General features: G+C 27.7%; 39 protein-coding genes. 7 read left to right on the top strand and 32 right to left on the bottom strand.

Annotation, left to right across the window (positions count from 1 at the left end):
* Positions 1 to 121: 121 nt before the first annotated feature.
* Positions 122 to 571 carry a D-aminoacyl-tRNA deacylase gene (gene dtd, locus HUU89_RS10730; protein ID WP_175301745.1) on the bottom strand — a complete coding sequence of 150 codons (450 nt, stop codon included), beginning with the start codon at positions 569 to 571 and terminating at the stop codon, positions 122 to 124.
* A 77-nt stretch (positions 572 to 648) separates the two neighbouring features.
* On the opposite strand from dtd, the gene HUU89_RS10725 reads away from it, so the two are divergent.
* Positions 649 to 1,917 carry a replication-associated recombination protein A gene (locus HUU89_RS10725; protein WP_175301744.1) on the top strand — a complete coding sequence of 423 codons (1,269 nt, stop codon included), beginning with the start codon at positions 649 to 651 and terminating at the stop codon, positions 1,915 to 1,917.
* Here the strand turns inward: HUU89_RS10725 and miaA are convergent.
* From miaA to fucO, 17 genes are all read right to left on the bottom strand, one after another.
* Positions 1,914 to 2,837, bottom strand: coding sequence for a tRNA (adenosine(37)-N6)-dimethylallyltransferase MiaA (miaA, locus tag HUU89_RS10720; RefSeq protein ID WP_175301743.1), 924 nt, complete (start codon positions 2,835 to 2,837; stop codon positions 1,914 to 1,916). The genes HUU89_RS10725 and miaA overlap by 4 nt on opposite strands.
* Positions 2,837 to 4,642, bottom strand: coding sequence for a DNA mismatch repair endonuclease MutL (gene mutL / locus HUU89_RS10715; RefSeq protein ID WP_147580501.1), 1,806 nt, complete (start codon positions 4,640 to 4,642; stop codon positions 2,837 to 2,839). Before mutL ends, miaA begins: the two co-directional genes overlap by 1 nt.
* A gap of 9 nt (positions 4,643 to 4,651) precedes the next feature.
* On the bottom strand, positions 4,652 to 7,159 hold the full coding sequence (gene mutS / locus HUU89_RS10710; RefSeq protein ID WP_175301742.1) for a DNA mismatch repair protein MutS: 2,508 nt from the start codon (positions 7,157 to 7,159) through the stop codon (positions 4,652 to 4,654).
* A gap of 54 nt (positions 7,160 to 7,213) precedes the next feature.
* Positions 7,214 to 7,693 carry an outer spore coat protein CotE gene (cotE, locus tag HUU89_RS10705; protein WP_032089559.1) on the bottom strand — a complete coding sequence of 160 codons (480 nt, stop codon included), beginning with the start codon at positions 7,691 to 7,693 and terminating at the stop codon, positions 7,214 to 7,216.
* Positions 7,694 to 7,749: 56 nt separating this feature from the next.
* Positions 7,750 to 9,252, bottom strand: coding sequence for an IMP dehydrogenase (locus HUU89_RS10700; protein ID WP_032089558.1), 1,503 nt, complete (start codon positions 9,250 to 9,252; stop codon positions 7,750 to 7,752).
* A gap of 90 nt (positions 9,253 to 9,342) precedes the next feature.
* A complete protein-coding gene (locus HUU89_RS10695) occupies positions 9,343 to 9,678 on the bottom strand; it encodes a YlbF family regulator (RefSeq protein WP_107030555.1) in 336 nt (111 codons plus the stop codon).
* Positions 9,662 to 11,104, bottom strand: coding sequence for a tRNA (N6-isopentenyl adenosine(37)-C2)-methylthiotransferase MiaB (miaB, locus tag HUU89_RS10690; RefSeq protein ID WP_119364319.1), 1,443 nt, complete (start codon positions 11,102 to 11,104; stop codon positions 9,662 to 9,664). The genes HUU89_RS10695 and miaB overlap by 17 nt, the downstream gene beginning before the upstream one ends.
* Positions 11,105 to 11,194: 90 nt before the next feature.
* A complete protein-coding gene (locus HUU89_RS10685; RefSeq protein WP_032089556.1) occupies positions 11,195 to 11,440 on the bottom strand; it encodes a hypothetical protein in 246 nt (81 codons plus the stop codon).
* A gap of 73 nt (positions 11,441 to 11,513) precedes the next feature.
* Positions 11,514 to 11,774: a stage V sporulation protein S gene (locus HUU89_RS10680; RefSeq protein WP_175301741.1), complete on the bottom strand. Its 261-nt coding sequence runs from the start codon at positions 11,772 to 11,774 to the stop codon at positions 11,514 to 11,516.
* Positions 11,775 to 11,833: 59 nt separating this feature from the next.
* A complete protein-coding gene (locus HUU89_RS10675) occupies positions 11,834 to 12,619 on the bottom strand; it encodes a TIGR00282 family metallophosphoesterase (RefSeq protein WP_119362843.1) in 786 nt (261 codons plus the stop codon).
* A 64-nt stretch (positions 12,620 to 12,683) separates the two neighbouring features.
* Entirely contained in the window at positions 12,684 to 14,240 is a 1,557-nt protein-coding gene (rny, locus tag HUU89_RS10670; RefSeq protein WP_175301740.1) for a ribonuclease Y, read from the bottom strand.
* 186 nt (positions 14,241 to 14,426) lie between these two features.
* Positions 14,427 to 15,458, bottom strand: a complete 1,032-nt coding sequence (gene recA / locus HUU89_RS10665) for a recombinase RecA (RefSeq protein ID WP_032089553.1) — start codon at positions 15,456 to 15,458, stop codon at positions 14,427 to 14,429.
* A gap of 48 nt (positions 15,459 to 15,506) precedes the next feature.
* Positions 15,507 to 15,965 (bottom strand): CinA family protein, encoded by a 459-nt coding sequence (locus tag HUU89_RS10660; protein WP_032089552.1) that lies wholly within the window; start codon positions 15,963 to 15,965, stop codon positions 15,507 to 15,509.
* Complete coding sequence (pgsA, locus tag HUU89_RS10655) at positions 15,965 to 16,558, bottom strand: CDP-diacylglycerol--glycerol-3-phosphate 3-phosphatidyltransferase (protein ID WP_175301739.1); 594 nt, start codon at positions 16,556 to 16,558, stop codon at positions 15,965 to 15,967. The genes HUU89_RS10660 and pgsA overlap by 1 nt, the downstream gene beginning before the upstream one ends.
* On the bottom strand, positions 16,558 to 17,586 hold the full coding sequence (locus HUU89_RS10650) for a helix-turn-helix domain-containing protein (RefSeq protein WP_175301738.1): 1,029 nt from the start codon (positions 17,584 to 17,586) through the stop codon (positions 16,558 to 16,560). Before HUU89_RS10650 ends, pgsA begins: the two co-directional genes overlap by 1 nt.
* A gap of 160 nt (positions 17,587 to 17,746) precedes the next feature.
* The gene (locus tag HUU89_RS10645) at positions 17,747 to 19,102 is read right to left on the bottom strand and encodes a sodium-dependent transporter (RefSeq protein ID WP_175301737.1); all 1,356 of its coding nucleotides are present in this window, start codon (positions 19,100 to 19,102) and stop codon (positions 17,747 to 17,749) included.
* 141 nt (positions 19,103 to 19,243) lie between these two features.
* Positions 19,244 to 20,389 carry a lactaldehyde reductase gene (fucO, locus tag HUU89_RS10640; protein WP_022000718.1) on the bottom strand — a complete coding sequence of 382 codons (1,146 nt, stop codon included), beginning with the start codon at positions 20,387 to 20,389 and terminating at the stop codon, positions 19,244 to 19,246.
* Positions 20,390 to 20,550: 161 nt separating this feature from the next.
* On the opposite strand from fucO, the gene HUU89_RS10635 reads away from it, so the two are divergent.
* The 6 genes from HUU89_RS10635 to HUU89_RS10610 all read left to right on the top strand — a co-directional run bounded on the left by HUU89_RS10635 (position 20,551) and on the right by HUU89_RS10610 (position 24,710).
* Positions 20,551 to 20,820, top strand: coding sequence for an RNase H1/viroplasmin domain-containing protein (locus HUU89_RS10635; protein ID WP_175301736.1), 270 nt, complete (start codon positions 20,551 to 20,553; stop codon positions 20,818 to 20,820).
* 111 nt (positions 20,821 to 20,931) lie between these two features.
* The gene (gene tnpA, locus HUU89_RS10630) at positions 20,932 to 21,264 is read left to right on the top strand and encodes an IS66 family insertion sequence element accessory protein TnpA (RefSeq protein ID WP_106988957.1); all 333 of its coding nucleotides are present in this window, start codon (positions 20,932 to 20,934) and stop codon (positions 21,262 to 21,264) included.
* Positions 21,261 to 21,617: an IS66 family insertion sequence element accessory protein TnpB gene (gene tnpB, locus HUU89_RS10625; RefSeq protein ID WP_106988958.1), complete on the top strand. Its 357-nt coding sequence runs from the start codon at positions 21,261 to 21,263 to the stop codon at positions 21,615 to 21,617. The genes tnpA and tnpB overlap by 4 nt, the downstream gene beginning before the upstream one ends.
* A gap of 101 nt (positions 21,618 to 21,718) precedes the next feature.
* Positions 21,719 to 23,299 (top strand): IS66 family transposase, encoded by a 1,581-nt coding sequence (gene tnpC, locus HUU89_RS10620; protein ID WP_175301735.1) that lies wholly within the window; start codon positions 21,719 to 21,721, stop codon positions 23,297 to 23,299.
* A gap of 1 nt (position 23,300) precedes the next feature.
* Positions 23,301 to 23,831, top strand: a complete 531-nt coding sequence (locus HUU89_RS10615; protein WP_175301734.1) for an AAA family ATPase — start codon at positions 23,301 to 23,303, stop codon at positions 23,829 to 23,831.
* Between the two features lie 318 nt (positions 23,832 to 24,149).
* A complete protein-coding gene (locus HUU89_RS10610) occupies positions 24,150 to 24,710 on the top strand; it encodes a helicase C-terminal domain-containing protein (protein ID WP_175301733.1) in 561 nt (186 codons plus the stop codon).
* A 462-nt stretch (positions 24,711 to 25,172) separates the two neighbouring features.
* Here HUU89_RS10610 and HUU89_RS10605 read toward each other — a convergent pair whose 3' ends face one another.
* The 14 genes from HUU89_RS10605 to HUU89_RS10540 all read right to left on the bottom strand — a co-directional run bounded on the left by HUU89_RS10605 (position 25,173) and on the right by HUU89_RS10540 (position 40,438).
* A complete protein-coding gene (locus tag HUU89_RS10605; RefSeq protein WP_175301732.1) occupies positions 25,173 to 25,316 on the bottom strand; it encodes a hypothetical protein in 144 nt (47 codons plus the stop codon).
* Between the two features lie 389 nt (positions 25,317 to 25,705).
* Positions 25,706 to 25,957, bottom strand: coding sequence for a hypothetical protein (locus tag HUU89_RS10600; protein WP_175301731.1), 252 nt, complete (start codon positions 25,955 to 25,957; stop codon positions 25,706 to 25,708).
* Between the two features lie 106 nt (positions 25,958 to 26,063).
* Positions 26,064 to 26,600 carry a hypothetical protein gene (locus HUU89_RS10595; protein ID WP_175301730.1) on the bottom strand — a complete coding sequence of 179 codons (537 nt, stop codon included), beginning with the start codon at positions 26,598 to 26,600 and terminating at the stop codon, positions 26,064 to 26,066.
* A 79-nt stretch (positions 26,601 to 26,679) separates the two neighbouring features.
* Entirely contained in the window at positions 26,680 to 26,961 is a 282-nt protein-coding gene (locus HUU89_RS10590) for a hypothetical protein (RefSeq protein ID WP_175301729.1), read from the bottom strand.
* A 301-nt stretch (positions 26,962 to 27,262) separates the two neighbouring features.
* Positions 27,263 to 28,393, bottom strand: a complete 1,131-nt coding sequence (locus HUU89_RS10585; RefSeq protein WP_175301728.1) for a hypothetical protein — start codon at positions 28,391 to 28,393, stop codon at positions 27,263 to 27,265.
* 33 nt (positions 28,394 to 28,426) lie between these two features.
* The gene (locus HUU89_RS10580; protein WP_175301727.1) at positions 28,427 to 28,663 is read right to left on the bottom strand and encodes a hypothetical protein; all 237 of its coding nucleotides are present in this window, start codon (positions 28,661 to 28,663) and stop codon (positions 28,427 to 28,429) included.
* Positions 28,664 to 28,873: 210 nt separating this feature from the next.
* A complete protein-coding gene (locus HUU89_RS10575) occupies positions 28,874 to 30,238 on the bottom strand; it encodes a hypothetical protein (RefSeq protein ID WP_175301726.1) in 1,365 nt (454 codons plus the stop codon).
* Positions 30,239 to 30,240: 2 nt separating this feature from the next.
* Entirely contained in the window at positions 30,241 to 31,311 is a 1,071-nt protein-coding gene (locus HUU89_RS10570) for a hypothetical protein (RefSeq protein ID WP_175301725.1), read from the bottom strand.
* A gap of 47 nt (positions 31,312 to 31,358) precedes the next feature.
* Entirely contained in the window at positions 31,359 to 33,773 is a 2,415-nt protein-coding gene (locus tag HUU89_RS10565; RefSeq protein ID WP_175301724.1) for a DEAD/DEAH box helicase, read from the bottom strand.
* A complete protein-coding gene (locus HUU89_RS10560; RefSeq protein WP_175301723.1) occupies positions 33,757 to 34,713 on the bottom strand; it encodes a Hachiman antiphage defense system protein HamA in 957 nt (318 codons plus the stop codon). Before HUU89_RS10560 ends, HUU89_RS10565 begins: the two co-directional genes overlap by 17 nt.
* Positions 34,714 to 34,968: 255 nt before the next feature.
* Positions 34,969 to 37,002 (bottom strand): UvrD-helicase domain-containing protein, encoded by a 2,034-nt coding sequence (locus HUU89_RS10555; protein ID WP_175301722.1) that lies wholly within the window; start codon positions 37,000 to 37,002, stop codon positions 34,969 to 34,971.
* The gene (locus tag HUU89_RS10550) at positions 36,992 to 39,022 is read right to left on the bottom strand and encodes an ATP-dependent nuclease (RefSeq protein WP_175301721.1); all 2,031 of its coding nucleotides are present in this window, start codon (positions 39,020 to 39,022) and stop codon (positions 36,992 to 36,994) included. The genes HUU89_RS10555 and HUU89_RS10550 overlap by 11 nt, the downstream gene beginning before the upstream one ends.
* A 150-nt stretch (positions 39,023 to 39,172) precedes the next feature.
* Positions 39,173 to 39,724: a VanZ family protein gene (locus HUU89_RS10545; RefSeq protein ID WP_217498474.1), complete on the bottom strand. Its 552-nt coding sequence runs from the start codon at positions 39,722 to 39,724 to the stop codon at positions 39,173 to 39,175.
* A gap of 165 nt (positions 39,725 to 39,889) precedes the next feature.
* Positions 39,890 to 40,438 (bottom strand): VanZ family protein, encoded by a 549-nt coding sequence (locus HUU89_RS10540; protein WP_175301720.1) that lies wholly within the window; start codon positions 40,436 to 40,438, stop codon positions 39,890 to 39,892.
* Between the last annotated feature and the right edge of the window lie 110 nt (positions 40,439 to 40,548).

Here is a 40,548-nt window from a genome sequence, read left to right as displayed (position 1 = left end):
TTTTTTTATTTTTTTCTCTCTTTCCCTCTTTTTCTGCCTTTATATCAACGTTTTTTTTATCTGTATTTTTTTGTCATGATTAAAAGAAACGATCTTTACAGAACGTTTCTTTACCTTATGACTATATGATTTCTTTACTGTCCAGGATGATCGTTGTTGGTCCATCATTGATCAGTGAGACTTTCATCATCGCTCCAAAGATTCCTGTTTCTATATGGACCCCTGCATTTTCTAATTCTTTATTAAAATATTCATATAATGGTTTTGATATTTCTGGTTTAGCAGCATCTAAAAAACTAGGTCTTCTTCCTTTTTTACAATTTGCATATAAAGTAAATTGTGAAATAGAAAGAATTTCTCCTTTGATATCCATCAATGATAAATTCAATTTTTCATTTTCATCTTCAAAAATTCTTAAATTGATAAGCTTATTAACCATCTTATCAACAATTTCTTCATTATCATCATTCGTAATACCTACTAATACCATAAATCCTTGTTTGATTTGTCCATTTATTTTTCCTTCAATTTCCACGCTTGCTTCACTTACTCTTTGTACAACTAATCTCATATTCATTTCTACCTTTCTTTTTATAAAAGTGTTATAATCATTATAATTCATTTTGTATTAAGGAGGAAGATTTTTTTATGAGTGGAACTTTAGCTTATAATATGAGACCTCAATCTCTTTTAGATATATTAGGACAAAAACATATTATAGGTGAAAATGGTTTATTTACTAAATTTGTAGAAAAGAATCACCCAATGTCTGTTATTTTATATGGCCCACCAGGTTGCGGTAAAACAACTCTTGCAATGGCTTTGGCTCATGATTTAAATATGCCTTGTCGTACTTTTAATGCATCTACAGGAAATAAAAAAGAAATGGATTTGATTATTGAAGAAGCTAAATTATCTAATGGTCTTTTTGTCATTATCGATGAAATTCATCGTATGAATAAAATGAAACAAGATAATTTACTTCCTTATGTAGAAAGTGGTCTATTGATTATTGTTGGATGTACAACAGCTAATCCTTACCATTCAATCAATCCTGCCATTCGTTCAAGATGTCAAATCATTGAAGTTAAGCCTTTAACTCAAGAAGATATTATTCAAGGTTTACATCACGCTTTAGATAGCGAAAAGGGCTATCATCATCAATATCAATGTGATGAAGAAGTCTTGCAACATATTGCTCGTCTTTCATCAGGAGATATTCGTTTTGCATATAATTGTTTAGAAGTATGTACAATTATTTCTCATGATAAACATATTACTATTGAAGATGCTAAAAATGCTTTAACACAAGCCAATGGTCAATTTGATAAAGATGAAGATCAATATTATGATACTTTAAGTGGTTTACAAAAATCTATTCGTGGAAGCGATCCTAATGGAGCTATGTATTATTTTGCAAAGTTGATAGAATATAATGATATTGAATCTTTAGAAAGACGTGTTCTTGTTTGTGCATATGAAGATGTTGGACTTGCTAATCCAAATGCTTGTATGCGTACTGTTGCTGCTTTTCAAGCTGCCAGAACAGTAGGATTTCCTGAGGCAAGAATTCCTATTGCAAGTGCTATTATTGATTTATGTCTTTCACCTAAATCTAAATCATCAGAAGCAGCTATTGATGCTGCCTTAGCTTCTTTAAGACAACAATCTTTGCCTGCACCTGAATATTTAAGATTAACACCTGTTGGTCTAGAAGAGGATGAAAAATATAATTATGATCGTCCTGAGTTATGGGAATATATTCAATATTTACCTGATCAAATCGCAAATAATCAATTCTATGTACCTTGGATGACAAGTCAATATGAAAAAGCTTTAGCTGAAAATTATCGACGTATTTTAAAACATGGTCGTACAAGTAATATTAAAAAATTAAATCATACAAAAAAATCCTAAACTTTTAGGATTTTTTCTATATCATCTGTTACTTGTTCAATGGTTTGTTCAAAGTTTTCTAAATTCACATCATACCAATGAACATCAAATTGGTTTTTAAACCAAGTATACTGTCTTTTAGCGTATTGTCTTGAATGTTTTTTTATTAACTCTAAAACATCATTTAAATCAATTTGATGATCATAATAATCAAACCATTCTTTATAACCAATCGCTTTCATACTTTGATGATTTCTTGTAAGTCCTTGACTATAAAGACGCTCCATTTCTTCTTTTAAACCATTTTCCATCATCACATCAACACGTTTGTTAATTCTTTCATATAAAACATCTCTAGGAAGCGTTAATCCCACAAAATAAGCATCATATAAACAAATATGCTCTTGTTCTTCTAACATTTCACTTTTTCTTTTACCTGTTGTTTCATAGATTTCAATAGCTCTTAAAACACGTCGACGGTTATTGAAATGCAATATTTTTGCACTTTCTTCATCGATTGATTTTAAATGATCATGTAATTGTTCATTTGTATAATCTTTATATTTTTCATTTATTGCATGATGATCATTTTCCATTTCATCAAATTGATAATCATATAATGCTGCTTTTATATATAAGCCTGTTCCTCCAACAATTATTGGAACATGTCCTCTTTGGGTAATTTCTGTTATCTTTTTTCTTACTGTTTGTTGAAAATCATGAACACTGTATGTTTCATCAGGATTTAAAATGTCTACACAATGATGAATAATACCTTCTTTTTCTTCTTCTGTGACTTTAGCAGTTCCTATATCCATCTGTTTATAAATTTGCATAGAGTCTCCACTAATAACTTCTCCATTGAACTTTTTAGCAAGAGCTACTCCCATTTTTGTTTTACCAACACTTGTTGGTCCAATTACAGCAATTACTTTTTCCATTATACGACCCTCTTAAACAATTTTTCTAATTCATATGCTGAATAATGAATAATCGTTGGTCTTCCATGTGGACAAACATAAGGATTATCACAACGCATTAAATTATCAACAATTGTTTGCATTGACTCAATTGATAGATGACTATTTCCTTTTAAAGATGCTTTGCAACTTAATGTTGCTATAGCATGTTCTTGTAAAGAAAGTAAATCAATTTTATTATCTTTTAATATTTGTTGAATCATATCTTCAATAAATAAATGTTCATTAATTTGATTCATCCACATTGGCAGTTGTTTAATAATAAAACCATTACCAAAAGGCTCTAAATCAATGCCAACTTCTTTTAATAAGTCTTTTCTTTCTTCAATCATCATACATTCACTTAAAGGATATTCAACTGTAATAGGTACTAATAAATCTCTCATTGTCATATCTGGATGACTATATTTTTCCAGAAAATATTCATAATTGATTCTTTCTTGTGCAGCATGTTGATCTATCAAATACATTCCACTATCATCTTCACCTACAATATAAGTTCCATGAATTTGTGCTTTTACAAATATTTTCTTTTTCATTTCTTTTAAAGACACTTCAACTTTTTCAAGTTGGATAGGTTCTTCAACAAGCTTTTCTACAGGTTCTGTTATATATTCATTTTTTTCTTCATGTACAAATAGTGGTTGTTTTTTTTCTTGAATAAATGAAGCTTGTGGTTTTTCTTGAACCTTTGTAGGAATTTCTTGTCTAAAATCAATATCTAGATCCATTTGATCTAGTTGTGGTTTAAAGATTGGTCTTTCTTCTTTAACTTGATAGGTTAAATTTACATTTTCTAAAGTTTTAGATACCGCATCAAAAATTAATTGTTTTAATTCGTATTCTTTAGAAAACTTAACTTCTAACTTGCTTGGATGAACATTGACATCCACTAAATAAGGATCAATTTCAATATTGATGACTGCAATAGGATAACGATTATCTGCTAAATATTTACGATATGCTTGATTAATAGCATCGATTGCTACTTGATTTTTAACAATACGATGATTGACCATCGTAACAATATGATTCTTACTTGCCCTATTCACTTCAATTTTGCCAATAAAACCTTCTATTTGAAATTCATCATTTCCAGCTTTTAAATTCAACATATTTTTAACCACAGATAACCCATAAATCTGATGAATAACTTCTAATAAATTTCCATTTCCATTTGTTTTATAAGTCATCTTATCATTATGTATTAAAGTAAAAGCAATATCTGGATGAGATAAAGAAAGTCTTTCTACATAATTTTGTATATGTGCAAATTCAGCATTGACAGATTTTACATATTTTAATCTTGCTGGTACATTTTGAAAAAGCTTTGAAACAGAAATATTTGTTCCTCTATTAAGATCACTTTGTTTTTGTTCAATAAATTTACCAAATTCATAAATTACTGTTGATCCTTGACTTCCATCACTGGTTTTTAAAACAAAACGAGAAATAGAAGCAATGGAAGGAATAGCTTCGCCTCTAAAGCCTAATGTTTGAATACAAAATAAATCTTGATCATTATAGATTTTACTTGTTGCATGTCTTGAAAAACAAAGACATGCATCTTCTTTATCCATTCCTGATCCATCATCAATAATTTGAATTAAATTCATTCCTCCTTCTTCTATAATAATATCTATTTTAGAAGAAGAGGCATCAATACTATTTTCAACTAATTCTTTGACAACATTTGCTGGTCTTTCAATGACTTCACCAGCTGCTATTTTATTTGCTAAAATATCATCAAGTTGTTTTATTTTCATAGGCCACCTCTACTTTACTAATTTCTTTAATTCGATTAAAGTTGACAAAGCATCTAATGGTGATAAAGCCATTGGATCAATTGTCTTTAAATATTTTTCAACTTCACTTTCTTTTTCAATAACTTGAACTTGTTTTTCTTCAATTAAACAATCTTCTACGTTATTTTCTTCAAGTGTTTCTAATACTAAATTAGCACGATTGATTACTTCATCTGGTAATTTAGCAAGTTTAGCCACATTGACCCCATAAGATTTATTAGAACGTCCTTTTTTAATTAAATATTCAAATACTAAATGATCATTATCTACTCTAGCACTAGCATGAACATTTTGGATGCCAAGACCTTTATCTTCTAAAAATGTAAGTTCATGGTAGTGGGTTGAAAATAATGTCATACAATGAATTTCACTGGCAATATATTCAATCATTGCCTGGGCAATAGCCATTCCATCAAAAGTTGCTGTTCCTCGACCAATTTCATCAAATAAAATCAACGATTTTTCACTAGCAAAACGTAAAGCATTATTCGCTTCTAACATTTCTACCATGAAAGTTGATTGACCACTAATTAAATCATCACTTGCTCCAATACGCGTAAAGATTTGATCAAAGATTGTAAGATTCGCATATTTAGCAGGAACAAACGAACCAATTTGCGCCATAATAACAATTAAAGCTACTTGTCTCATATAAGTCGATTTACCACCCATATTTGGCCCTGTAATTAAGACAACTGGTGAATTTTCATCAATTGAAACATCGTTAGGTACATATTTACCATGCCCCATGACTTTTTCAATGACACCATGTCTACCTTCTTTAATATCCATGATTTTTTGATCATTAAAGACAGGTCTTACATAACTATTTTCACTTGCTAACATTGCAAGAGATTGATAAACATCTACACGCGCGATAATTTTCGAAACATCTTGAATCAAATGGACTTCTTTTTTGATTTCATTTCTAACTTGAGTAAATAAAACATATTCTAATTTTTGAATTTTATCTTGTGCCGATAAAATCTTACTTTCCATATCTTTTAATTCAGGCGTAATAAATCTTTCTGCATTCGATAAACTTTGTTTTCTTGTATATTCGAATTCATCTTTAACAAGATCTAAGCTTCCTTTTGTAACTTCAATATAATAACCAAAGACACGATTATACCCAACTTTTAAGTTTTTAATACCTGTTTTTTCTCTTTCTTTTTGTTCAAAATCAACTAACCATTGTTTTCCATGATCTCTTAAATAACGTAATTCATCTAATTCTTCATTAAAATGATCTTTGATAATATTTCCTTCTTTAATCGTAAGAGGAGGATTATCAATAATAGCATCATCAATGAGTTTTGTAATATGTGATAGATCAATGATTTGATTGGCTAATTGATCTGTTAAAGGTTCATTGAATGAATAAAGTTGTTGTTTTAATTCTGGTAAGACTTTTAAAGAAGAAGCAATCCATTTTAAATCTCTTGCATTAATGTTTCCAAAAGCAATACGACTTGATAGTCTTTCTAAGTCATAGATTTCTTTTAATATTTCTTTAATACTTTCTCTTTGAATAAATTGTTGAGTAAAGATTTCAACAATATCTAATCTTTCTTCTATGGCTTCTTTTTTTAAAAGTGGTCGATCAATATAATTTTTTAAAAGTCTTGCTCCCATTGCTGATTTTGTCATATCTAATAACCAAAATAAGGAACCATATTTTTCATGATCTTTAGAATTTTCAGTTAATTCTAATGATTTTTTAGTATAAAGATCCATTGTCATAAAATCTTGATTATTGATTTCTTCAATCATTTGAAGATGTTCCAAGTCTCTTTTTTGTGTTTCAATTAAATAATTTAATAATAAAGTAGATACTTTGATTTCTTTTAAATCTTTTATATTATGAAAAATATCTCGATATTTTTCATTAAATGTTTCATTATCATAATGAGATACCATAATTGAATCATTAAAGTTATATGTACAATCACTTTTAACAACAATTTCTTTAACTTCCATCGAAGCTAATTGATTATTTAAAAGATGATCCTTTTTATCAATATTGATGACTTGAAATTCACCTGTTGTAATATCACAAAAAGCAAGCGTATAAACAAAATCAAAAATCATCATACACGCGATATAATTATTTTTATTCTTTGTCATCGATTCATCAAAAATAGTACCTGGTGTGACAATTTGAACAACACCACGTTCAACAATACCTTTTTTTCCAGGATCTGTTAATTGTTCAACAATCGCGACTTTATGTCCATTATCTACTAATTTTTGAATATATCCACTCGCACTATGAAAAGGAACCCCACACATTGGAACTCTTTCTTTAGCGCCGGCATTTTTCCCTGTTAAAGCAAGTTCTAGTTCTTTAGAAACAATCATCGCATCATCAAAGAACATTTCATAGAAATCCCCTAATCTAAACATCACAATAGAATCTTTATTTTGTTCCTTGATACCTAAATATTGCATCATCATTGGACTGTATTTTTGTTTCATTTTTACACCTCATTCTAATTCGTTGATTATTATAACATAGAAAGAAACATCTTTCTATGTTATGAAATCGGGATTAATTTTCATTTCAAGTTCTTCATCGTTTGTTTTACTTTCTACAAGAATTGTTGTATTACCAATGATTTTTAAAGACATTTGTTTTTCTATTTCGATGTGCATTGTTTTATTTTCTAAGGTTGCATGGATACATCGAGGTAAGTATTGACTTTCAACAATAATTTGATCATTTTGACTGAGTTGATGATCTTTCATATTTAAATCAATAGCATCTTGGTAATGCACTTGTTGTTTTAATAAATAACTTTCATTTAAATGACTATACCAAATATGCAAATCAAAACTTCCTTCTATAAATGGTTGATGCTCCCTAATGATTCCTTGATATTGATGATTACAAATCCAACATCCTAGTATTTTATCAATCTCATTAACAACATAATCATATTTAGAAATCGTTTTTTTCGTTCCTTTTGATAAAGTTGCCTTGGTCATGATTTCATACACTTTACCAGCCATTTTGTCACCCCATATAACAATATGTCTAAAAATAAAAAAAAGACTTCAACGAAGTCTTATTTTTGTTCTTTAGCGTCTTTTAACACAACATCATGTGCGCCACCTTCAACAATTGAAGTAGCTGATACTAAAGTGATTTTAGCTTTTTGTTGTAATTCAGGGATTGTTAAAGCACCACAGTTACACATTGTATGTTTAATTTTTGATAATGATAAACCAACGTTATCTTTTAAACTTCCAGCATATGGTACATAAGAATCTACGCCTTCTTCAAAAGAAAGTTTAGCATCTCCACCCATATCATAACGTTGCCAGTTACGAGCACGAGCAGAACCTTCACCCCAATATTCTTTCATATATTGTCCATTAATTTGAACTTTATTTGTAGGAGATTCATCAAATCTTGAGAAATATCTACCTAGCATAATAAAATCAGAACCCATCGCTAAGGCTAATGTCATATGATAATCATGAACGATACCACCATCTGAACAAATTGGTACATAAATTCCTGTTTCTTTAAAGTATTCATCTCTTGCTTTAGCTACTTCGATTGTTGCTGTAGCTTGTCCACGACCAATACCTTTTTGTTCACGAGTGATACAAATTGATCCTCCACCGATACCAATTTTAACGAAATCAGCACCACATTCAGCTAAGAATCTAAATCCTTCTGCATCAACAACGTTACCGGCACCTACTTTAACAGTATCACCATAATTTTCTCTAATCCAATCGATTGTTAATTTTTGCCATTCTGAGAATCCTTCAGATGAATCGATACACAAAACATCAGCACCAGCTTCTACTAATGCAGGAACACGTGTAGCATAGTCACGTGTGTTGATTCCAGCACCAACAATGTAACGTTTATTTTCATCTAATAATTCATTTGGATTATTTTTTCTATTTTCATAGTCTTTTCTAAATACGAAATAATGTAATCTTTGTTCAGCATCTACTACAGGTAATGAATTTAATTTGTTATCCCAAATCATATCATTACATTCTTTAAGAGATGTTCCTAAATCTGCACAAATTAGTTTATCATATGGTGTCATAAAAGTTTCAACTTTTGTATCCATTGATAAACGAGAAATACGATAATCTCTTCCAGTAACAACTCCTAATAATTTACCGTTAGCAGTTCCATCTGCTGTAACTGCCATTGTTGAATGTCCAGTTTTTTCTTTTAAATCTAAAACATCTTTTAAAGTTGATTCAGGTGATAAGTTTGAATCACTTGGAACGAATCCAGCTTTATAATTTTTAACACGTCTTACCATAGCTGCTTGGCTTTCGATTGATTGAGATCCATAAATAAATGAAACTCCACCTTCTTTAGCTAAGGCAATTGCCATATTGTCATCAGATACAGCTTGCATAATTGCTGAAACTAATGGAACATTTAGTGATAATGCAGGTTCTTCACCTTTTTTAAATTTAACTAATGGTGTTTTTAAACTTACGTTTTCAGCACGACACTCAGCTGATGAGTATCCTGGAACTAATAAATATTCATTAAAAGTACGCGATGGTTCTTCAAAGTAAAATGCCATTTTTTTATCTCCTTATTCTTTCTATATTTTTGAAAAATTATAATCCCCAAATTTAAATAAGTCAATAATAAAAAGAAAAAGTAGGTTTCCCTACTTTAAGGCATTATTCATTTGTTGATTGATTGTTTGTAAGATTTCATTCACTTCATTTTGTAAATATAAATAATTAACAACTAATGGATGATTTTCATAATATGCTTTTTTTTCTTGATATTCTTGAATTGTTTTTGTAACTCGATCATCCTGTTTTGCTTTTTGATTGACAATCTTTTTTTGTAATACTTTTAATTCTTTTTCTAATTGTTTAAGTTTTTCATCATTTAAAACAAGTTTTTCATACTTTTGATATTCTTGAACAACTTCTAAAGCTAAAATTTCTTGATTTAATTTTCTAGCCAGCTCTTCAATTCTAGTCAACTTGTTCACCTTTTAAAGCCCAAGTTTTTACTTCTGTGACTTTTACAGGCACAATTTTACCAATATCTTCTTTACGCCCTTTGAAGTTGATCAATTTTTGATGTGCAGTATATCCTGTCATCATTGTTTCATCACGTTTAGATGGACCATCTACTAAAACATCCACAACTTGATTTAAGAAGCGTTGATTTTGTTTTAAAGCTTTTTCTTTAACAACTTCATTTAATCTTTCTAAACGGTCTTGTTTTTGTTCAAATGGCACATTGTCTTGCATTTTAGCAGCAGGTGTTCCTTCACGAGGAGAATAGATAAATGTATAGGCTAAATCGTATTCACATTCTTCATATAAAGAAAGTGTATCTTGGAATTGTTCTTCTGTTTCATTTGGGAAACCAACAATAATATCTGTTGTAATTGAACAATCTGGCATCACTTCTTTAATCATGTGGAAAAGTTCTAAATATTGTTCTCTTGTATATCTTCTACCCATTAATTTCAAGATTTCTGTATTTCCTGATTGTACTGGTAAATGGATATAAGGCATGATGTTATCATATTGATTAATGATTTCAATCATTTCTCTAGAGAAGTCCCATGGATGACTTGTTGTAAAACGAATACGTGCAATTCCAGTTTTAGCAACTTCTTCTAAAAGAGTCGCAAAATCATAGTCTTCTTCTAAATCTTTTCCATAACTATTGACATTTTGTCCAAGTAAAGTGATTTCTTGATACCCATCTGCTTTTAATCCTTTAACTTCTTCAATAATATCATCCATTAATCGAGAACGTTCTTTTCCTCTTGTATAAGGCACAATACAATACGTACAGAATTTATTACATCCATACATGATATTGACCCATGCTTTATGTCCATTAGCACGTGTAACAGGCGTATTTTCAATAACATCCCCTTCTTTAGACCATACTTCTACAACCATTTCTTTACTAAACATTGCTTCTTTTAATAAAGTTGGTAAACGATGAATATTATGTGTTCCAAAGATTAAGTCTATATGCGGGTGTTTTTCTAATATTCTTTTAATAACAACTTCTTCTTGTGCCATACAACCGCATAAACCAAAAATAAGATTCGGTTTTTTCTTCTTTAAGTTTTTAACATAACCTACTTTCCCAAATACTTTTTCTTCTGCATTTTCTCTAATAGCACAAGTATTTAATAAAATGACATCTGCCTCTTCGATTTCTTTAGCAACTGTATATCCCATCATTTCAAAAATACCTGCTAATGTTTCACCATCACGTTCATTCGCTTGACAACCATAAGTATGAATATAATAAGTTTTTCCTTTACCTACACTTACCATATCACTAGGTATTTCAAAAGCATCTTTTAAATGATCAACTTGTTTTCTACTTCTTTTTTGAGCCTCTTTTAAATTTGGCCCTTTAAAATATTCACTATAATCTTTCATTTTTTCACCACATTTCTTTCCTATTATATACATAAAGTTATCTTTTGGCTAGAAAAAAATAAGGACTTATCAGTCCTTATCATTTTTATCTTATCCAAAGAATCCGTCTGGTTGAATTGAGAAGTATAATACTTTACCTTCTGGGGTTCCTTTAAATACTCCTTTACAATGACCTGCTGCTTCTTCAGGTGATAATTCAGTTTCACATTCAAATTCAGCTTTGATTCCTACTTTTTTAATATATTTACATGATACTTTATCATCTGAATATCCATCAAAGAAATCAATAATTTTTTGAACTTGTCCTGTTTGCATTAATAATTTACATTTTGCCATTTTAAAAAACCTCCATTTACATGTCAGTATTATACAATGAATTTTTAAAAAAAGAAACCCTTTTCACTAAAAATTAACGTAATTCTATTACAAGTCTTAAGGCAGTAATCCTTTTATCATCGACCATTAAATCATGAAAAGAAGGAATACAGATAAGCTCTTTACCTGTCGGTATAATATATCCTCTAGCAATTGCAATTGATTTAATTGCTTGATTAAGTGCTGCTGCACCAATTGTTTGAATCATAAGTTTATCTTGTTCCCTCATTAATGATGCTATTGCTCCTGCAACGTGATTAGGAACAGATGTTGAAGATACTTTAATTATTCCCATATTTTTGCCTCCTAATTCACTATATGAATTATCATTAAAAAAATAACAAAAAAAGCATCCTAAGATGCTCGATATAGGTGATCATCATTGATCAAAACTCTTTCAATAGAGATAGGTTGGTGTTTGTCATTAAATTCAATCACGATACCTGCAAACTGTCCTGAATTTTCAGAAATTAAAAATTTTGAACTTAAACCTCTCATACGCGTAATCACACTATCTAAATCACACCCTAAAGAACTTAAATAAGGTCCTGTCATTCCTACATCAGAAATAAATGCTACTTTTTTATCAATAATTCTTTCATCTGCTGTTTGTACATGTGTATGTGTTCCTAAGACTGCTTGTACTTTATCTTTACAATAATAAGCTAAACCTATTTTTTCACTAGTTGCTTCTGCATGAATATCAATAATATGAATATCTTGTTCAAGGTTTAGATAATCATCAATATGATCAAAAGGATTCGAATAACGGTTATCCATAAAGACACATCCAAGTGCATTGGTTACTCTTATTTTTGTACCTTTAACATTAAATACTCTTGTATGGACTCCTGGTAAAATACTTGGTTGATTGAAAGGAACAACAAGGCGATCAGCTTCATCAATAAAATCAAGAAGTTCTTTTTTATCAAAAGTATGATTCCCCATTGTCATACAATCAACACCTTCAAAAGTAAAGAAATCATAATGTTTTCTATTTAATCCTTTACCATGTGTTGCATTTTCAACATTTGCGATTACAAAATCAATTTGATAATCTTTTCGAATACGATAAAGATAATCTTCTATCATTTGTCGTCCTACATTTCCAACGATATCTCCTATAAATAAAACTTTCATTTTCTTTCCTCATTTCGTAAAGACATTTTAACATATATAAAAAAAAAGGGAATTGATTTCCCTTTTATTTTGCAATTTCACTCGCACGAATTTCTCTTATAACAGTAACTTTAATATGTCCTGGATAAGTTAATTCTTCTTCAATCTTTGTCTTAATATCACGTGCAATCTTATGACTTGCTAAATCATCCACTTTATCAGGTTTTACAACGATACGAATTTCACGTCCTGCTTGAATTGCATAGACACGATCGACACCATCAAAGCTTTTAGCCATTTCTTCAAGTTTTTCAAGTCTTTGAATATAATTTTCAATTGTTTCACTTCGACTTCCTGGTCTAGCAGCTGATAATGTATCAGCAGCAGCTACTAAAATAGAAATAACACTTGTTGCTGGTACATCCCCATGATGTGAAGCAATTGCATTAATAACAGTTGGATGTTCTCCATGTTTTTTTGCGAATTTTGCACCTAATTCAACATGGCTTCCTTCCATTTCATGATCCATTGCTTTACCAATATCATGTAATAGACCTGCACGTTTAGCTAATTGTTGATTTAATCCTAATTCAGCAGCCATAATTCCTGCTAAATGTGCAACTTCTAATGAATGTTGAAGCGCATTTTGACCATAGCTTGTACGATATTTTAATTTACCAATTTGTTTAACAATTTCTTTATCAATACGAGAAATACCTAATTCAAAAATTGCATTTTCTCCAGTTTTACTAATAACTTCATCTAATTCTTTTCTTGTTTTATCAACAACTTCTTCGATTCTTCCTGGTTGAATACGTCCATCTCTAATTAAAGTTTCTAATGATAAACGAGCAACTTCTCTTCTTACTGGATCAAAGCAAGAAATCGTAATTGCTTCAGGTGTATCATCAATAATTAAATCTGCACCTGTTGCTTGTTCGATTGCTTTAATATTACGACCTTCACGTCCAATGATACGTCCTTTCATTTCTTCACTTGGAAGATCAACAACAGTTACTGTTCTTTCAGTAACTTCTTCTTGAGCGTATCGATTAATTGCATTGGCAATAATGTCTCTAGACATATCAGCAGCTTTACTTTTAGCTTCTTCTTCTTGTTCTTTTATGTAAGCAGACATTTCTAATGAAATTTGTTGTTCAACTTGTTTGAACAATTCTTCCTTAGCTTCTCTTGCTGACATAGCGGCAACTTTTTCTAATTCAACAACTTTAGAATCAATTTTATTTTTTAATTCAGCCTCTAATTTATCTATTCCAGCTTCTTTAATATCTAATTGTTTAATTCTTTGTTCAAGAACGTCTTCTTTACCTTGAACAGCAATATCTCTTCGTTCAATACCTTTTTCACGTTCTGAAAGATTATTTTCAAGTTCAGTAATTTCTTGTTTTTGTTCTTTAATTTCTTTTTCTGCTTCTAATTTTAATTCATAAGCTTGAGTTTTAGCATCCAAAATAGCTTCTTTAACTAGATTATCAGCTTTACTCGTTGCATCGTCAATAATCTTTTGAGCACTTACATTAGCTTTTGAAATATTTAGTTTTGCATATACAAAATAAATAAGAACCCCAACAGCGACAGCTAGAACATAGGATAAAATAGTGGCAATATTTAAACCTGGCATATTCCACCCTCCATTTTCTCTATGCACATTTTTTATGATTGATTATCCAATCATTCACCGTTTGTTTCGGTTATAATAATTAATATTTACATAGTCTTTACTATGTTTATTAAACGTGTTTTGCGCACAAGTATATTATATGTCAAATTGCTTATTTTGACAATAACAAGTTAAAAAGAGGAATTTTTACAATTCCTCTTCTTCTACAGGCATTAATGAAGCTTTAATTGCTTCCGTAATTTCATTCATTATATCAGGATGTTCAACAAGATATCGTTTTGCATTTTCACGTCCTTGTCCAATCTTTTCACCCTTATAAGCATACCAAGCACCGGATTTATCAACAATATCTTTATCAACTGCTAAATCCAAGACTTCACCATCTCTTGAAATACCTTTACCATAAATAATATCGACTTGTGTTGATTTAAATGGTGGTGCCACTTTATTTTTAACAACTTTGATATTGACTTTATTCCCAACAATTTCCGTACCATTTTTAATTACTTCACTTCTTCTGATTTCTACTCGCACAGAAGAATAGAATTTTAAAGCTCTTCCTCCAGTAGTCGTTTCTGGATTTCCAAACATAACACCAATTTTTTCACGTAATTGGTTAATGAAAATAATTGTACAATCTGTTTTATTCATAACCCCTGAAAGTTTACGTAAAGCTTTAGACATCAATCTTGCTTGCAATCCCATTTGTTGATCAGCCATTTCGCCATCTAATTCTACTTGAGGAACAAGTGCAGCAACAGAGTCAACAACTACTAAGTCAATAGCTCCAGAACGTACAAGTGTTTCAGCAATTTCTAAACCTTGTTCACCACTATCTGGTTGCGAAAGAATCAATTCATCAATATTAACTCCTAGGTTTTTAGCATAAACAGGATCAATGGCATGTTCGGCATCAATAAACGCAGCTGTACCACCTTGTTTTTGCACTTCAGCAATCGCATGTAATGTAAGTGTTGTCTTACCACTTGATTCTGGACCATAAATCTCAATAATTCTTCCTTTAGGATAACCACCTATTCCTAAAGCCATGTCAAGTGTTAAAGAACCTGTTGGAATAACAGCCACATCAACAGCTGCACGATCTCCAAGCTTCATAACAGAACCTTTTCCAAATTGCTTTTCAATTTGTTTGATTGCATCATTCAATGCTTGTGCTTTTTTAGCATCTTTTGTTTCTACTTCTTTTTTTCCAGCCATAAATAATACCTCCTATTCCTATATATGCTTTATTTTTCATTTTTTCTTTTATTTTTTTAAAATTTTTTCAATTACTTTCTTTTGAGCAAAATCTATTGCCTTTAAAGCAATCTCTTTTCGACTACCTTCTAAATTTAATTTATAAACAACAACATCTTCATAAGCAATACCAATATAGACTTCTCCTACTGGTTTTCCTTCCATTGCATCCGGTCCAGCATTTCCTGTAAAAGAAACACATAGATCAACATCTAAAATACTTTTACCATTAACACACATTAAAGTAGCAATTTCTTTAGAAACAACACCGTACTTTTCAATCAATGGATGTTCAATTCCTAAAAGCCTTTCTTTCGTTTCACTTTGATAAGTGACTAAAGAACCCTTATAAACCTTAGAAATGCCAGGAATATTTCCTAGCATTGTCGCAAAATTTCCTACTGTAAAACTTTCTACAGTTCCAATAGAAATATTATTTTTTATTAATAATTCAGCAAGTTCATTCATTACATTGACTCCGTTAACATATCTTTACTATCCATAAAATAATCCATACCACTTACTATTGAAATCACGCAAGCAATCCATACACTTATTTGACCAATTGGTAAATGAATGATTGAAAAAGGAAAATCATTTAATAATAAGAATATCACACTGATCATTTGTGTCACAGTTTTTAATTTTCCTAAATATTTTGCTGCAATAACAACTTGTTTATTAGCAGCCACCAAACGAATGGCATCTACGATCGTATCCCTAGAAATCATAATAATAGGAATAATGATAGAAATTGTTCCATCACTTGCTAGTAAAAGAAAAATCGTATTAATTAATAGTTTATCTGCAATCGGATCAGCAAACTTACCAAAAGTCGTAATTAATTTAGATTTTCTTGCAATTTGTCCATCAAAATAATCAGTTAACGAAGCAACTGCAAAAATAATAAAGATAACAATATTAACAAGTGAAATATCAGCATTCAAAATATGATACATAGGTACATTGATTCCAAACGTTGCATAAGGAAACATATAAATAAGAATAAGAATTGGAACAAGGATTATTCTTGTAATCGTTAATTTATTAGGTAAATTCATTATTTGACCATCGTTAATTTAAATGTTCTTACTCTACCATTAGAGCTTGTTCCATAATGATCATTTTCTTCTAATGGAATTTTTTGATCATTAATATAATAACGATGTCCTAAGTTCCAACTATATGAAAATTCCAAATATTGGAAATCATTCACATTAAATTCTAATTCAACACTTTCACATGCAGAATCATCTTTTAAAGCATCTGATGCTGAAATATTAGCAAGATTACTACTATAAACACCTTTTTTAAATGTATCAGTTTGATAACTGTTAGGATCACCATTAACATGTAGATCAACAGTTGTCGCAAATGTAAAGTCTACCTTTAATTTAAAAGTTTCTTGATCATATCCATCAGGTAATTTAAAACTATAATCACCATCAGCATTTTTAGTAAAAGTTATTTCAGTAGATGTTTGTTCATCTTTTTTCGTTGTATCAGATTTTGTTGTTTTCTTTTTATCTGTTTCTGTTGTTTTCTTTTTATCTGTTTCTGTTGTTTTCTTCTTTAAAGTTTCACTTGTTTCTGTTTTAGATGTATTACTATTTTTAAATGATGAATCATTTGATTTCATAAAGACAAATGAATATCCAAGTACAATAATAATAGCAATGACAATAATAATGACAATTGCATATTTAACATATCTTAAGATATAGTGATCTTCATAAACTCCCTTTCTTGTCGGTTGTTTTTTAGTTGGTTGAATATTTTTTACTTTATCTACAAAAGTAACAGATCCTATATCTTCTTTTTTATTTTCTAAATCTTTTAAATCAGCCTTTTTAATTTCTCTCGTAATTGCATAATAATCATCAGCAATCGTCTCATCTATTTCTAAGTATCTTGCTATTTTTTTAAGATACATTTTTACATATAGCTCGTCTCCAACAAATCGTTCAAAAGCACCGTCTTCTATATCTTTAATGATATTAACAGATAACAATGTTGCTTCTGCGACTTCCTCTATTGTAACGCCTTTGGCAATGCGGGCTGCTTTTATCTTTTCACTTATTTTGTCCATAAAGACATCCTCCTTTACACTTAGGCATAATTAAACAAATAAATTATAGCACAAATGTTTTATTTGACAAATACAAAAGCTCATTTTATTTCTAATATATTATATACATAAAAAATGTCTTTTTTATGTCCAAAAAGAAAAAAAGCTTAAAAAAGCTTTTTTATAACGTAATAATTCCAAATGTTGATAAAATATAACTTAATAAAATAATTAATAATGTTGGAATACAAATATATTTCATCACAAAATTATAGACTTTTTCTCTTTTAAAAGCAGATGATATTTTAATTTCATCTGAAATTGTTTTTAATTTTGTTACAAAAATAATTAATAAAGCTGTACATAACGCTGAAATTGGCATCATACATGAATTTGTGACAAAATCAAAGAAATCTAATAAAGTCATTCCTAATGGTTGAATCCATCCTAAAACACCATAGCCAAGTGAAATAGGAATTCCTAAAGCTAACATTTCAATAATCATTGCTAAAGCTGCTTTTTTTCTAGAAATATGGAATTGTTCCATTAAAGTTGCGACTGAACATTCCATTAAAGAAATAGCTGATGTTAAAGCAGCAAATAAGACAAGTAAAAAGAATACACCACCAATAAATCCACCTAATTGAAGTGAATTAAATACTTTTGGCATTGTAATAAACATTAAAGATGCTCCAGCATTTAAACTATCTTTTCCTGAAAATGCAAAGACTGCAGGAATAATCATTAACCCCGCTAAAAAAGCAATCAACGTATCCATAATTTCTACTTGAGAAATTGCTTTTTCCATATCAACATCTTTTTTCATATAAGAACCATAAGTAAATAAAATTCCCATTCCAATCGATAAAGAATAGAACATTTGCCCCATCGCAGCAATGACTGTCATAATACTGAATTTAGAAAAATCAGGAATGATATAATATTTTAAACCTTCAATAGCCCCTGGTGTCATTAAACCATAAATTGAAATAAAAATAGCTATCACTACTAAAATAGGCATTAAGATCTTACTTACTTTTTCAATTCCTTTTTCTACACCTTTAATAACCACAATAAAAGTTAATACTGCAAAAACAACTAACCAAAAAGCTGGACTAATTGGATTAGCAATAAAATTTGAAAAATAGGTATCTTGTGTCAAGATATGACTTGATCCTCTTAAATATTCAAATAAGTATTTACATACCCAACCACCAACAACACAGTAATAAGGAACTATCAACATTGGAATAATTGAATTCAACCAACCACCAATCTTTAATTTTTTTGCTCCTAAGATTTTATATGCTTTGATTGGATTGTTTCCGGTCTTTCTTCCTAATGCTGTTTCACTTACAAGTAAAGCAAAACCAACTGTTAACGCTAAAATAACGTAAGTAAATAAAAAAGTACCTCCACCATATTTAGCCGCAAGATATGGAAAACGCCAAATGTTTCCTAATCCAACAGCCGAACCAGCAACCGCCATAACATATCCTAAACGGCCTGAAAAACTTGATTTTTTATTTTTTTCCATCGAATTTCCCCTTTTTAACATGTAAAAAGAATTATATTGAAACCTCATAAAAAGTCAACTTTATTGTGAAATTAATAACAAAATTTTCTTTTTTTAAATTTTAAAACAAAAAAACAGCCCTCATTGAGGACTGTTTTATTATTATAATAATGATTTATATAATTCTTTGATTTCTTCTACACTTGTATCTCTTGGGTTACCTGGACAGCAAGCATCTGCTAAAGCAGATTCACTTAAGAATTGTAAATCTTCTTCTTTAACGATTTCTTTTAAGTCAGCTGGAATACCAACATCTTTAGATAATTGTTTAACTGCATCTACAGCTGCTTTACGATATTCTTCTTGAGACATACCAGTAGTATCTACACCCATTGCTTCTGCAATGTCTTTATATTTTTCACCAGTATATGGTGCATTATATTCCATAACTGTTGGTAAGATGATAGCATTAGCAACACCATGAGGTGTATCATATAAAGCTCCAAGTGGATGAGCCATTGAGTGAACTAATCCTAAACCTACGTTAGAGAATCCCATACCTGCAACATATTGACCTAAAGCCATACCTTCTCTACCTTCAGGCGTATTTTCTACTGCACCTCTTAATGATTTAGAAATAATTTCGATAGCTTTGATATGGAACATATCTGACATTTCCCAAGCACCTTTAGTAATATAACCTTCGATAGCATGAGTTAAGGCATCCATACCTGTAGCAGCAGTTAATCCTTTAGGCATTGATGACATCATATCTGGGTCAACGAATGCTACAACTGGAATATCATGTACGTCTACACATACCATTTTACGATCTTTTTCAACATCTGTGATTACATAGTTGATTGTTACTTCAGCAGCAGTACCAGCTGTTGTAGGAACTGCAAAGATTGGTGTACAAGGATTTTTAGTTGGTGCAACACCTTCTAGGCTTCTTACATCAGCAAATTCAGGGTTTTTATCAATGATACCTACTGCTTTTGCTGTATCCATTGATGAACCACCACCAATAGCAATCATATAATCTGCTCCAGCATCATGTAATGCTTTAACACCTTGTTGAACATTTTCAATTGTTGGATTCGGTTTGATATTAGAATATAGTTCATAAGCTAATCCTGCTTTATCTAATAAATCAGTAACTTTTGCTGTTACTCCAAATTTTACTAAGTCTGGATCTGAACATACTAAAGCTTTTTTGAATCCTCTTGCTTTTGCTTCTTCAGGAATTGATTCAATTGCTCCTTTTCCATGATAACTTGTTTCATTTAATACAAATCTGTTTGCCATAATTAAATCTCCTCTTTTCTAACTACACATATTTTAGTATCATGTGAAAATAAAAACAAGTTACACATAAGGCTATGTGTAACATTTCACAAGTTTTATATCATTTTTATCCCATTACAAAAAGCTATAAATATGTCATAATAGAAACAAGGAGTGATATCATGAAATATTATGCTGTAAAAAAAGGAAGACATCCTGGTATTTATAACACTTGGGAAGAATGTCAAAAAGAAGTCGATCATTTTAAAGATGCTAAATTCAAAAGCTTTGATTCTAAAAAAGAAGCTTTAGCCTATTTAAAACAAAATAATCAAAAAAGTTCATTACATTCAAAACAAGAAACAACAAATCAAAGAAAACAAAATAAAGATAAAATATCATTAAGTAAAGATCAATATAAAGCTTATCAACGTAAGCGCCAAATAAAATAGTGGATAAAAATATAGAATTTTAAGAACTACAATATAGAATGTGGAGACTCCATAAACTATATTGTAGTTTTTATATTCTCCAAAAACTATATGGAAAGGAAGAGAGACTATATGACAGTACAGGAACTTACCGAAAATGAAAAATATAAATTTTGGTATTTTAAAATCAAAGAATGCAAGGAAAGTGGTTTATCTGTCAAAGATTTCTGTGACAAAAACAATATCAAGCCGTCGACTTATTATAATTATCAACAAAAAATCAGAAATATTTTATGTGATCAGATAAATGAAAACAACTACAAGAATGAAGTGTCCTTTGTTTCTGTTGAAAAGCAACCTCACAATAATGAAAAGATTATCATTATCAAGGGAAGCATTAAAATTGAACTTGATTCAGATACGCCTTACCAAAGTATTGAGCCTCTTTTGAAGTCGCTGTTATGATTGGTGATATTTCAAAAGCAGAACATATCTATATAGCTGTTGGCTATACAGATATGCGCAAACAGATCGATGGTCTTTCAGCTATCGTTCAACAGAATTTCAAGCTTGATCCTTTTTCTAATTCTGTGTTTCTGTTTTGTGGTAGAAATACAAGGACCATGAAGGCTCTGTATTGGGAAGGTGATGGTTTTGTATTACTTTATAAAAGACTTGAAAATGGTAAATTTAAATGGCCCAGAGATGAATCAGAAGCACTCGAAATAACTTCTCAACAGTTCAGGTGGCTGCTTGAAGGACTCTCTATCGTACAGCCCAAAACCATTCAGAAAAGTTATCCACAAGTTGTACTGTAAAGCCTTGATTTCATAGGAAGATATGCCTGTTTATGGTATAATAGATGTATGAAATGGAGGTGCTTTTGATGGCTGATACAGTTGAAAATTTAGCTTTGATAATGGCTAACCTGTCACATTCTATTGAAGAATTGAAAGCTACGATTGCATCTTTGAACAGTACGATTGACAGTTTGAAAGCTGAAAATGAATACTTAAAAAACAACAATGAACTTTTGCGTGAAGAAAATGCCTATTTAAAGAGAAAGCTGTTTGGTACCAAGAGTGAAAAGATAACACATTCTATGGATCAGCTTTCTCTTTTTGATGAAGCAGAAAATGAATGTGAACCTGAACTGCTTGAAGATATCTCATATACCAGAGCCAAAAAGAAACAAAAAGGGAAAATTGATATCAAATTAGACAATCTTAAACATGTAAAAAAAGTTTATGATATTGATGAAAAAGACAGAGTATGTGAGGAATGTGGCTCTAAACTATCTTATGTGGGTGAAGAGTTTGTAAGACATGAAGTTATTTATGAACCAGCCAAACTCTATGTAAAAGATATTTATCGAAAAACATATGAATGTCGAAACTGCAGAAAAAAAGGAAAGGCAGTAATGCTTAAAGCAGGAACACCTCAACCAGTTGTTCCACATTCATATACATCGCCAAGTGTACTGTCACAAGTGATTATCGATAAATATGTAAATCATATGCCTTTATACAGACAGGAATCAGAATGGAAACGATTAGGAATGGAGCTGTCAAGAACGACCATGGCCAACTGGATCATTATTGCCACCAAGGAATATTTCATTCCATTGGTGAACAGGATGCACGAACTGATGATGAAGGAATCACACATACATTGTGATGAAACGCCAGTTCAGGTATTGAATGAACCAGGTAAGAAGGCTACTTCCAAATCGTACATGTGGGTATATTCAAGTATCAAAGAAAGCAAAAGACCTGTTAAGATATTTGATTACAGACCTGACAGAAAAGCAACCAATCCTCAAGAATTTTTGAAAGGATTTGGTGGTACTATCATCACTGATGGTTATTATGGATATAACCATATAGATGGTGTGACTAATGCTTACTGTTGGGCACATGCCAGAAGGAAATTCTATGATGCTTTGCCTGTAGATATGAAGAATGCATCAGATACCCTCGCAAATACAGCTGTTGAAAAAATAGCCAGACTGTTTGCGATAGAAAAACAAATCGAAACATTATCACCTGATAAAAAGGCAAAAATACGTCAAGAAAAATCAAAGCCATTAGTTGATGACTTCTTTTCATGGTGCAAATATAACCAAAACAAGGTGTTAACTGCTTCTAAAACAGGAAGGGCTATACAATATGCCTTGAATTACGAGGCAGGACTGCGTTCATTTTTAGAAGATGGTCTTGTACCTATGACAAATTCATTATATGAACGTACAATCAGACCATTTACAGTTGGTCGAAAGAACTGGCTGTTTTCAACTTCTACTAAAGGAGCTGAAGCAAGTGCAGCAGTATTCAGCCTGATTGAAACAGCTAAATCCAATAAACTTAATCCATACGATTATATTGAATTCATCCTGGATTATTTACCTCAACAAAATCTGGTTGAAGATCCAGGAAGACTGGACTGGTTCTTACCATGGAGTGAAGAGATAAAAGAAGAATTTGAAATAAAAGCCGACTAAATTGATTATTATATCAATTCAATCGACTTTTTTAAATACACTATTTTATTTGGCGCTTACTTATCAACAATTATTATCTGGAAATAATGTTTTTTTAACAGGTGGCGCAGGTACTGGTAAATCTTTTGTTTTACAACTTTTTATTAATGAAATGGAAAAACAAAATAAAAATGTTATTGTTTGTGCTCCTACCGGTATTGCTGCTATTAATATTCAAGGTGTTACCATCCATCGTTGTTTTCAAGTATCTCCAGAGCCTCAAGTAGTTAAACATATTAAAAAAGTTCCTCAAGTGGTAAAAGAAAGTGATATTATTATTATTGATGAAATCAGTATGTGTCGTATTGATCTATTTGATTTTGTTGTAAGAACAATTATGAAAGCAGAAGAAAACTCATTATCTCGTAAACAAATCGTCGTTGTTGGAGACTTTTTCCAACTACCTCCTGTTACTACAGATAATGATTTAGAAGTATTAAAAGAAATTTATGAAAATTATCATAAAGGTTATGCTTTTGAATCAACAAACTGACAAGATTTAAATTTTCAAACAGTTGAATTAAAACAAGTCATACGACAAAAGAATCCTGAATTTATTCATGAACTGAATAAAGCACGTATTGGTGATTATTCATGTGTTCATTATTTTAATACGCATTGTCAAAAGACTCTTTTTGAAAATGGTATTATTCTTACAGCAACTAATAGAAAAGCTGAACAAATCAATCATGATAGACTTTCTAAAATACCTTACAAAGCTAAAGTCTATCATTCAAGAATTGTTGGTGATGTTAAAAATTCTGATAAACCTACTCTAGATGAACTTCATTTAAAAATTGGTGCTCGTGTGATGGTTTTAATTAACGATACAGAACAAAATCTTTATCAAAATGGTTCATTTGGAAAAGTTTATAAATTAGAAGATGAAAGTGTTACCGTTCTCTTAGATACAAATAAAACACTTGTAACCTTTGGTTATCATGAATGGGCCATAGAAAACTATGTACTTTCTAAAAGAAAAGAAGGAGATATTGAAGATAATCATTTATCTAAAGAAAAAGTAGGTGCTTTTTATCAAATTCCTTTAAAACTTGCTTACGCTATTACAATGCATAAAAGCCAAGGTCAAACTTATGATCAAGTCAATCTTATTCCTTATTCATTTGATAATGGCCAACTCTATGTTGCCTTAAGTCGTGTTAAATCGATTGAAGGACTTTGTTTAATTAATCAATTAAGACAAGAAAATCTTATTTGTAGTCAGGAAGTAAAAGACTTTTATCATATTGGTTCATCTAAATCAAAAGACAAGCTAATCTATGAGTTAGGTAAAAAAGTTTTAAATAGTCATTTAACTTATCCAAAGGAAATACAAGATTTAATTGATTATATTCATAAAATAGATCGTTAAAATATTTTTAAATATGAAATCAATCAAAAAAAGCGTCATTATATTAATAGTTGTCGCTTTAATTTTTTTAATAACTTTATCCAATAAAAGACATATATTACTTGTATCATTAGAAAAATATTATTTATACATTTTTTCCTAGATAATCTCTTTCTATATCTTTACAAAACCACCCAAAATAATATCCATTAACTTCACAATATTTTTTACTTTTTTTAAAAACTTTTCATCTTCTATTTTAAAATTTAGATTCCAATACTTTTATTATTTGAAGACATACTTTCATATTTCTTTATAAGTTTATTAATAGTTTTTTCATTTTACCATTCATATATACAGGTGAAATTTTCACCTGTATAAAATCAAACTTATAGAAATATTCAATAGTTTACTTTATATAAATATAATCCACCTGATTTTTTTCTATTTATTTCTACATAAAGAATAAATTGTAACTCCATATCATTCTTCCTCACTTAAATCAATTATACCAATAAAATCAATAGCTTCAATATTAAATAGTGAACCTTCTATCATTCCTTCTTTACATAATTTAGATAGCAAATAATATTCGTTTCTTTTCCATGAATAGATTTGATGATTCATTGATAAAAATTCTATAAACTGCTTATTTTAATAAATCCATTGATCCTATATTATATGTTGTAAAACATAATTGTCCTTCTCCATAATTCATTAGATATTCTAATAAGACATATAATAAACATCTTGTAAATTAGTATCTAACTCATCAATAAAAATAATTCCTCCTAATGCCATTTCTTTTACATAAACAAATAGCTGAATGAGTTTTTTAATACTAATACTTTCAAATTAAAAAGAAATATCATAACCATTACATTTCTTAACAAGATTACAAATATAAAAGTCTTCATCTTCCTTTTTATCTATGATTATCTCTTTTAAATCATTTTTAAAAATTTTAATAAAATTTTCTAAATATTTTACTGCTTTTTGATAATCTTTTTTATTTTTTACACTCTTACTCGTTTTGCCATCAAATAATTTCTTTGTATATTCTTTTTGACATAAGTCAAAAAATCTAATTCAGATAAATTTTCTTCACCATACATTGAATAATATTTATTAATAAAATAATTTGTATAAATATCTTGTTGATCAAAGCAAACTGCAATGTTGTTTGCAAAATAGAGAAGAATAGATATATTTTGATTTAATAAACAACTTATTTTATCCTTTGGAAAAACATATAGCCAAAGTGTCAAATCATTCTATAAATTCTTTGTTTTATCAATAATCAACTTATAAAAATCAAATTTACCTTGATCTATTTCTCTATTTTTGACATCGTAAACAAGTTCTGGCTAATTTTTAGGGTTTTATTTCAAGCCTTTCTCTTGTTGTCATATTAAAAATATTCTCACTTAGCAAAGTATGAGTATATGTAACCATAAAATAAATTTCTTTGACATTTCTGTTTAAAATCAACTGTGCTGTTTCATTAATTTTTCTATAAAATGTAGTTTTAATATCACTTTGAAAAATATCAAACGTATAAGTATCATCATTATATATCGTCATCTTAACAGGCATCAAATCAGCAGTTTGAAATATTAAATTCATATATACAAATTTTTCAAAATAATCATCATTACTGATTTTAAAAAAACTAACAAAACTAGATAACAGTTTACGCTGTAACCCTTCACTATTTATTCCAAATGATACTGCTAATCTTTGTCCTCGTGAAAATATATTTTTATTTGGATAAAATATATAATCATTAATTGTTAGCATATCATTTGGTTTACTACTAAACTGTATATTATTTATTTTTTCTATTAGTATTTCGCAAAGTTTACATTTGTCTCCTATGTTATTATACATTAAGTTTAAAAAATCTTTCATTTGATTTATTCCTTCAATGCATCGTAACAGAATATTTATCTCTTCATTTTTTTATTTGTTTCAAAAAATGTAAATTTTGCTAAAAAAATACTTCGATTGGATTCTTTTTTGTAAGTTCATGTCTAATAGAATCAATTAAAGTTTCTAACTTTATATCATTTTCTACAATAAATACATTAGAATAGATATATTCACTTTTATTTGGATAATAAACTGTAATTTCTATTCTTTTTTGTAATGAAAATGGTAATTCTTTTGTTATTCTATTTCTTGATTCTACAAACCAATGATCCGTTAAATATTCTCTTAAATATTGTTCATATAATGATAAATATTCAATGTGTGTAAAGGACTTTTTCATAACGAAAGTAATATTTCTATATTCAGAAAAAATTTATCAAGATTTGATATATTATCAAAAAATCTTTTTCTTTATCAAATGCTTCCAAGCTACTTAATGCGCTATAAAACTTTTGAAACGCTGGCTATAAAATACCTGTCATAAACTATCCTAGTATATTGCAACTAATTTATCTTAGTAGTCATTTACAATATACGTTCCTTTCTATTAATTCTATTTATATGTGATTGATTATAATTTTTTCAGCCTTATGTCTTGAGTACTTCTAAAAGTAACATACCATACCTCATTACTTAAATCATTATTCAATATAATAATTTAACCTAAATAAATTATTTATTGCCTTTCGTATATTTATGTCACTTATACCATAATATCTTAATTGCATTGCATATATTATATATTCCAAATAAATTAAATCTAATAGAGAAAAACCTATAAAATCCTTATTCAAATTTCCGTGTGCAAAATTATTTCTTTGATTAGCCAAACGATCACCCATTTTAGAATAATCTAAGATTTCATTATTAAGTTCATATAGATTTTTTCCAAAATTTCCTATAGCATCATCGAAATCATTTCCTGTTTTTATTATTTTACTTTGTAAATTGTCAGAACTAATTAAATTTTTTAAAAACTTATACTTTTTCTTTAACTTTCCTTTACTTTTATTTATTAGATCTTCAATTGCCTCCATCGCTTCATTTTCAATTTGAATTGTATTACTATCTTTAGGAATACCATCAGGATACATTCTTTTAAACTCCCATTCAAAAGCTGCCATAATCATTATAAATCGTGATGCGTCAATTAAACGTCCAGATTTATATGTTTCAGGCAAATGGCGTAAATATAACAAATTATCAGCAATATCTGCCAGAATCTTGCCTTCATATCCCACAATTAGCGATTGTGATATGTATCGTTTTTCTTTTAATGAATTCAAGTCACAAGAATGTAATTCATCAATGATATGCAATGTAGCAAATTTTAAATATTTAACATTTTCATAAGGAGCATATAAATCAACATTAGGTAAATAAACGTCTCTTCTATAGCATAAAAATTGTATAAATTGTTTAGCAATATAAAAAAGCCTTAATATAAATTTATAATCATTTGTTTTTTCAAAATCAAAAATCAATGCTGAATTTATAGACAATGGGCTATCAATAAGTGTATTACATGTATTTGTTGTTATATAAAAATGAGACTTTACTTTTATTTTATTTACTACAAATTCTTGTTCTTTCGTAAGTGTTGTATTAAATTCTTTTGTTATTAATGATACTTTCCCCATTTTTTCGTAAATAAATTGATATGCCTGATTGATTGGATAAATACAATTAATTTCCTGACTTTTAAAAGTAACCCTATTTATATAATTTATTCCTCTGTCACATAAAATATACCCTATCAATTTAACAACCAAAACAGAATTATAATTATCAATTCGTGTATCTTTTTATGTAATAAAAATTATTATTTTATTATTTTCATTACATTTTCCTATTAAATACGATTCTTTCATTATTGGTATATTATCTGTAAGGAGCCCTCTTACAATTTGTTTTTTTAACCAATCTCTATCAATTTTTTCTACAGGTGGAATTAATCTTAACTCTTTCCTATCAAAAACAAACTCAAAATCAACATCTTTGTAACATAACTGTCCCGTATATATGGATAAATCTTTTATCATACTATTTCCTCATTTCAAATCACAAAATAATTACCTACTAAAATTCTATTAAATTATCTTTTTATATATAATAAATCACTTACTTCCTCATAACATTCATGAAGAAAACGATACATCATATTCTGTATTTTTTTGCAGTCTTGATTACTTATCGAAATTCAACACCAAATTATAAATATCATCTATATTATCAATAACTAGTTCCTAATTTTAAAAATAAATTCTGAAAATTATTATCATTCCCGTAATAATAAACAACCAAATAAATACAATTATTATCGATAAAATATTTGTTCTTTTTCTTATAGAATTAAAATCATCGTCAAAAACATTTCCTATTTCATCAGGAAATAGCCTATCATATTGCTTTTTTAATTGCTCATTTACTTTAACAAGTTGGTTCATTTTAAAAGCATTCAATGCAATAGACACAATTACTGAAATGTAAGAACCAAACAATATTAGATATACTACTTTTTTCATATCACCAACAAAAATTTCTTTCAAATTATTATTTCCTGCTATATTAAGTATTACTACCGTAAAAATAAAACCGAAAATTGCAGTAATATCTTTTGTAAAATCACCAATATAGCTCTTAATTATATCGGAACATTTATCACAATTTTCCATGATTAATTTTGCATATTTCTCTTTTAAATAAAAATATTTATCAACATTTTTCTTTAATGATAATGTATAATTTGCTTTACATGCTGCTAACACACTATTATTAAATATTCCATTAAAAACAGTCGTTATAATAGTTTTTGTAAAATATAATTTTTCAAAATAATTGTCCTTTTCCTGATATACCCAATTATATATATCATAGCATTTACAATTAGTATAAGTATATTTTATACCATTAATCATATAATACGTATTATCTTTATCATCAAATACACAATCAGTTAAATAGACTAGTGATAACAATTCGGTAATTTTATTAAATTTTTTCTTAATTTCTTTAAATTCTTCCATTTCATTAATTGTTACTATTTTAAAATCTTCTGGTAAAAGCTTAAAATCACTAACACTTGTACTAGTTCTATAATTAAATTCTTTATCAATTGCATTTATTTTTTCAAGACGATTATATTTATCAATTTTTCGAATATTTCCTATAGAAATATTTTGAGTTTTTAATATTTCTTGATTACAATTAAATATTAAATATTGAGCATTTTTTAATAAAATATTGAAACTCTCCATTAATTTCAAATAAGATTGTGTATCTAAAAATTCAATAAATGATTTTATATCATAAACATTAACAATTTTTTTAAAATTATGATAAACAGGATTTTTTTCTATATTAATAGTTATTTTTTCAATATATTCCATATCTATTATATCAATATCTTCTTCCTTTAAAATTTTAAAATCTTCATCATTAGAATCTACAACTAACTTTATGCTATCATTATCTAATTTTAATTTTAAAAGATTTATAATATCTTGCTTATCAATAATGTAATCAATATCTTTTACAACAATATTTACCTTTGTTAACGTTTCATTTACACTATAATTAGGTTTTTTATTAATGAAAAAGATATTACTTTTTAGCATTTTTACTCTTCCTTCCTCTTAAAAGCATTAAACGTATCAGGTTCTGTTACTTTAATTTTTATGTACATTTCATCATTTTCAATTACTGATGAAATAGTTTCTTTTATATTTTCAATTTGATTTTTTCTGTTCAAAACTAATTCAACACCGGAAATAACGTCATATGTTTGTTTTATTTTTGCAGAAATAACATCTGGATTTGTAGTAAATTGTGTATCAAATTTTTTTGTTTTAGGTAATGATTCTAATTTAGCCTTTAATCTTTCAACATCATCTTTTGACATATCAGTTCCAACGTAACCATCCATTATTTCATCTAACATATCATAATAATTAATTGTTCTCTTTTCTTTCTTAAAATATCCATAAAAAGCATTAAATAATATTGGATGATCAGCAGGATATTGCTTTTTAACATTTATATTTAAACATTTTCTTATTTCATTAAAAGACGTTTTCGTATTATATTCATCTGTACTAGCTTCAGATAACTCAAGAAATTCTCCACTCCAATATTTTGCATTATTATTCACATAAACTTCAGCATCTTCGAATTCTATACAATCTTCATCATTTACACTAAATATAAGTCTACATGACTTATATACTTTTGTATTTTTTATTTGTATTCCTATAGTTTTTATAAAATCCAATTCACTATAAAATTCAGCATGTTCAAACTTTGAAAGGTAATATTCATAGCGTTCCTTTTCTTCATTATAAACAATTGCTTGTAACAAACTTCCCCTTTGGATTCTATTTCCAATTGTTTTTTGTTGTCTATCATCCAAAAATAATTCAATTTCCAATAGATGATATGCAATTTTATATGCATATTTATTAAAAGAATTTATATCTAGTTCATTTTTATATATTTTTTTGCAAACTTCTTTTGCAGTTTTTAAAACCAATGTATCTTGTGATTTTTCTATATATTTCTTTAAATTTTCTTGCATATTAATCTGTTGAAGCATTCTACTTAGTGCCTCTTCAAAATCATTTTTATGATCCCTATAATTAACACTTCCTTGATCCAAATCAATACTATGAATACTACTAAATTTAATTTCCATTTTATTTTCCCCTCGTAACTAGAAATAATATATCTTTTTAAATAAAATTAGCTAAAAATAGACTTAATGGCTTTATCAAACAATTCCTTTTCATATGCATCTAATAATGTCTTAATATCATTCAAATGTCCTAAAATATAGCTTTTACTCAACACTATATCCATTGATATTAATTTTACATTATAATCCTCAATTCTTTTTATTGCATCAACTGGAAATCCAAATTCAACTAACTGTTCTCCAAAATAGCTTTTCACTCCTGTTTCAAAAAAACGTGTAACTTTTGATAATGAAAAATTATTCAAACTTTTTTCTTTAATTGAAGATGCATATACAAAGATGGTTTCAAACAACGTTAGAATTTTAGGTATTTTATGCTCAATAATTTCCTTTTGGTTTTTGAATGCATCCATATATGCTCTATCAATACTTTTGTTTTTTGCTTTCTCATCTTTATTATTTTCATTTTTTTGAGCATTATTAATTTCATATTGTAACAATCCGTGAAAACCCTGAGTACAATATGTATGACATATTGCCTTATATATACGAGCAATTTTTTCTTCAAGTAACCCTGCTTGAGAAAAAATATCAAGTACTGTATTCATAGCACTATAATCAGTAAATTGTTTCAATATATCATGAAAACCTATTTTTTTATAAAATTTATCATATAGTTCTCTATCTTCTATTAAAAAACACAGTAACTTTTCTTGATATTCTTTTCTTATTAATCTGTTTTTTTCATAAACATCATTTGGTAATTTATAACCTCTTTGTTCGTCCATTCTTTTTTTCTTAAGAATTTTATTGTCAAAAGAGAGATCCTCATATTCTGCATTATCTATATCTATAGGATCCAAAATTTGTTCATCATATGTTGAAAAATTAAGTTCCAAATCCTCAGCTTCTTCGAATTTTTTCAACTCTTTATCAACTAAAAAATATCTTCCAACAAAATTATGATAATACCTTCCTGCTCTTCCAATAATATTTTTAAAATCAAATACTGTTAAATCGCTACCACCTTTTTTGTGATTTAATATAACCATATTCTTTGCGTTTGTATTAACCCCTTCAACAATTGTTGATGTACAGAATAATAAATCAAATACTCCTTCGTTAAATAAATCAAGAACTTCCTTTTGAATATACTTAGGCATTTTTCCATGATGCATTCCAAAACCCATCTGTAATATTTTTATAAAACTCCATTCTTCAATAGAATTATTGATATTATAATTTCTTTTAAGATGTTCAATAAAAATATTAAATCTATTATTTTCTATAATTTTACCTTTATGACTTTTCGCTAACTTAGTAGCATATTCGTTTGCTTTAGAAGGTGTTGTACAGTACAACATCGTTGCTCCATATCCTCTTCTTTCAATATAGTCAACTACATCACAAATTCGATCATTTACTTTACTTCTTAGTTCAAAAGAACTAGGCTTCTCTAAATATGTTAAATCATCATAATCCTCATCAATTGTCTTGCCATATGCTTTTACTTGTATTCGTTTTGTGGGCTCAAAATCGATTTCTTTGATTTTAATTTTATTTGCTTCAATGTATCTATTCATCCCAACTCCGAATTTATCTTTTTTTATATTAGGACCAGCTAAATAATAATCATCTACCCTCTTAGAAAGAATGTATAAACATATACGAAAAGTTTTAGCTCTTGCTTCATCTAAAAAAGTTTTATTCGTATATGTATATGGATTATTTTTCTGAATTTTTTCATAACTATCATTCATCTCATCATTAAAATAATCTTCATCAATTTTATACATTTCATCATAAAAGAAAAAATCTATCTTAACATCTGGATAGTTTGCTAGTAACTGCATTGCCCTTTCAGGAGTAAATACAAAAATATTTCGCTCATGAATATTTATTTCGCTATCAATAGATTTAATAACGTTGTATCCCATTTCTTTTTCTTTATTTAATTCTTCCATATTTTGTGCATTTTCTCGTAATAGCGCTACTGTTGGAAATACAAGTAATACATTATTATATCTTTCTTTATTCAAAAATAATATTTCTCTCATAATAAAAGTTTTTCCGTATGAAGTAGGAGCACTAACTAACATTCTTTTTTTATTCAATGATTGATAAAAATCAATGATACCTTGTTGACTTTTATCAAGAATATTATTAATTCTAACTTTAGACTTATACCTATTAACAATACTTTCATTACGCAAATATGTTAATTCTGATGAATTTTGTTTCATCGAAACATCATTTCTATAAAATCCATTTTGCACATTATAGCCAAAAATACGCATCTTATGTGAAGCGGTATACAATAATTCTCTAATAAGCGGATCTTTTTTTAGATTATTATTTTCAGAAATTACACATACTAAATCTCGTAATTTCTTTTTAGTATCTATATCTTCTTCGTTATAATTATTTATTGCATCTAAAAGTAAATTAACGTAATCCTGCATAGAATCCTTCATCTCCTCGTAAAGCGTCAATATCTTCTATTGGAAATATAATGAAAATTAATGTCGGGTCTATTCCTTCAAAATCAAAAGATTTTTCAAAATGTTTTTTTGCCCATTCAATTTCAGATTTCATTTTTTTCTCCAAATTTTCAATATCTTCATACACTTTTTTTCTGTTATACGCTAAAAGACACGGTATACATATATCTATATTTTGTATTTTCAAATAATCTATTAGTATTTTTGATCGTTTATCATCACTTTCATCAATATTTCGCATATTCAATTTACTTAACAAACTTAAAATTTGTTGTGCTTCTTCTGTAACCCCAACAGGTTTATCAGCTAAAAAATATATTTGATCCGCCATATATAAATTTGTAAATTTATTTTTTAAATCATCTAAAATTCCATTTTTGCAATACTGCATACTTCCCAATTTGGCTTGTCCCAACCAAATTGTTATTTTTCCGTTTGTATTAGTAAAATAAGTTAAATCATAACCCTTTATTTCATTATTATCATTTTGTCGAAATATTGTCCTAACAGCCATTTTATATGAATTTGGCATCATAGTTTGTATAATTGCATCTAATAAAACTTCACTTGGCAACCCATCCTGATTAGCTTGGCGTTCAGGTAATCGATTTTTATATGTATACTTAACAGCATTTTCTAAATTTGAAAAAAGTTTATTTTCAAAATTAGTTACTATCTCATCTTCTCCATAACAATAAAATACAATATTTTTCCTCATTAACTTACCAAGACTTTTATGACATTGGTGATTACATTTATTTTCACATTTTTCCTTGCAATTATGGCTTAATGGTTGAAAAAAATTTATTTCATTTACTTTATCATATATTGCAATCTCTTGTTTAAAATCATCACATATGTATTTACTATATAATTTTTGATATTTTTTTGATATAGACACTGTATTCACCTCCATAATTGCACTATCTTTACATAAGCACTTTACAATTTAAATTGAAATCTACTGTTAACTTACAAAATATTTTTTATTTCTATGAACATAATATATTAAATATAAATATATATTTATTTTATATTATAAGTTAGACACCTTATTTTTGCTGTTTAAATAAAATAATAACCCGTAACTAAAGTTACAATATGATATAATTTATCATTTAATAACTTTATCATTCTATTTTTTTAATATGTATACTCACTTTAAAAATAAATCTGTATAAATGTTATTAAATATTGTTTCTAAATTTGATTTTTGAATTTGTGATAGTGAATCCAAATAAACAATACATAAATTTTTAGTTGCTCTAGTTACAGCAACATAAAGTAAATTGCGTGCTTTTTCTGTTTTTTCATCATCTTCTTCACACGTTTCTAAAATATTTTCAAACAAACTAGAAAAAGAAATTCTACTTCTTCCAAAACTTTGGTTCATAAATATAACTACATTATCAAATTCTTTTCCCTTTGTACTATGGTACGTATGATATTCAACATTTTCATTACTAATATCATTTACGAAGTTATACCAATTATTATAAACACTTATATTCATTTCAAGAAAAGAATTAACTTGATCTATCTTATCTTGGCTTATTTCTTCATCACTTTTATATAAAGTATTACAAATATAATTTATCAAATCGTCATATGATCCAATATCTTCGATAAAAATCGAATCAATAACTTTTCTAATGTTTTTATCACTATTTCTTAAATCAAAAAAATCCTGTAAGTATTCTTTTAAGTTTTCACCATTTAAACCTTTCATATCATCTATCATTTTCTTTATGGTATTATATGGATAATTATAATTAATCAATATATTGCTTAATAAAGTATTTTCATTTGCTAATTTGTATTTAAATTCTAAGATTCTATATAATAAATTCTGTATTGGCCCTAATTTTTTTATATCATTACTCATTGTTTCTTGGGATAACCTTGTATAATTTGATTTTTTATAATAATCTGAGTTTTTAAAAAATTCATAAAACTCTTTAAATCCACTACTTTCTGCAACGATTTCATTTTTTAGTTCAAAACAATGCAATTTATTGTCCTTTGAAATCTTCCATCTAGTACATAAATAGTTAATAACATCTTCTCGTGAATTATTAATATTATAAAAAATAATCTCACTCTTTGGAAAATTACTATAGATAGATTTTTGTTTAATAGAATCATTTCTTATTTCATTTGCAACATTAATTATTTCAGGCGAACATCGTCTATTATATTCCTTTTTTATATATTCAAAATTCAGTAAATAATTATAAATATTTTTTCCAATGCCTTTTTCATATATATTTTGCTTTGTATCTCCATAATATCCTAAAACAAATGGATGCGATAATTGCTTAGAATAGTCTAATATTTTATTAAAAAAGCTAACAACTTCTTCTGCAGTATCTTGATATTCATCAATCAAAACAAATGGATTTTTATCACAAATTATTTGTTTTAATATATCACTTTTATCAAGAATCCTATTCGCATATTCTAATAAAGTATCATGACTAATATACATTTTATCTAATCTATCATAATTGAATCGAGCATCATATTTCACTTGTGTATATCCTGTTTTTTCTTCATCAATATAGGAAATTGTCTTTTCATAACTATCTATCTTTATTAAATTATCTGCTATATTGATAAATGCATTTTTTGTCTTTAACACATTTTCATTTAAAATGCCCCATTTCCTAACTTCATCAAATAATTCATCTTTTTTTGATCCTTTAATCTTATAATATTCTTTTTTGTTATTACCTAATATGTTTTTTATATTATCTTTTTCACTTTGTTCTAAACTACCATATTCTTTCATACTTTCTAAATCGTTTTTACATATTTTAATTATATCTTCTAAATTATTTCTATGATACTTTACTAATAATTGCTGATATGGCGATATTGTTTCCCAAATATATTCATGTATTGTTGAGACATCTACTATCTGCGTATTTCCTAATCTTTCTTTTATCTCATCTGCAGCAACATTCGTATAAGTAATACAAATTACCTTTTGATTATTAAATTTCAATTTGCGTTCATTTGTCACTACAATATATTTTAAAGTTTCAATGAGCGAATATGTTTTTCCAGCCCCTGCCCCAGAATCAAAAATCCAACTTCTTTCATTATCAATACACTCTTTAATTTTTTCAATTGTTTGAATTTCTTTTTTTCTATCTTCTTCAGAAATATCTAAGTTATCATAGTTCATCTTTTTCACCCAATTTTTCTTTAATAAAATCTAATCCATCTGTAATATACTTTGGAAGTTCAATTCCATGTTGATCATTTGTTATAACTTCATAAAGAATTTCATTTGCAAATTCACTTTTAGCTTTAGATTTAGACAATCTCATTTGTATTTCATATGATCTTTTTTCCATATTTTCTTCAACACATTTAGTTAAATTTCCATTAACTCTTGTTATTACTTTTTTTAATGAATCATTATTACAATTTGTAAGTATCAGTGCTTCTTCAAAACTTGTAGCATAATATCCTTGTATTTCGTCTTTTTGGCATGTAACCATTAAATTGTCCTTTTTATAATAAACACCATCTATTATTTCTTTTGCTGTTTTATCTTCATAATAGTGCTTAATACAACCATTTGTGCTCTTTCTATTTTCTAAATCAGGATAAGTCATTTGTAGATATTTCTTTTCATGTCCATCTTGATCTTTATTCTTTTCAAAATTTTCTCTTTTAAAATCAATATCTGTAATTATTAATGCTGGAATATTTAAAATTTTTATTAATTTCTCATATTTTTGTGCATATGCTCCATTGAGTAAAAAGATGCTAATATAGTATTTGTTATAATCCTCATTTTCTTTCATCACATGTTTCAATAATACATATTCTGTAATACCTTCAACAAATATAACAGCATCGGAGAAAAACATTTCTGAAACACCAAACTTAATATGTTTTTTTAAATATTGAAAATTCTTTTTATCATTATTTCCCTGAATTATTTGATCATTTAAAGCTACATTCTTTGAATTATTATTTTCAGTTGTAATATAATTTATATCATTAAAAGAATTTCCTTCATGAATTTTACTATTTAAGATATGTGCTGAATGCGTTGTTATAATTATTTGACTATTTACATTTTTATGCCCTTCACTTAGTAAAGAAGATACCATTCTATTAATATGTCTAATAAATAGTTCTTGCATTTGAGGATGCATATAAGTTTCGGGTTCTTCAATTGCTATTAAATTAATTTGACTATTAAATTTACTAGTTGGATATTTATCTATATATGTAATAATGTCAGCAACAATCATCATAAGATTCGTATAACCTAATCCAAACTGATTTTCAGGAATGAATTTTTCTTTTTCTATGTATTCATATTTAACAATATCGCTTATTAAATTATTGAAGTTCATATCTACTTTTAATAATATTTGACATTTTTTTGATGATAGCATTGATTTTAAAGATTTATTAATGGATTCCGAATAATTTTCTTTTAAATATTCCGTTAATTGTTTATTGATTTCATCTATTTTTTTATCGATATCATCCATTTTTTTATTTTCATCTATTAAATGATTATATCGATAATCTACTATTTTTGAAAAAGACCTTGATAAACAATCATTACTTGTAATATTATTTGCTGAAATGGCTTCTATATTTATTAACTTCTTTAAAATATTATTCTTTACTAAATCCTTATTCGAATTATAATACGTATATTTAAAAGTCGTGTTATTTATTAATTCTAAAAATTTAGCAAACTCTTGGTTTTCATCATAATCTTTTTCTAAAACGTCCTTTACTTTTTGACGATATATTCCTTCATCTGCTACTTCCCATTTTACTTCAATAATTAACTCATTAAAATCTAAACCTCCTATTGTTAATAAAGGAATAATATTTGTTAGTAAATCATTACTAGCCATATCTACTTGAATTGTCAATTCAAACTCAATAACAGGCGAAATCATTTTATCTTTATTATCATTATACCCATTCAATAATTCTCTTAAGTAATCAAAATTAAAATCTTCTGCTTTTAAATCAATACCATTTATAACTCTTTTCAAAGCTTCAATAACTGTTGTTTTTCCACCATTATTTTGTCCTATAATCAATGTTGTTTTAGGAGCAATATTTACATCTTCACCATAGTCACTTGTTAATGCAAAATTTATTTCATTATTATTCTCTGTAAATTTTCTGAAATTTGTTAATTTAAATTTTTTTAGGTTCATATTTAACCTCCTAATCTTTTACATATATTTGCTCTTATTTCTATAAAAAAATAAATAGATAACACATATTATTATACAACTTGTGTTATCTATTTACTGTTTTCGTTCACGAACGGCTACTTTTCGTGCGTGAATGACATATATTTACTTTTATTTACAACTTTTTCTTAATATTCTATTACTTATCAATATACCTATTAAAAAACCTAAACTATTATGAATAATATCATCAAACTCAAATAAACCTCTACATAAAACTAATTGCAATAACTCAATAGAAAAAGAAATACCAATACCTATCAATAACCCTACCTTCCAATCTATCTTTTTACCATATGCTAATGGTAAAAAGATACCAATTGGTAAAAGCATAACAATATTTAATATATTTTCTAATAATAAATCATATCTAGAAGCAGTTCCCAATCTCCCTATAGGATGAATAATCTCTTTCCATGACCAAAATACTTCTAGTTGATATTTTCTAGTACTTGGTAATCTAGAAAATACTGTTGATCCATAAACATGTAAAAGATAAATAATAAATAAGATACTAAAACACATTTGTGTTTTAGTTATCTTATTCTTTTTATAATATCTTTCTAATATGATAAAACTGATAATCATTACAATAATTACAGTTATTAATTCTATTTTACTCCATTTAGGATAATGAGAAATAATGGTTTGAAATATATCCAATGTTTTAACTACTAATATACTGTATATTTATACAATATACTTTTTCCTTTCTACCAACCTTGGTTGTTAGTCATTATTTGTATCTTATTATTGTACAAGATACAAATAATGTAAACATAAAATTTAGATCAAATAGCAAAAAAGCAGCCTCTAAATTTAAGGCTGCTAGCTTATTTTATTCATTAATAATACTTTGTTAATAATCACTATTCCTATTAAAAAACCCAAACTATTATGAATAATATCATCAACATCAAACATTCCTCTACATAAAACCAATTGCATCAATTCAATAGAAAAAGAAATACAAAAACCTATCAATAAACCTACCTTCCAATTTATCTTTTTACCATATACTAATGGTAAAAAGATACCTAAAGGTAAAAGCATAATAACATTTAATATATTCTCCAAGAACAATTCATACTTTGGATATGTCGTATTCATTGAATTTAATATTTCTTTCCATGACCAAAATACTTCTAACTTACATATTCTTTTACTTGGTAATCTAGAAAAAACAGTAGATCCATAAACATGTAATAAATAGATAATAAATAAAATACAAAAAAACATTTGTATTTTATTTATTTTATCTTTTTTATAAAATCTTTCTAAAATAATAAAACTTATAATCATTACTATAACTACAGCAATTAATTCTATTTTACTCCAATGAGGGTAATGAGAAATAACCGTTTGATATATATCCAATTTAAATTACCTTCCTATCACTACTTATTATTGACAATATCTTGAATATGTTTACTTACTTGATCATGTAAATCTTCTCTATCTAATGCAAAATCTATTGTTGCTTTGAT

It is taken from the genome of Faecalibacillus sp. H12, from assembly GCF_013361255.1.
Taxonomy (GTDB): Bacteria; Bacillota_I; Bacilli_A; order Erysipelotrichales; family Coprobacillaceae; genus Faecalibacillus; species Faecalibacillus intestinalis.
Note: the sequence above shows the minus strand (reverse complement) of the source record. Positions and strands in the feature narration are given on the sequence as shown.

Excerpts from the sequence above, each read along its gene's own strand:
- dtd (WP_175301745.1), bottom strand. The coding sequence starts at position 571 with ATGAGATTAGTTGTACAAAGAGTAAGTGAAGCAAGCGTGGAAATTGAA.
- HUU89_RS10725 (WP_175301744.1), top strand. The coding sequence starts at position 649 with ATGAGTGGAACTTTAGCTTATAATATGAGACCTCAATCTCTTTTAGAT.
- miaA (WP_175301743.1), bottom strand. The coding sequence starts at position 2,837 with ATGGAAAAAGTAATTGCTGTAATTGGACCAACAAGTGTTGGTAAAACA.
- mutL (WP_147580501.1), bottom strand. The coding sequence starts at position 4,642 with ATGAAAATAAAACAACTTGATGATATTTTAGCAAATAAAATAGCAGCT.
- mutS (WP_175301742.1), bottom strand. The coding sequence starts at position 7,159 with ATGAAACAAAAATACAGTCCAATGATGATGCAATATTTAGGTATCAAG.
- cotE (WP_032089559.1), bottom strand. The coding sequence starts at position 7,693 with ATGGCTGGTAAAGTGTATGAAATCATGACCAAGGCAACTTTATCAAAA.
- HUU89_RS10700 (WP_032089558.1), bottom strand. The coding sequence starts at position 9,252 with ATGGCATTTTACTTTGAAGAACCATCGCGTACTTTTAATGAATATTTA.
- miaB (WP_119364319.1), bottom strand. The coding sequence starts at position 11,104 with ATGAAAGATTATAGTGAATATTTTAAAGGGCCAAATTTAAAAGAGGCT.
- HUU89_RS10685 (WP_032089556.1), bottom strand. The coding sequence starts at position 11,440 with ATGGCAAAATGTAAATTATTAATGCAAACAGGACAAGTTCAAAAAATT.
- HUU89_RS10680 (WP_175301741.1), bottom strand. The coding sequence starts at position 11,774 with ATGGGAATAATTAAAGTATCTTCAACATCTGTTCCTAATCACGTTGCA.
- HUU89_RS10675 (WP_119362843.1), bottom strand. The coding sequence starts at position 12,619 with ATGAAAGTTTTATTTATAGGAGATATCGTTGGAAATGTAGGACGACAA.
- rny (WP_175301740.1), bottom strand. The coding sequence starts at position 14,240 with ATGCCAGGTTTAAATATTGCCACTATTTTATCCTATGTTCTAGCTGTC.
- recA (WP_032089553.1), bottom strand. The coding sequence starts at position 15,458 with ATGGCTGGAAAAAAAGAAGTAGAAACAAAAGATGCTAAAAAAGCACAA.
- HUU89_RS10660 (WP_032089552.1), bottom strand. The coding sequence starts at position 15,965 with ATGAATGAACTTGCTGAATTATTAATAAAAAATAATATTTCTATTGGA.
- pgsA (WP_175301739.1), bottom strand. The coding sequence starts at position 16,558 with ATGAATTTACCTAATAAATTAACGATTACAAGAATAATCCTTGTTCCA.
- HUU89_RS10650 (WP_175301738.1), bottom strand. The coding sequence starts at position 17,586 with ATGGACAAAATAAGTGAAAAGATAAAAGCAGCCCGCATTGCCAAAGGC.
- HUU89_RS10645 (WP_175301737.1), bottom strand. The coding sequence starts at position 19,102 with ATGGAAAAAAATAAAAAATCAAGTTTTTCAGGCCGTTTAGGATATGTT.
- fucO (WP_022000718.1), bottom strand. The coding sequence starts at position 20,389 with ATGGCAAACAGATTTGTATTAAATGAAACAAGTTATCATGGAAAAGGA.
- HUU89_RS10635 (WP_175301736.1), top strand. The coding sequence starts at position 20,551 with ATGAAATATTATGCTGTAAAAAAAGGAAGACATCCTGGTATTTATAAC.
- tnpA (WP_106988957.1), top strand. The coding sequence starts at position 20,932 with ATGACAGTACAGGAACTTACCGAAAATGAAAAATATAAATTTTGGTAT.
- tnpB (WP_106988958.1), top strand. The coding sequence starts at position 21,261 with ATGATTGGTGATATTTCAAAAGCAGAACATATCTATATAGCTGTTGGC.
- tnpC (WP_175301735.1), top strand. The coding sequence starts at position 21,719 with ATGGCTAACCTGTCACATTCTATTGAAGAATTGAAAGCTACGATTGCA.
- HUU89_RS10610 (WP_175301733.1), top strand. The coding sequence starts at position 24,150 with ATGGTTTTAATTAACGATACAGAACAAAATCTTTATCAAAATGGTTCA.
- HUU89_RS10605 (WP_175301732.1), bottom strand. The coding sequence starts at position 25,316 with ATGAATCATCAAATCTATTCATGGAAAAGAAACGAATATTATTTGCTA.
- HUU89_RS10595 (WP_175301730.1), bottom strand. The coding sequence starts at position 26,600 with ATGAAAGATTTTTTAAACTTAATGTATAATAACATAGGAGACAAATGT.
- HUU89_RS10590 (WP_175301729.1), bottom strand. The coding sequence starts at position 26,961 with ATGAAAAAGTCCTTTACACACATTGAATATTTATCATTATATGAACAA.
- HUU89_RS10580 (WP_175301727.1), bottom strand. The coding sequence starts at position 28,663 with ATGATAAAAGATTTATCCATATATACGGGACAGTTATGTTACAAAGAT.
- HUU89_RS10575 (WP_175301726.1), bottom strand. The coding sequence starts at position 30,238 with ATGCTAAAAAGTAATATCTTTTTCATTAATAAAAAACCTAATTATAGT.
- HUU89_RS10570 (WP_175301725.1), bottom strand. The coding sequence starts at position 31,311 with ATGGAAATTAAATTTAGTAGTATTCATAGTATTGATTTGGATCAAGGA.
- HUU89_RS10565 (WP_175301724.1), bottom strand. The coding sequence starts at position 33,773 with ATGCAGGATTACGTTAATTTACTTTTAGATGCAATAAATAATTATAAC.
- HUU89_RS10555 (WP_175301722.1), bottom strand. The coding sequence starts at position 37,002 with ATGAACTATGATAACTTAGATATTTCTGAAGAAGATAGAAAAAAAGAA.
- HUU89_RS10550 (WP_175301721.1), bottom strand. The coding sequence starts at position 39,022 with ATGAACCTAAAAAAATTTAAATTAACAAATTTCAGAAAATTTACAGAG.